This window comes from Gemmatimonadaceae bacterium, from assembly GCA_036003045.1.
In the GTDB taxonomy this organism is placed as follows: domain Bacteria; phylum Gemmatimonadota; class Gemmatimonadetes; order Gemmatimonadales; family Gemmatimonadaceae; genus JAQBQB01.
The window spans coordinates 1-57,671 of the sequence record DASYSS010000052.1 but is presented as its reverse complement, the minus strand read 5'-3'; the positions used below and the strand labels follow the sequence as shown (position 1 = coordinate 57,671).

General features: G+C 66.1%; 40 protein-coding genes (1 of these 40 running past the window's edge). 25 read left to right on the top strand and 15 right to left on the bottom strand.

Translation table 11 applies throughout. The annotated features are described in order from the left end of the window. Window positions 1–1,509 carry the 5' portion of a hypothetical protein gene (locus VGQ44_13790; protein ID HEV8447897.1) on the bottom strand. Its footprint begins 786 nt before the window's first position, so the window shows 1,509 of its 2,295 coding nt (coding positions 1–1,509); its start codon is at window positions 1,507–1,509; the stop codon falls past the left edge of the window. Between the two features lie 124 nt (window positions 1,510–1,633). Between VGQ44_13790 and VGQ44_13785 the strand changes: the two genes are divergently transcribed. From VGQ44_13785 to VGQ44_13740, 10 genes are all read left to right on the top strand, one after another. After that, window positions 1,634–2,734, top strand: a complete 1,101-nt coding sequence (locus VGQ44_13785; protein HEV8447896.1) for an efflux RND transporter periplasmic adaptor subunit — start codon at window positions 1,634–1,636, stop codon at window positions 2,732–2,734. Continuing rightward, complete coding sequence (locus tag VGQ44_13780) at window positions 2,731–3,432, top strand: ABC transporter ATP-binding protein (protein ID HEV8447895.1); 702 nt, start codon at window positions 2,731–2,733, stop codon at window positions 3,430–3,432. Before VGQ44_13785 ends, VGQ44_13780 begins: the two co-directional genes overlap by 4 nt. 35 nt (window positions 3,433–3,467) lie before the next feature. Beyond that, window positions 3,468–4,640 carry an ABC transporter permease gene (locus VGQ44_13775; protein HEV8447894.1) on the top strand — a complete coding sequence of 391 codons (1,173 nt, stop codon included), beginning with the start codon at window positions 3,468–3,470 and terminating at the stop codon, window positions 4,638–4,640. Window positions 4,641–4,679: 39 nt separating this feature from the next. After that, on the top strand, window positions 4,680–5,891 hold the full coding sequence (locus tag VGQ44_13770) for an ABC transporter permease (GenBank protein ID HEV8447893.1): 1,212 nt from the start codon (window positions 4,680–4,682) through the stop codon (window positions 5,889–5,891). Next, window positions 5,888–6,574, top strand: a complete 687-nt coding sequence (locus VGQ44_13765) for a response regulator transcription factor (GenBank protein HEV8447892.1) — start codon at window positions 5,888–5,890, stop codon at window positions 6,572–6,574. Before VGQ44_13770 ends, VGQ44_13765 begins: the two co-directional genes overlap by 4 nt. A 23-nt stretch (window positions 6,575–6,597) precedes the next feature. After that, window positions 6,598–7,626 (top strand): HAMP domain-containing sensor histidine kinase, encoded by a 1,029-nt coding sequence (locus VGQ44_13760; protein ID HEV8447891.1) that lies wholly within the window; start codon window positions 6,598–6,600, stop codon window positions 7,624–7,626. Between the two features lie 84 nt (window positions 7,627–7,710). Continuing rightward, window positions 7,711–8,592 carry a hypothetical protein gene (locus VGQ44_13755; GenBank protein HEV8447890.1) on the top strand — a complete coding sequence of 294 codons (882 nt, stop codon included), beginning with the start codon at window positions 7,711–7,713 and terminating at the stop codon, window positions 8,590–8,592. Further along, window positions 8,589–9,530 carry a hypothetical protein gene (locus tag VGQ44_13750; GenBank protein ID HEV8447889.1) on the top strand — a complete coding sequence of 314 codons (942 nt, stop codon included), beginning with the start codon at window positions 8,589–8,591 and terminating at the stop codon, window positions 9,528–9,530. Before VGQ44_13755 ends, VGQ44_13750 begins: the two co-directional genes overlap by 4 nt. A 235-nt stretch (window positions 9,531–9,765) precedes the next feature. After that, a complete protein-coding gene (locus tag VGQ44_13745; GenBank protein ID HEV8447888.1) occupies window positions 9,766–11,163 on the top strand; it encodes an amino acid permease in 1,398 nt (465 codons plus the stop codon). Continuing rightward, window positions 11,160–12,278: a hypothetical protein gene (locus VGQ44_13740; GenBank protein HEV8447887.1), complete on the top strand. Its 1,119-nt coding sequence runs from the start codon at window positions 11,160–11,162 to the stop codon at window positions 12,276–12,278. The genes VGQ44_13745 and VGQ44_13740 overlap by 4 nt, the downstream gene beginning before the upstream one ends. Here the strand turns inward: VGQ44_13740 and VGQ44_13735 are convergent. The 4 genes from VGQ44_13735 to VGQ44_13720 all read right to left on the bottom strand — a co-directional run bounded on the left by VGQ44_13735 (window position 12,270) and on the right by VGQ44_13720 (window position 16,657). Beyond that, window positions 12,270–13,820, bottom strand: coding sequence for a hypothetical protein (locus VGQ44_13735; GenBank protein ID HEV8447886.1), 1,551 nt, complete (start codon window positions 13,818–13,820; stop codon window positions 12,270–12,272). The genes VGQ44_13740 and VGQ44_13735 overlap by 9 nt on opposite strands. Next, entirely contained in the window at window positions 13,817–14,743 is a 927-nt protein-coding gene (locus VGQ44_13730; protein HEV8447885.1) for an ABC transporter ATP-binding protein, read from the bottom strand. The genes VGQ44_13735 and VGQ44_13730 overlap by 4 nt, the downstream gene beginning before the upstream one ends. Before the next feature lie 11 nt (window positions 14,744–14,754). After that, window positions 14,755–15,195 carry a GntR family transcriptional regulator gene (locus VGQ44_13725; protein ID HEV8447884.1) on the bottom strand — a complete coding sequence of 147 codons (441 nt, stop codon included), beginning with the start codon at window positions 15,193–15,195 and terminating at the stop codon, window positions 14,755–14,757. 64 nt (window positions 15,196–15,259) lie between these two features. Then, entirely contained in the window at window positions 15,260–16,657 is a 1,398-nt protein-coding gene (locus VGQ44_13720; protein HEV8447883.1) for a serine hydrolase domain-containing protein, read from the bottom strand. Window positions 16,658–16,967: 310 nt separating this feature from the next. Here VGQ44_13720 and VGQ44_13715 point away from each other — a divergent pair, with 310 nt between their 5' ends. Together VGQ44_13715 and VGQ44_13710 are read left to right on the top strand one after the other, a co-directional pair. Next, a complete protein-coding gene (locus tag VGQ44_13715) occupies window positions 16,968–18,149 on the top strand; it encodes a serine hydrolase domain-containing protein (GenBank protein HEV8447882.1) in 1,182 nt (393 codons plus the stop codon). Between the two features lie 122 nt (window positions 18,150–18,271). After that, window positions 18,272–18,523: a DUF4242 domain-containing protein gene (locus tag VGQ44_13710; protein ID HEV8447881.1), complete on the top strand. Its 252-nt coding sequence runs from the start codon at window positions 18,272–18,274 to the stop codon at window positions 18,521–18,523. A gap of 41 nt (window positions 18,524–18,564) precedes the next feature. Here VGQ44_13710 and VGQ44_13705 read toward each other — a convergent pair whose 3' ends face one another. From VGQ44_13705 to VGQ44_13695, 3 genes are read right to left on the bottom strand one after another with little or no spacing between them, the layout of a single operon-like run. After that, entirely contained in the window at window positions 18,565–21,309 is a 2,745-nt protein-coding gene (locus tag VGQ44_13705; protein HEV8447880.1) for an ABC transporter permease, read from the bottom strand. 3 nt (window positions 21,310–21,312) lie between these two features. Continuing rightward, complete coding sequence (locus VGQ44_13700; GenBank protein HEV8447879.1) at window positions 21,313–21,669, bottom strand: helix-turn-helix transcriptional regulator; 357 nt, start codon at window positions 21,667–21,669, stop codon at window positions 21,313–21,315. Continuing rightward, window positions 21,566–22,519, bottom strand: coding sequence for an AraC family transcriptional regulator (locus VGQ44_13695; GenBank protein ID HEV8447878.1), 954 nt, complete (start codon window positions 22,517–22,519; stop codon window positions 21,566–21,568). The genes VGQ44_13700 and VGQ44_13695 overlap by 104 nt, the downstream gene beginning before the upstream one ends. Window positions 22,520–22,661: 142 nt before the next feature. On the opposite strand from VGQ44_13695, the gene VGQ44_13690 reads away from it, so the two are divergent. Continuing rightward, on the top strand, window positions 22,662–23,129 hold the full coding sequence (locus VGQ44_13690) for a hypothetical protein (GenBank protein ID HEV8447877.1): 468 nt from the start codon (window positions 22,662–22,664) through the stop codon (window positions 23,127–23,129). An 8-nt stretch (window positions 23,130–23,137) separates the two neighbouring features. On the opposite strand, the gene VGQ44_13685 is transcribed toward VGQ44_13690, so the two are convergent. Further along, entirely contained in the window at window positions 23,138–23,569 is a 432-nt protein-coding gene (locus VGQ44_13685) for a CBS domain-containing protein (protein HEV8447876.1), read from the bottom strand. A gap of 210 nt (window positions 23,570–23,779) precedes the next feature. Between VGQ44_13685 and glgP the strand changes: the two genes are divergently transcribed. The 5 genes from glgP (at window position 23,780) to VGQ44_13660 (ending at window position 32,692) form a co-directional block, all read left to right on the top strand. Continuing rightward, complete coding sequence (glgP, locus tag VGQ44_13680) at window positions 23,780–25,903, top strand: alpha-glucan family phosphorylase (protein HEV8447875.1); 2,124 nt, start codon at window positions 23,780–23,782, stop codon at window positions 25,901–25,903. A gap of 251 nt (window positions 25,904–26,154) precedes the next feature. Next, complete coding sequence (locus tag VGQ44_13675) at window positions 26,155–27,636, top strand: glycogen/starch synthase (GenBank protein ID HEV8447874.1); 1,482 nt, start codon at window positions 26,155–26,157, stop codon at window positions 27,634–27,636. Further along, entirely contained in the window at window positions 27,633–29,300 is a 1,668-nt protein-coding gene (locus VGQ44_13670; GenBank protein ID HEV8447873.1) for a 1,4-alpha-glucan branching protein domain-containing protein, read from the top strand. Before VGQ44_13675 ends, VGQ44_13670 begins: the two co-directional genes overlap by 4 nt. A 6-nt stretch (window positions 29,301–29,306) precedes the next feature. Beyond that, window positions 29,307–30,770: a DUF3536 domain-containing protein gene (locus tag VGQ44_13665; GenBank protein HEV8447872.1), complete on the top strand. Its 1,464-nt coding sequence runs from the start codon at window positions 29,307–29,309 to the stop codon at window positions 30,768–30,770. Then, complete coding sequence (locus VGQ44_13660) at window positions 30,767–32,692, top strand: alpha-amylase/4-alpha-glucanotransferase domain-containing protein (GenBank protein ID HEV8447871.1); 1,926 nt, start codon at window positions 30,767–30,769, stop codon at window positions 32,690–32,692. The genes VGQ44_13665 and VGQ44_13660 overlap by 4 nt, the downstream gene beginning before the upstream one ends. A 35-nt stretch (window positions 32,693–32,727) precedes the next feature. On the opposite strand, the gene VGQ44_13655 is transcribed toward VGQ44_13660, so the two are convergent. Further along, the gene (locus tag VGQ44_13655; GenBank protein ID HEV8447870.1) at window positions 32,728–34,929 is read right to left on the bottom strand and encodes a hypothetical protein; all 2,202 of its coding nucleotides are present in this window, start codon (window positions 34,927–34,929) and stop codon (window positions 32,728–32,730) included. 275 nt (window positions 34,930–35,204) lie between these two features. On the opposite strand from VGQ44_13655, the gene VGQ44_13650 reads away from it, so the two are divergent. After that, the gene (locus VGQ44_13650) at window positions 35,205–37,169 is read left to right on the top strand and encodes a protein kinase (GenBank protein ID HEV8447869.1); all 1,965 of its coding nucleotides are present in this window, start codon (window positions 35,205–35,207) and stop codon (window positions 37,167–37,169) included. An 81-nt stretch (window positions 37,170–37,250) separates the two neighbouring features. Then, the gene (locus VGQ44_13645; protein ID HEV8447868.1) at window positions 37,251–37,937 is read left to right on the top strand and encodes a CHRD domain-containing protein; all 687 of its coding nucleotides are present in this window, start codon (window positions 37,251–37,253) and stop codon (window positions 37,935–37,937) included. Between the two features lie 88 nt (window positions 37,938–38,025). Here VGQ44_13645 and VGQ44_13640 read toward each other — a convergent pair whose 3' ends face one another. Continuing rightward, window positions 38,026–41,184 (bottom strand): M14 family zinc carboxypeptidase, encoded by a 3,159-nt coding sequence (locus VGQ44_13640; protein ID HEV8447867.1) that lies wholly within the window; start codon window positions 41,182–41,184, stop codon window positions 38,026–38,028. A 447-nt stretch (window positions 41,185–41,631) separates the two neighbouring features. Between VGQ44_13640 and VGQ44_13635 the strand changes: the two genes are divergently transcribed. From VGQ44_13635 to mscL, 3 genes are read left to right on the top strand one after another with little or no spacing between them, the layout of a single operon-like run. Then, window positions 41,632–42,681, top strand: coding sequence for a glycosyltransferase family 4 protein (locus VGQ44_13635; protein ID HEV8447866.1), 1,050 nt, complete (start codon window positions 41,632–41,634; stop codon window positions 42,679–42,681). Beyond that, window positions 42,682–44,874, top strand: a complete 2,193-nt coding sequence (locus VGQ44_13630) for an amylo-alpha-1,6-glucosidase (protein HEV8447865.1) — start codon at window positions 42,682–42,684, stop codon at window positions 44,872–44,874. Window positions 44,875–44,930: 56 nt separating this feature from the next. Further along, window positions 44,931–45,419 carry a large conductance mechanosensitive channel protein MscL gene (mscL, locus tag VGQ44_13625; GenBank protein ID HEV8447864.1) on the top strand — a complete coding sequence of 163 codons (489 nt, stop codon included), beginning with the start codon at window positions 44,931–44,933 and terminating at the stop codon, window positions 45,417–45,419. A gap of 266 nt (window positions 45,420–45,685) precedes the next feature. Here the strand turns inward: mscL and VGQ44_13620 are convergent, their stop codons facing one another. After that, a complete protein-coding gene (locus VGQ44_13620) occupies window positions 45,686–49,153 on the bottom strand; it encodes a hypothetical protein (protein ID HEV8447863.1) in 3,468 nt (1,155 codons plus the stop codon). Window positions 49,154–49,233: 80 nt separating this feature from the next. Here VGQ44_13620 and VGQ44_13615 point away from each other — a divergent pair, with 80 nt between their 5' ends. Beyond that, window positions 49,234–51,588, top strand: coding sequence for a DUF5916 domain-containing protein (locus VGQ44_13615; protein ID HEV8447862.1), 2,355 nt, complete (start codon window positions 49,234–49,236; stop codon window positions 51,586–51,588). A 119-nt stretch (window positions 51,589–51,707) separates the two neighbouring features. Here the strand turns inward: VGQ44_13615 and VGQ44_13610 are convergent, their stop codons facing one another. Then, on the bottom strand, window positions 51,708–51,998 hold the full coding sequence (locus tag VGQ44_13610) for a hypothetical protein (GenBank protein ID HEV8447861.1): 291 nt from the start codon (window positions 51,996–51,998) through the stop codon (window positions 51,708–51,710). Between the two features lie 25 nt (window positions 51,999–52,023). Here VGQ44_13610 and VGQ44_13605 point away from each other — a divergent pair, with 25 nt between their 5' ends. Continuing rightward, the gene (locus tag VGQ44_13605) at window positions 52,024–54,699 is read left to right on the top strand and encodes a glycoside hydrolase family 3 N-terminal domain-containing protein (protein HEV8447860.1); all 2,676 of its coding nucleotides are present in this window, start codon (window positions 52,024–52,026) and stop codon (window positions 54,697–54,699) included. 6 nt (window positions 54,700–54,705) lie between these two features. Here VGQ44_13605 and VGQ44_13600 read toward each other — a convergent pair whose 3' ends face one another. Together VGQ44_13600 and VGQ44_13595 are read right to left on the bottom strand one after the other, a co-directional pair. Then, on the bottom strand, window positions 54,706–55,185 hold the full coding sequence (locus tag VGQ44_13600; GenBank protein ID HEV8447859.1) for a hypothetical protein: 480 nt from the start codon (window positions 55,183–55,185) through the stop codon (window positions 54,706–54,708). 225 nt (window positions 55,186–55,410) lie between these two features. Further along, a partial coding sequence (locus VGQ44_13595) for an MtrB/PioB family outer membrane beta-barrel protein (protein ID HEV8447858.1) occupies window positions 55,411–57,671 on the bottom strand: 2,261 nt, incomplete at its 5' end.

The window sequence follows — 57,671 nt, the reverse complement described above, 5'->3', positions numbered from 1 at the left end:
GAGCGTGCCGCGGATCGACGTCGCGACGTTGCCGCGCTGCAGGTACGCCTCGGCGAGCGGTTGATGGTCGGCGAATCCAATGCGCGCGAGCCCGCCGGCCGTGTAACCCTGCCCCAACTCTCCGTCCAAGCCGATTCCCGGCGACAGCCCTTCGATCCTGTTGTAGCGGAGCATGCCGTCGTCGATGCCGTAGTGAATCTTCGGCCGCTGCGGATTCCAGTCGGCCTGTTTGTCGATCGCGAGCGCCGACTCGGCATCGCGGCGCAGCGCCTGGAAGTCGGTGTTCGGAAAGAGCTCGTCACCCGGTGAGTAGATCGACGCTGGAAGCGACGCGAGCAACTGCTCGTTCGTGCACGGCATCAGCACGCGGAAGGGAATGCCCTCGGCGACGCGCACGGCCAGCTTGTCATCGCGCGCGAGAGAGTCGGGGGAATATCTCGCCGACGAGTCGCCGGGCGGGCGACACTCGCGTGAGCCGCGCGGTGAGCTCCACCAAACCGGGCGCCGCGGTCGACCGGTGCGCGGGTCGACGTCCGGCGCCGTCTCCGTGTTGGCGCGCGGCTGTCCCGCCGGCATCGAGGTGACGGACGTATACTCGAACGTCTGCTGGATAGAGAGCGTCACACGCGCGCCGGCGGCCGATCCTTCTCCGGTCGCGATCCGAGTCGTCGGCAACCAGAATTTTCCTTCGAACAGGCCGTGATCGACGATGATCTCGCGAATCGTTCCCGTGAACGGGCCGAGGTGCCGCACCGCCCCGGTGTCCTTGGGACTCATCTCGCGCTGCATGAACGGCCATAGGTCGACGGGGACCGAGGGCCGATAGGCCGCGCGCACGAGGTTCCCCGTCGCGACGTCCACCCAGAGCGAGCCGACGATGAGGCGTGACGACGGCCGGCGCGGCTGTACGCGGATCTCGCGAAGGTGGATCACGCGAGTGTCGGGGAGCCGAATGTTGATCGAGTCACCGAGCGAGAAGCGATAGACGCTGTCCGCGCCCGCCGCGAGCGGATGCTCGATCCAGTCCTTGAACTTCGGCAAGTCGTTCGCGACTTCGGTCGTCGGCCAGAGACGGTCCCGCCCCGGATAGAACGGAAGGATCAGTGGCACTTCGCCGTCATTGTCCGGCTCGGTCTTTACCAAACCGATGAGCGGCACGACGGCGCGGGCACCGATGACTTCGCCCCATGCGCCGAGCTTGTGGTCCCACCCGAGCCGCGCCACCGATTCGTAGCGCGCCGCGAGCCGCATTGCGCCGAGGGCGCCGAGAGTCCCGAGCGATCCTCCGCGCACCGCCGCGGCAACGCCAGTCCCGGTGAGCCCGGCCGCGAGCCCGATGCTGGATGACATCCGTTGCCGTGTGATGACCTGGTACGCGGCGAGCTCGGCGTCCTGCTGTAGCCGGGCGGCGCGAGCGCGAGCGACGAGCGCGGCGACGTCGGCCGCGGGCGCACGCGGCCGCCCGCCGTCCAGCTGGAGCGTGAAGACGAGAACGAGGGACGCGATCAACAGCGCAGGTCACCGGATGGGGTGCTTCGACCTACGCGGGGCCCGGCGCAGGGGTTTCGCCGGGCCAACGCTCTTTCACGCGACGGAAACAATCCAGCAATGCTCGCGGCCTATCGTTCGCTCCGTGAACAAGGTCGCTCTTGGGAGCGCTGGTCTCGCCGTCATCGTAGTCGCCGGTCTCGCTCTGGCCCGAACCGGCGCCACGCGCTCGACGGGGCCTTCGACGAGTGGCCCCACGGTCGTTCGAGTCACGAAACGAGACATCGGCTCGCAGGTAAAAGCCACCGGTGTCATCAAGCCTCGCGTCGGCGCGGAGGTGAAGGTCGGCTCGCGAATCTCCGGCGTCGTCAAGCGACTGTACGTGCAGATCGGCGACAGCGTCACCCAGGGCCAGCTGCTCGCCGAGCTCGACGACCGCGACCTCGTCGCGTTGCGCGATCAGGCCGCCGCGAACGTCAAGCAGCTCGAGGCAGCGCTGACCTTCGCCAAGGCCGACCTCGCGCGGAAGCGCGCGCTGTTCGACGCTAAGACCCTCGCGCAGAGCGACATCGATGCGGTCGAGCGCGACGTTGGTGTGGGCGAGCAGCAGGTCGCGGCGGCCCGCGCGAGTCTCGACTACGCGGCCGCCCAGGTGGCCTACGCGCGCATCACTGCGCCAATCGCCGGCGTCGTGTCATCGGTCGCGACCGAGGAGGGCGAGACCGTCGCCGCGAGCTTCTCCGCCCCGACCTTCCTCACGCTACTCGATCCGTCGCGGCTCGAGGTCTGGGCCTACGTCGACGAGACCGACATCGGACGCATCCGTTCGGGTCAGACGGCGCGCTTCACGGTGGACACGTACGGCGACGAAGAGTTCGAGGGGCGCGTGACCGCCGTGCATCCGACCGCCGAGATACGCGACAACGTCGTGGACTACGTGACCGTCGTGCAGTTCCAGCGACCGAAGAACCGCACGCTGCGCCCCGAAATGACGACCACGGTGCGAATCGCGTTGGCGACACGCGAAAACGTCCTCGCCCTGCCGATCCGCGCGATTCGCTGGCAGGGGACGCGCGCGTTCGTCCTCGTGCGGACTCGCAAGAGCGACGGGAGCGACAGCGTCGAGCGTCGATCGGTGACGCCAGGACTCAAGGACGAGACCTACTGCGAAATCGTGAACGGCCTTCGCGAGGGCGACGAGGTCCTCGTCGGCGACGTCAACACTCAACCACAGGGTTCGCCGTGATCGAGCTCGAGCAGATCGGCAAGCGGTATCAACGTCCGGACGGCGGAACGATCGACGCGCTCATCGGCGTCTCGCTGACGATCGCGCGCGGTGAGTTCATCGCGGTGATCGGAGCATCCGGTTCCGGAAAGTCCACCCTGATGAACGTGCTTGGCTTACTCGATGAACCGACGGGCGGCCGTTATACGTTCGAGGGGCAGGAAGTCTCGCGCTCGAGCGCGGCCGACCGCGCGCGGTTTCGCAACAAACGAATCGGCTTTGTCTTTCAGGCGTTTCATCTGTTGGCGCGCACGACGGCGCTCGAGAACGTCGAGCTTCCACTCGTTTATTCGGATCGCGATTCGACCGTCGGCCTCGCCCAGCGCGCGCTCGACGCGGTGGGACTGTCCGACCGGATGTCGCACAAACCGGGAGAGCTCTCCGGCGGCCAGCAGCAGCGGGTGGCGATCGCGCGCGCGCTCGTCAACGAGCCTGACCTCATCCTCGCCGACGAGCCGACCGGCAATCTCGATCCGCAATCGGCGGGCGAAGTGTTGCGAGTCCTACAAACGCTCAGCGCGAGCGGACGCACGATCGTGCTCGTGACGCACGACCCCGCGGTCGCCGCATGGGCACAACGCGTCATTCGACTCGATGCGGGACGCGTCGTCTCGGACCAGCGCTCAGCGACACAACGCGCGCTTCAGGAGGCGCTGTGAAGAGCTCACGTCTCCTGCAGCAGAGTGTCCGATCGATGCGCCGCTACCCCCTGCGCACGTTCCTCATGATGCTCGGCAGCATCGTCGGCGTGGCGGCGCTGACCTTCGTGCTTTCAGTCGGGCGCGGCGCGCAGGAAGTCATGTTGCGAACCGTGCGGCAGATCCTCGGCGACCAAGCCATCCTGATTCAAGCCGGCGGCGGCACGATGATGGGCGGCCCGCGCGGCGGCTCGGCGCGGCTCACGCTCGACGACATGGACGCCGTCGCCCGCGAAGTTCCCGAGATCGACGCGTGGGATCCGCAGGTGCAAAAGTTCAACGCGGCGGTGAAACGTGGCGGCGCCAGCGCCACGGCGCGGGTGCTCGGCGAGTCGGAGCGATGGTCGCCGGTGTGGCAGCGCGGCGTGTCGCGCGGGCAGGACTTCGACGCGGCGGCGGTCACCGGGATGGGACGCGTCGCGCTGATCGGCGAAACCGTCGTGCACTCGCTCTTCGCGGGCGAAGATCCGATCGGAGGCGAAGTCGAGATCGGGAACGTGCCGTTCCGCGTGATCGGCGTGCTCGATCGCTTCGGCGTCGACCTCCACGGCATGGACCGCGACAACGAGATCGTCGTCCCGGTCACGACGATGATGCGGCGCGTGAAGAACGTGGACGACATCTCCGGGGCCAAGCTCATCGTGAAAAATGCCGGTCGCGAAGAGGAGGCCGCCGAGCAGGTCCGTCGAGTGCTCCGCGCTCGTCACGGGCTCGCGGGAGACCAGGCCGACGACTTCCATATGATGACCTCCACCGAGATTCACAGGATGGAGTCAAAGATCGAGCGCGTGCTGTTGCTCTACGTACCGCTCGTCGGCGCCGTCGCGCTCGTCGTCGGTGGAATCGTCGCCGCGGTGATCATGCTCGCGTCGGTCAGCGAGCGGGTCGCCGAAATCGGGTTGCGCACCGCGGTCGGCGCGGGGCCCGACGACATTCGCCGCCAGTTCATGCTCGAGACCGCGACGACCATCGTGCTCGGCGGCGCCGCCGGCATCGTGCTCGGGATCCTCGCCGTCAAGCTGGCGACTCGTCGCATGCCCATCTCGGCACCGTTCTCGTGGAGCGCGGTTCTCGTAGGCCTCGCCGCGGCCGCGATCACAGGTCTGATGGCCGGGGTAGCCCCCGCCCGCCGCGCCGCGCACCTCAATCCTGTCGATGCGCTGAGGTGACGCCGTCCTACCGATCCACCGGCCCCCCGGCCTCCCGTCATGAAGCTTCGCCGCAACATCGGCACGTCGCTCCGTGCTCTCTTCTCCCACCGGCTCCGAACGTCGCTCGCGGTTTTGAGCGTGAGCATCGGCACAGCGGCGGTACTTGTCACGAACGCAATCGGCACCGGTGCCGACCGTGACATCCAGCGCGGCGTCGAGAGCCTTGGCGTGAACCTCATCGTCGTGCGTCCGGCGCTTGTACGGCGCACGGCAGCGCGGCGCGAGTTGAGCGGCGCCGTGAAGACACTGACGCTCGCCGACTACGACGCGATCGCGGAGTTGCCGGACATCGCCAGCGTGGCGCCGGGCATCGACGGCGCGGTGAAAGTAAAGTCCGGCACGCGTACCGTGCCGACGCAATTGCTCGGCACCACACCCGAGTTCTTCGACGTGCGCCGTTTTGGTCTGCGCAGCGGACGGCTCTTCGACGAGGACGACGATCGCGCCGCGCGGCGGGTCGTCGTGCTCGGCGCCCGCGTCGCCGACCAACTCGCCGATCCAGACATCGTCGGCAAGCAGGTTCGGCTCCGCGGCATTCCCTTCGACGTCGTCGGCGTGCTCGCGCCCAAGGGCGTGCTTGCCGACGGAGACGAAGACGACCAGGTCATCGTGCCGACGCGAACCGCGCTGAGACGTCTGCTCAACGTCGCCTGGCTGAGCGCCGTGTACGTGAGCGCGTCCGATCCGAACGCCGTCGGCACGACCGAAGCCGCGATTGACGGACTGCTCGCGCGCCGACACCCACCCCGCCAATCGATGCAGGCCGCGTTCGAGATTCAGGACGCGTCGCGCTTCTTCACGCTTCAGCGCCGGACGACCGACGCGCTCTCGAACCTCACGACCGTTCTTGCCGGTGTCGCACTCGGCGTCGGGGGTACGGGGATCATGGCATTGATGCTGCTCACGGTGCGCGAGCGCACGAGCGAGATAGGGCTCCGGGTGGCGGTCGGCGCAACGCCGCGAGACATTGTCATCCAGTTTCTACTGGAGTCTTCGATTCTCGCTCTGAGTGGCTGGACCGTGGGCGCGATGCTCGGTGGCGCGGGGGCGCTCGCGATCAGGCTCGCGTTGGGTTGGCCCGTCGCCGTTCCCACGTCAGCGCTCGTGTCGTCGTTCGGCGTCGGCCTCGTGATCGGCCTCGGGTTCGGCGCCGTTCCCGCGCGCCGCGCGTCGCTCGTGCAGCCGGCACGCGCGCTGGTGGCGGCGTGACGTCATCGCGCGTCCTGCTCATCGACGATGACGATCGGCTCAACGCCCTGCTCACCGAGTACCTCGGCAAGTTCGGCTACTCGGTACGCGCGGCGACGCGGCCGAGCGCGGGGCTTCGCGCGCTCAAAGCCGATCCGCCCGATCTCGTGATCCTCGACGTGATGCTTCCGGAGATGGACGGACTCGCCGTTTGCCGGAAGATTCGCGAATCGAGCCGAGTGCCGGTCATCATGCTCACGGCGCGCGGCGACGTCAGCGATCGCATCGTCGGCCTCGAGTTGGGCGCGGACGACTACCTCCCGAAACCGTTCGAGCCGCGCGAGCTGGTCGCGCGGATGCAGGCGGTCCTGCGACGTCGCGGCGACGACGAAGCCGACGCCGTGCGCGCCGGCCTGGTCGAACTGAATTGGACGACGCGTGTCGCGCGTTTGCGCGGACAGGAGCTCGTGCTCACGACCGCGGAGTTCGAGCTGCTCGGTTTCCTCGTGCGCAACCACGGAAAGGTTCTCTCGCGCGAGCGCATCATCGAGGGGACGCACGACATCAACTGGGCGGCGTACGACCGGTCCATCGACGTCCTCGTCAGTCGTCTGCGGCAGAAGCTCGGCGACGACCCCAAACGGCCGAGCTTCATCCGCACGGTGCGCGGTGTCGGATACAGCTTCGTTGGAGCCGGCGAGTGAACACCCCGAACGTTGGGGGGGGGATGCGTCAGCGATCGTCGGTGTTCGGCAAGCTGGCGGCGATCATGCTCGCGATGGCGCTGGCCCTCATGCTCATCACGACCGGCTTCTTCATCGCCCTCGTCCAGCCGACGCTCCACAAGCAGATGAGTCCCATCACCGCGCACGCGTGGCTGCTCGTTCTTTCATTGCTCGTTATGTCGGGGGTCGTGCTCACGACCCAGGCGGTGCTGACCAAGCTTTTGCGGCCGCTCCGCGTGCTGAACGAGGGTGTCACGCGCCTCGGCGAGGGCGACCTCGCAGTGAGCGTCCCGCGCACGACGACCGACGAATTCGGCACGCTCACCGACGCGTTCAACCGGATGGCCGGCCGAGTGCGCGAGATGATCACCGCACGCGACCGACTGCTCGTCGACGTGAGTCACGAGCTGCGGTCGCCGCTCACGCGCATGAAGGTCGCGCTCGAGCTGATGCCCGACGACGTGCAGCGCGCGCGACTCTCGAGCGACGTGGCCGAGATGGAACGGATGATCAGCGGACTGCTCGAGCTGGAGCGGTTGCGCGCCGGGCGCGGCGTGACGCTCGTGCGGCAGGACGTCGTGCCGATCGTGCGCGACATCGTCACGAGCTACGAGGACCGTCCGCCGGGCGCGCGGTTCACCACCACCGGCGCGCGCGAGGTTTTCATCGAGATCGACGCCGAGCAGCTCAAAACGGTGATGCGGAACCTGCTCGACAACGCGGTGAAGTACTCGCTCCCCGACAGCAAGGCGATCGCCGTGACGGTCGAGACGCGCGAGGACGGAGCGCGCATTCGCGTCGCCGACGACGGCGTCGGAATTCCGCGCGAAGACTCGGAACGCATCTTCGAACCCTTCTTCCGCGTGGACCGATCACGGTCGAAGGAGAGCGGCGGCTACGGATTGGGGCTGAGCATCTGCAAGCGCGTGATGGAGGCGCACGGCGGCGCGGTCGCGTTCGAGCCGGGGAGCGGGCGGGGAGCGACTTTTGTGCTGGGTTTCCCGAACGGAGTTGACACCAGCGTTCCCTAAATGCTTATTCGATCGAGGTAGCACGGCGCGATGAGGCGCCGGAACGTCGAGCGACTGTCTCGCTCCGTCCCCACCGCACTTCCAATGCATCGTTTGTTTCTCGCGGCCTGCGTGACCGCCCCGCTCGTTCTGCCACGAGCCACCGGCGCGCAAGCGAGCTCCGATCTCATTCCGCGCGACGTTGTCCTCGCCATTCTGCGCAACGCGGGAAACCAGCTTCAGGGCGGCGAGCCGGCGATCCTGCTCGGCGATCGCCTGCCGGACAACCTGGTCAACAAGGTCACGCTTCCCCGCGGCGCGCACGTCATGGCGACCCTCGAGTCGTGGTCCTCGACCGACGTCATCGGCACCACGTCCGCGCCCCCCGATTCGATCCGAGCGTGGTTCACCGACGAGTTCACCCGCCGCGGATACGAGCCGCAGGATTATCCGGGGCATCGAGAGCCGTTCCGGCCGGCCCAGGGCAGCGTGTCGGGCGGATTCTGTGGAGCGGGGACGTTCTTCACCTTGTCGGCGCAGCAACGCCAGCCGGGGCGCACGGAGTTCGTCCTTCGCGCGCGCCAGCAGCCGACCTGCACTCCGCAACAAGCGTACGGGTTCAACTCGACCGGATCGACGTGGTCGTCGGGCGGTTTCAACCCGCCCGCGCTGCCGCTGCTCGTGAATCCCAAGAACTCGGAGATCGCTCAACGCTGCGATCCTCGTGTCGGAGGAAACGGGAGCTCCAGCTCGACCCAGATCGGACTCGCGACGATCGCGACTCCCGATCAACTCACCGCGCATTACGCCAAACAGCTCGACAGCGCGGGATGGAAACGCGAGTCGCTCGCGCCGGGCGTCGTCACCACGTGGATTCGACGCGATTCGGCGGGACGTGACGTGCGCGTGCAGCTCACCGCGATGTCGAATCCCGCCACCCCCGATTGCCGCTGGCTCACCATGACCAGCCAGAGCGCCCACCCGTGACGCGACATTCACGTCTCTCAATCATCGCGGTCGCCGCTCTCGCCACGGCGACCGCCGCGGCGACCGCCGCGGCGCCGCGGAACCTCCGCGCCCAAGTGCGCCGCCTGACCGACGTACCGACCGATTCCGTGCCGAAGGCGCTGGTCGAAGCGGTAATCGATCCCATCGGAGCGATGCGCATGATGAGCGGCGGCGCTCGTCCGCGGTTGTTGATCGGCACGCTGCCGTCCGGACTCGCGCAACGGCTTTGGATTCCGCCAGGGTCGACCGTACTCGGCGGAATCGAATCGAGCGGCTTCGGCATCGCGATCATCCACTCGGCGATGTCGGAAGATTCGCTCAACGCAGGCTACGCCCGCGAAGAGCCGCGAATGGGCTGGACGCTCCCGCCCGCGCGCACGTCCGCGGCACCGGCGATGGGATTCGTGCAGGCGCCGACCACGCTGGCGGTCGTCAACGGCGTGGTGGAGGGAGGCTTGTTTTGCTCCGGCGGCACCACCCTCTCGATCTCCGTCTCGCCGCTCGACCCGCTGACGCGAGAGATTCGCGCAACGGCGATGAACACGTCGGACATGCGCTGCCAGACGCCCGCCTCAGCGCCGCGCACCGTGATTCCCGGCCGGCCCAACTATCCGACCCTGGTCAACCCAGCCGGCAGCGGCCCTGGTTACGTGCCCTGCGCGAGTTGGAACTCGATGGGCGGAGGCGGAACGACGAGGCTGCAGACCAACATGAGCGCGGATGACGTGTTGCAGCACTACGGAAAGCAGCTCGCCGACTCCGGCTGGACTCCCGGCCCGGATCAGAGCGTATCGCGCAGTTGGTCACGTCGAGACAGCACCGGGACCCTGACGCAGCTCACGCTCACGACGCGGCTCGCGCCGTCGACCCCGGGCTGCGTCGAAGTACAGATGGACGTGCGGAGCCGCCGCCCGTGACGCTGGCCGCTACGAAGCGGTGAGATGACCGCCTCGCTCCGTTTCTCTCGTTCTCATGGTTGTGAGTCGCGTCGGCCGGACTCCCTGACCGAATTCCGCGGCGAATAGAGCTCGGGGCGAAGCGGCCCCAGGAGCGGGCGTCGTTCCTGGCACACTTTGATTCATGGCCGGGGCTCGACAGGACGCTCGTTAAAGACCTATGTTGGTCGTCCCCTGAACGATTTCCGGGCGTGTCATGAGCACCGCATCGGTTTCATCCGCCCCCCCCGACAGCCAGCTCCCGCAAGACCGGCTCTCGCGACAGCTCGGCGTCGTGAGCCTGACCGCGCTGCTCGTCGGCCTCGCGATCGGCAGCGGAATCTTTCGCGTTCCGAGCACGGTCGCCGCGCAAATCGGATCGGTCGGCGGCGTCGCGATCATTTGGGTCGCGGGCGCTTTGGTTGCACTCGCCGGTGCGCTCCCGATCGTCGCCGTCACCACCGCGCTACCCCGTTCCGGCGGCACGTACGTGTTTCTGCGCGAAGCGTACAGCCCGCTCGTCGGATTCCTGTACGGCTGGGTGAAGATGTTCGTCACCGGGCCGGCGGCGCTCGCCGCGCTGGCGCTGATCTTCGCCGAGTACACGAAGTCGTTCGCGACGCTGACGGACGGGCAGGTGCACCTCATCGCCGGCGGCCTCATCATCGCGCTGACGCTGGCGAACGCCGGGTCGGTTCGCTGGGGCGTCGCGCTCCAAACCGCATCGACGGCGGCGAAGGTGATCGCCCTCGCGCTGCTCGCCGTGCTCATCTTCGCGTTGGGCGATTCCGCGCACGGCGCGTTCGCGCATCCGGTGGCGTGGAGCGGCGTCACGATGTCGAGCTTCTTCACGGCGCTCATCGCCGTGCTCTTCACGTACACCGGCTGGATGGAGTTCACGTACGTCGCGGGCGAAGTGAAGGATCCCGTGCGCACGTATCCGCGGGCACTGTTCATCGGCATGGCGATCATCGTGCCGATCTACTTGATCATCAACACGGCGTATCTGTACACGTTGCCCTTGCCCGTCATGGCGAAGTCGTCGCTCGTCGCCGCGACGGCGGCGAGCGGTCCGCTGGGCTCGCGCGGCGCGGCGTTCGTTTCGGCGCTCGTGATGCTGTCGACCTTCGGCGCCCTGAACGGCTCGGTCATGGCGAGCCCGCGCGTCTGGTACGCGATGGCCAACGACGGCATCCTGATTCGCATGATCGGCGCCGTGCACCCGCGCCGTCACACGCCGTACGTTGCGCTCTTGCTCAACATGAGCCTCGGCCTCGTCGCCGTGTTCACGCACACGTTCGAGCAGCTCACGCGCACCTTCGTGCTCGGTCGCTGGCCATTCATCACGCTCGCCGTCGCGACGGTGTTCTTGGTGCCGAGGCGGCGGCCGGAGCTTGCCGCGCTCTGCCGGAGTTGGGGCTACCCCTGGGTGCCGGCGGCGTTCGTGCTGTTCTCGCTCGCGATGCTCACCAATGAGCTGTTGCGCCGGCCCGCCGACTTGCTGCCGAGCCTCGTGATTGTCGCGGTAGGAGTCGTGGTGTATTACGGCTCGCGTGCCGTCACCGCCTGGCGTACCACCGCACGGAGCCCGGCGCACGGCGCGGCGCGTCCGTGATCCATTTCGTCGTCACCGACAAAGGCAGCTGGTCGATCCGCGCGTACCTCGCCGACGATGGCGACGGGAGCGCGCTCGCCGACCGCATGCGCGTGGTGCTGTACAGATCGGTGGCGCACATGCAGCGGCTTCCGCTCGGCACGTGGGTGTTCACGGAGCTCGACCAGCTCGACGCGCCGCGCCGCGAGCTGGCGACGCTCGTCGCCGAGCGACTCGAGGCGCAGGGCTCGCGGGTTCGAATCCTCAACGATCCGCGGCAGGTTCTTCTTCGCGCCGATCTTCTGCGCACTGCGCACGAGGCGGGCGTGAACGAGCATCGCGTGTTTCCCGCGACGGAGACGCCGTCCGAGGTTCGCTATCCGGTGTTCGTGCGATTCGCGAACCAGCACATCGGCAATCTCACTCCGCTCCTCGACTCGCCCAAATCGCTCGCCGACGGGCTCGGGGCCTTGGTGGCCGACGGCCTGTCACAACGAGAGCTGCTCGTCGTCGAGTTCGCCGACACGAGGGACGAGTATGGCATCTATAGGAAGTACTCGGCGTACAATGTCGGCGGGAGCATCATCCCGAAGGCGCTCGAGCAGAGTCGAGATTGGATGGTCAAATGGGAGCACCGCGTCTTCGATCGCCAGCGCGCCGACGAGGAGCTCGCCTACTGCGAGACCAACCCGCACGAGGAATGGATCCGCGAGATGTTCCGTCTCGCGCGCATCGACTACGGCCGCATCGACTACGGTGTGCTGCGCGGCAAGCCGCAGCTATGGGAGATCAATACCAACCCGACGATCGGCCGCGGCCCGAATCCGAACAAGGTGAGGAAGCCCGAGGTCGTCGAGTACAAGCGGATGATCGCCGCCGCGCGCGCCGGATTTTACGAGCAGTTTCGCGATGCGTGGGCGGCGATCGACACACCGTCCGATGGCGCGATCGACGCGAAGACTCCAACGGCGCTCATTCGCACGATCGACCGCACCGAGAAACGGCGCAAGCGGACGGAGCGCGTGGAGTCGCTGCTCAACGTCGTCGCTCGTCAGAGTTGGCTGCGGCCGATGACGCGGGCGGTGAAGAACGCGCTGGCGCCGATTCTCGGGGGCCGAGAGCGAGCTTTACGGTAGCGTGAGTTCGGCCCGCACCGGGTAGCTGCCCGCCGAAATCCAGTCGATGCGCCATACCCGTGCCGCCTGAAACCACCCCTCAGCAAGTGGTGGGCGCGCGCGGCCTGGAAACGCTTCTCGTGTGTCGAGGCTCAAATCGGTCGTATACGCCTCGTCGCCCGGGAGCACGAGCGACGTCGACCCCGTGCTGACACCGTGAGCCTCCAACGGAAGCGCCTCGTGCCGAGCGTCGTTCACCAGGGCGTACGTGAGAACTCGGCTTCCACTCCGGTTCTGCAGGTAGAAATCACTCGCGGAGTGCGGAAGCTCTATCTCGTGGACCGTCAGCTGAGCGATTCCGGAATCCTCGCGCCACGAACCAAGCGAAATGCGGCGTCCGGGCGTTGCAAGGCGAGCGCCGACAGTCGTCGGCAGAATTCCCGCGACCCGAGGCATCGCGGCAAGAATGCGTCCGTGGATCGTGATCCTCTTGACGCCCTTGGCAACGAGCGGTTTCTGCCATTCCTGCGGTACGAGAACGATGGACGGCGCGTCGGTCGAGTCGCGATTGGGTGACAGCCACACAGCGCCGCCCAGCGACCGAGGACGCGTCGCGCCAAGCTCGGCGACCTCCTGCCCCTGAATTTGAGTCTTGTCGCCGTCGGCCAGCTCGAGATCAGCGTAGTCGAGACGGAACGTGATGCGCTCGTCGGGCCGCGCCGGCGTCGCGCGTACGGTGAGCTGTATCTGGCCCGGCCGGATCTGGTTTTGTGCCGACAGCGACAGTGTTATGGCATTCTCACGCGGCGCGCCCTCCACGACGGGTGGCGTCGGCGGAGACGAATCGGTATTCAGCGCGGCGACCACCCCGCACGCGACGAACAACGTGCCCGCGGCGATCGTGCGCCATCCCTGGTCGCGCCTCGCGTAGAGCCAGATGGGCAACGCGATACAGCCGAGGGTTCCAATCCAGGTGATCACCTGATCGAGCGAGATCCCTCGCGATGCGCTCCCGGCGTCGAACGAAACGCTGTTTCGCATGAACAGCATGGCCCATATATCCGACCCGATCCCGAACGCGATCGGAATGCCCACCAAGGCGACGACGAACGTTTTCAAGTCTTTCGTCATCGACGCGAGCGCCAGACCGAAGAGGAGCCACCGTCCGTATTCGAGGATCGACGTGGACAGGTGACGTGCGAGCGCCGTCCCGTGCACATCGAACGACGCAACGGTGATCGCCTGCGCGGCCAGCGGGACTCCGCCGACGACGATCGCGAGCACGAGAACCTTCGCGAGCAGCACCGCCGCCGGCGCGAGTGGGCGCGTCGTCCAAAATGCATCCGCGCGTATCGGCGAGTCGCTCTGCACCAGGATCGCCACGACGAGCAGCGCCGTCAGCACGACGAGGAACATCGACATTCCGAATACGCCCGCAGCGGCCCACTTGCCCGCAACGCGCACCCCGGCGGCCGCGACCACCGCGATGAACACGACGAATGGCCAACGAGATTCGCGGAGATCCTTCCGGGCAACGTGCAGCACCTGCGCGATTGCGGTCATGCTGAGATCCTCATGGTCCGCCCCTCCGCCGTCGCGCCGCTGTCGGCGACGGCGACGAATACCTCGCGGAGCGTCGCCGCGCGCACTTCGACGTGCGCGGCCGGGAAGCGCTCCGACAACTCGCTCTGCAATGCTCCGTCGTTCGCGGCCTCGGTGACGAAGCCAAAGCGGTTGCCTCCCCGCTCGAATGACATCCAGCCTGATTCCTGCCGGCCAATTGGCCAAGGCTCGCTCGCCGTCACTTCGACCCGCTTGAAGCGCGCATGCACGTCGTCCATTGACGCGCTGAGTCGCATCCTCCCTTCGGCCAGAATGCCGACGTGGTCGGCCAGCATTTCCAGCTCTCCGATGTCGTGCGACGACACCAACACGGTCCATCCCTCCGTCCCGGCCGACTCGAGCAGCCCGCGCACGAGCTCGTCCTTCACGATCGCGTCCATGCCGCTGAACGGCTCATCCATCAACAAGACCTTCGGACGCGGCGCGAGGGCGCAGAACAGCGCCGCTTTCATGCGTTCGCCTCGTGAGAAAGTTCGAATCGGCCGGTTCATGGGAAGCTGAAAGCGCTCGCGCAACCTCGCGGCGAGCGACGCGTCCCACGTCGGGTACAACGGAGCGACGTACGCCTCGAGCTGGTCCACCCGCATCCACGAGGGGAGCCGTTGCACCTCGTTCACGTACGCGACCGATGAGCGCTCGCGGTATGTGAGCGCGGAGGATTCCACCCCCAGCACACCGGCCCGTCCGCGCGTCGGACGCCGAAGGCCGGCGAGGATCTGCATCAGCGTGGTCTTTCCCGCGCCGTTCGGTCCGAGCAGGGCGAACAACGAGCCTTCGGGAATCGAGAGATCGACACCGTGCAATGCCTCGGTGCCCCTGCCGTAGCGATAGGTGAGTCCGACGGCGTTCACGGCTGCTTGCATCGTTTTCTCCATTAGTCGCCTCCACTCCGGCCGCCCCGCCCCCCGGTTTGGCGGCGATCCGACTCGTGATCATCGCCGAAGAGCGCGTCCCAGCGCGCGTCGACGGCATCGAGGACATCCTTGCGCGACGCGCCGAGCCGCTTGGCTTCGACGATCAGCTCCTCGACCTCACTCGAGAAAAGCGCTCGGCGATCCGCGGCGTTTCCGCGCGGGACTGCCGCGACGACGGTGCCGATGCCGGGACGCACCTCGAGCAGGCCTGCGCGAACGAGCTCGGCGACGATCTTCTGCGCCGTGTTCGGGTTGATCTTGAGCGCCTGGCTCAGCTCCCGCACCGACGGGAACGCGGCGCCCATGGCGAGATCGCCGGAGACGATCGCCCGCGTCGCGGCGTACACGACCTGGCGGTACGGCGACTCGCCGGGCTTGAGGGTGATGGAGAACGGGAGCACGATGGTGTACTATGCGACCTAGTACACCTAATTGTCAATGCCCCCGCCTAGGTTCATGCGACCGTCATGGTCGGCGCGGGCCCTCCATGCTTCCCCCGCCCTGCTGGAGACGCATGCGCGCGACCTTTCCGTTTTCACTGATGAATGTGACGCGCAGCGACGGATCGAACGCGGCCCCGAACACCCAGTTGCCGGCGTAGATGAGCGGGAACTTCCCCTGCCCCTCCCCTTCGGCCTGCGTCATCACTTGCCCGTTCTCGACCATGATGTGCACGACGAATTTCCCGCCGGCGCTCGGCGCGAGATCGTAGGTCCCCGACACCTTGTCGCGAACCGAATCCGGCAGCGCGACGGCGACAACCGGTATGGGCGTCGCGACCAGCGGCAGGCCGAACACGGCGCGGGAGATGTTGAGGCCGAGCGCATCCGGCCCGGCGTCGGCGTTGCTGAACACGACGACGTTCACGCTGTCATCGGGGAAGAAGGAGCTCGCCGTCGTGAATCCGTTGATGCCGCCGCTGTGTCCGATCAGGCGGTGCCCGTTGAGCTTTCCGGCGGCGAGCCCGAAGCCATAGGTCAGCGGCCGGCCGTTGTTGAGCGTGTCGGGCGTGGTCATGAGCGCGAACGAGCGCGCGTTGACGACACGGCCGCCTTGAAGCGCGCGCTGCCACTTCACGAGATCGCGCACCGTCGAGCAGAGCGCTCCCGCGCCGTGCGGGTGCGTCATGTCGAGATACTCGGCGGGCTTCGCCGTCCCCGACTCGGCCGAATAGCCGTCGGCGAATGTCGGGTCGCTCGGACGCGACGGACAATAGCTGGTCTGCGTGAGGCCAAGCGGCTTGAAGAGATCGTGCTCCAAGTAATTCGCGTACGTCTCGCCCGTGACCTTCTCGATGATCATGCCGAGGAGAACATACCCGGTGTTGCTGTAGCTCCACTTGTCGCCCGGCTTGAAATCGAGCGAATCGTGATCGACCAAGGCGACGATTTGTCGCGGCGAGAGCGACTGGCTCCACGTCTTTCGCCACGACGGTTCGGCCGTGTAGTTGTGGATTCCGGACGTGTGGTTGAGGAGCCGACGAATGGTGATGGTCTGTCCGTGCGTCGGCACGTCGGGCAGATACTTCGTGATCGGGTCGTCGATCGAGAGCTTTCCCTGCTGGGCGAGCCGCATGATCTCCGAGGACGTGAACTGCTTGGTGATCGACCCGATGCGATAGACCGTCGACGCGGTTGCCCGACGATGGTGCTCGACGCTGGCATCGCCGTAGCCCTTCATGACGAGCGTGTCGGAGCCGCGAAGCACGGCGACGGAGATCGCCGGCGTGTGAGTGCGGGCGAGGTAGTCGGCGGCGAGCGAGTCGACGCGCTTCGCGATTTCATCCTTCGACGGCTGCTGCGCTTCGGCCAATGCACCAGCGAGCGTGACTGCGATCACTGAGTAGACGAATCGTCGAAGCACCGGCGTCTCTCCGTTGTGGGATGTCGAGAAGTTGCCGAGTTGTGTCCGGTTTGTCGATCGGCTCGCGTATCCGCTCCAGACGGCGCGCCGACAGCGGCGGAGTTCCGCCGCACCGATCCGCGCGCCCGGAGTCTCGAGAGCTTGACGCCCGCGCACGTGCCGAGCGGGTTGACGCCGCCGGGCGCGCCGGTGCTCGGAGTGCCGCCGATCGAGCCGCTCGCGTCGAGGTAAAAGGCTGATTCCTGGGTGGTGAGAGTGGAACCCGCCGCCCCGTTTGCTCTGCCGGGGCGAATCGACCACAATGTTGGCTATGCGCACACTCGTCACTGCTCCACTCCTCGCCGCACTCATCGCCCCGCCGGCGGCGGCCCAAGCTCCTGCCGGCTGGAATGATTTCAAGAAAGTCTTTCAGTCCTACGTCGACAGCGACAAGGTCGTCGGCGCGAGCGTGGTCGTATTGAAGGCCGGCAGGGAGACCGGGCGTTACGACACCGGGTTCGCGGACCGAGCCGCCGGGGTGCGCGTCGACTCGCAGACGATCTACCATTGGGGCTCGATCACCAAGAGCCTCACCGGCATCTCGATCATGCAGCTCCGCGACCGTGGCAAGCTCTCGCTCGACGACAAGATCGTGCGTTGGGTGCCCGAGCTGCGCGCGGTGCACGACCCGTACGGCATGATGGACAGCATCACCATCCGCATGCTGCTGTCACACACCGCCGGATTCCAAGGTCCGACGTGGCCCTATGGCAACGACCAGCCGTGGGAGCCGTTCGAGCCGACGACGTGGAACCAGCTCGTCGCGATGATGCCGTATCAGACGCTGCAGTTCAAACCCGGCTCCCGGTACGGCTACTCGAATCCCGGTTTCATCTATCTGGCGCGCGTGATCGAGCAGATCACCGGCGACCCGTGGGACGCGTACGTTCAAAAGAACATCTTCGCGCCGCTCGAAATGAACCGGAGCTATTTCCGCGGCACGCCCTACTTCCTCGCCGCGCACCGGTCGCACAACTACTACGTCGGCCGCGACTCGGCGACGCGTGTCGTCGGCACGAGCGATAACGGGGCCGACTTCGATCCCGGGATCACGTCGCCGAACGGCGCCTGGAACGCGCCAGTGAGTGAGCTCGTGAAGTACGTCGCGTTTCTCACCAACGCCCTCGTTCCCGGCGTGACGCGCGAGCGTTACGACGTCGTGCTGTCGCGCGCGAGCCTCGAGGAGATGTGGAAGCCCGGACTGCCGATGTCGCAGGGGTACGAGTCAAACCCCAGCGAGTGGATGGGACTCTCCTTCTTCGTCCTCGACCGTGGCGGCCAGCGCATCCTCGGTCATACCGGGAGCCAGGCGGGCTTTCGATCGTTCTACTACTTCGACCCGAAGACGCAGGTGGGCATCGTCGCCGTGTTCAACACCACGAACCGCGCGGCGCCGGCGATGACACTCCAGCGTCAGATGAACGAGGCGGCTCTCTCGCTCCTCAAGCCCTGAGGCTGGACGCTCGGGCAAGCGAAGCGGCCGCTCAGTCATGCCCACGTGCGTCGGCCTTACCTAGGATTCGCCATCGGCGCGGAGCACGGTGCTCCGTGCGGCCCAATTCAGCGAGGACTCCCATGGCGTTGTTCATCGACATTCACAATCACGTTCCCGGGCTGACCGCCGACGCGGTCGCCGGTGCCCACAAGGTCGATCTCGACACGCAGGCGAAGCACGGCGTGAAATACCTCCAGTACTGGTACAACGAAAAGACGGGACAGGTGTTCTGTCTGGTCGAGGCGCCTGACAAGGAATCGGCGATCGCCGTACATCGCGATGGTCACGGGCTGGTCGCCGACGAGATCTTCGAGGTCGTCGAGGGGCACTAGCACGCGACCCGCGCGCGGCGAGCGTGCGCGATCGGTCTTCACTAGTCGGATCTCAGCGCCTCGATCGGATTCACCCGCTTCGCCCGAACCGCCGGGATCGCGCTCGCCAGCACGGACACGGCGAGCAACGTCGTCGCGCCGCCGACGAGAACGCCGGCGTCGCGCGGCGACGTGTCGAAGAGCAGCGGCGCAATGAATCGGCCGGCCCAGAGCGCAATCACCAAGCCGATGGCGACGCCGGCCGCCGCCATGCCCACGCTGTTCCGCAGAACGAGAAGGACGATCGATCTGCCCTGCGCGCCAAGCGCGAGCCGTACGCCGATCTCGCGCGTGCGCTGCGCGACGAGGTAGCTCATGACGCTGTACAGCCCGACCGCGGCGACGATGAGCGCGAGCACCCCCATCATCGCGAACACCGCGGCGCCGAGCTTCCATGGGCGCATTTGCGGATCGATCGCGCTCTGCATCGTGGTGGCGTTCACGAACGAGATCGACGGGTCGATCGAGAGGAAGAGCGCGCGCACGGTGCGAGTCACATCGGACTCGCGGCCCGGCGTTGGCCGCACGAGCAACGCGGTGCCACCCATGCCGCGCTCTTGCCCGAACGGCACGTAGTAGTTGAGTGCGGGGAACTCCTTGAGACCCCACTCGTGCGCGTCGGCCACGACGCCGACGATCCGCGAGCACGTCGTCAGGCTGTCTTTGCTGTTGCTCCAGTAGAGGCATTCGCCGACGACGCGGTCTCGATGCCAGAACGTTCGCGCCATCGCTCGGCTCACGATCGCCACCGGTTCGCTTCCGTCGCGGTCATTCGCCGTGAACGTGCGCCCCTCGAGCAGGCGTGTGCCGACGGTCTCGAAGTATCTCGGCGCGACCGCGCTGATGTTCGGTCCGGGCGCCTTGAACTCTGGAATGGAATCCCATCCTGGAATGCGCAGGGATTGTCCGAACGAGCTCTGAAAGGGAAGGCCGACGGACAGGCTTGCGTCTTCCACATCAGTGAGTTTGCGCGCGCGCCGCATCGCCTCGGTGTAGACCGATCGCCGGCGCTCGACTTCACCGGCGGCCTTCGGGTCGCCGATGCGAGCTGCGGTGGGATAGCGCACCTGGACGACCAGCACTCGGTCCGGCTGAAAGCCGAGGTCGATCGAACGAACATTCATCAACGAGCGAACGAACAGGCCCGCGCCGGTGAGAAGAACCAGCGATAGCGCCGCCTGCGAGATCGTGAGCGCGCTCCGCAGCCGCGACGACTGGCCTCCGCCTTCGCGTGCGCCGGCCTTGAGCGACGCCGTGAGATCCGGCCGGCTCGCGCGGAGCGCCGGGGCGAGCCCGGTCACGAGGCCAACGACGACGGCGATCGCCGCGGAAACGGCGAGCACGCGCGGATCCATCGGCGCCGACGGCCATTCTACGCCTGGAATGAGCACTCTCCGAATGAGTACGGCGGTCCACCACCCGATGGCCAGGCCGCCGACGGCTCCCAACCCGGCGAGGAGCATGCTCTCGGTGAGCAACAGGCGCGCGAGACGTCCGCTCCCCGCGCCGAGCGCGATGCGGACCGCGATCTCGCGCCGCCGCCGCAGGGCGCGCGCGAGGAGAAGATTGGCGACGTTCGAGCAGGCGATGAGAAGAACGATGGCCGTCACACCGATGAGCCAGCGTGAAATCGTCAACTCGGTGGTTTCGTGGCCGTTGCTGTCGAACGAAAGCGGCGCGACCCAGAGGTTGTAGTCTTTGCCCGACGCATCGGGTCCGGCGTACGCGGCGCGATGCGCGGCAGTCGCGTCAGCGGACGCCTGCTCCTTGCTAACCCCCGACTTGAGGCGAGCGACGATTCGCAGCCACTGCGCGTTCCACGACGTTCTCCAGCGGTCGGTGACGCCGCGGGATCGAAGCGCCATCGGGATCCAGGCGTCGACCGGCGCGAGCTGTGGGCCGGTGAACCCGTGCGGCGCAACACCCACGACGGTATAGTCCTCGTCGCCAAGCTTGACCCTGGTGCCGACGACGCCGCTGTCACGACCGAACGCGCGCGTCCAGAGCGCGTCGCCGAGCACCACGACGTGCTGGGGAGCGTCCGGTGAATCCTCCGCCGCGCCGAAGAACCGGCCGAGCTGCGGGCGCACGCCCAGCAACGGAAAAAGGTCGTACGTCGCCGCGCCGAATGGAATGGATGTGGCGTCGGTGCCGGCGCCAAACGTCGTCGAGTTGACCGAATACGCCGCCACGTTCGCGAAAGAATGGGTGTCGCGCTTGAAGGTCTCGTACGACACCCATCCCATGGAGGAGCTGGTCTCGTCGCCGTTGGGCCCGGCGTGACGCGTGCGATAGAAGCGCATCACGCGTGACGGGTCGACGATGTACGCGGGCCCGCGAATCAGCAGGCGATCCACCGCGCCGAACGTCGCGGCGTTCGCGCCGATACCGAGAGCCAGCGTGACGACGATGAAAAGCGCCATGACTTTGTCTCGCCGGAGGCCTCGCACGGCGAAGCGAAGGTCGTCGCGCAAGTCGTCGATTAGATCGCGAAGTCTCATTCGGTCCTCCCGCCGCTCGGCGGATCGTTCGAGGTCGTGAAGCGCTTGCTCGACACTGCCGCCGAGCCGGTCGATGGCCTCGGCGCGGGCGGCGTCGCCGCTCATGCCGAGCGAGATGAGCTGCTCTGTGCGCGCCTCGAGAACGGATTCGAGCTCCGCCCGCGCGTCGGCGCGTCCGAGTCGGCGCAGGTGCAGCGCCATTCGGAAGAGTCGCCGTACGCCCTCGCGGATCGGAGCGCCGATCATGGCTCAGCGGCCCGCGGTCTTGGTGGCGAGCACCGTCGCGATCGCGTCTACATGGTCCGACAGCGCGCGTCCTTCCTTGTCGAGGAAGGCGCGGCCGGCTGCCGTGAGGCGGTAGTAACGCGCCCGGCGATCGTTCTTGGTGGTCCCCCACTGCGCGGTGACCAGCCCGCGGTCTTCCATGCGATGGACCGATTGGACGAAGGCGGCGTCCGCCACGGCGAGGCGGCCCGCCGACCTCGCCTCCAGCCACGAACCGTTAGCGCTCCTGATGCACCTTGCGCCAGGCGGCCGGGCTCGAGCCCGTGGCGCGCTTGAACGCTCGGCTGAACGCGGCTTCGGACTCGTAGCCGACCCGCTCACCGATGGACGCCACCTTGCCCGACCCGCGCGCGAGTTGATCGCTGGCGAGCTGCAGACGCCACTGTGTGAGATATTGCATCGGCGGCAGCCCGACGATCTCCGTGAATCGCTCTACGAGCACGGTGCGCGACGTCCCGACCTCGCGGGCAAGATCGGGAAGGCTCCACGCGCGCTCGGGCGTTTCGTGAAGCGTTCGCAGCGCCGGTCCCACGACCGCGTCGCCGAGTCCCGCGAGCCACCCGGTGTGTTTCTCGGAAAGCGACGCGACGTGACGGCGAAGCACCTCGACGAACATGAGCTCCGCCATTCGTGTCAGCATCGACTCGCTTCCCGGTTTCGGCTCACGTGACTCGGCGAGAGCGTACTTGGGAAATTCGGCGAGCCAATCGCCGGCGCCGCCCCGCGCGATGATCTGTCGCGGCAACGCCGAGAGAAGCGGATTGAATGGGCGGAGGTCGCAGCCGAGGAATCCGCAGACGAACGTTGCCTTCTCGGCCACCACGCCTCCGCCGATGGTCACCGTATTGGGATGGCGTGCCGGCGTCGCCGAAACGGTTAGGGCAGTCGCGCCGCGGCTCTCGCGGCTCGAGAGCAGGTTCGCGTCTCCTTGGGGAAACACGATCGCGTCGCCGGCCTGCATGAGTGTTTGCTGATCCCCGGCGACGCCACCCCAGCACGCGCCGGACGTGAGGATGTGGTACGAGATGAGATGCTCGGCGGCGGGATGTATACGCGGGACGAGCTTCTTCGCCTCGACCGTGAGGACGGACCACGGGTGCGTGGCCTCCACCATATAGAAGTAGGCGCCCGTGAGGCGCACGGCACGAAGGACGTCTGAAAGGGGATCCATTCAGTTGGCTTCGGATCGGCGGGATTGTTTTGATACGACCCGGGGGGTTTTGGTGACGGGCCTTCAATGGTAGCTCGCCATCTTGTGCCCGTCACCGTCAGGCGGCTCTTTGCTCTATACGATCTTCAGTCGCGGCCGGGCGTTGGGCACCACAGACCTCGGCTTCATCTACCGTCCCCGCGGCTTCCGGTGCGGCTGGCTCCATCCGACGCCGATCGGGGAGCGCTTACTCCCCATCGCCGCGGGGGTCGCGCCGGCGATGCGCGCCGAGTATATGCTTGGTCCTGATCCCACACTACACGCGGACGTACTCGCCGCGACGGATCAAGAGGAGGCGCTCGCCCTCGAGCTGCGGCGTGAGGACGGCGTCTTGATCGAGACCACCGACGTCGGGATCATCGACACCGAATATCTGCTCTCCATCCCCGTCGACGTAGACACGGACGAAGAAGACTGGGAGCTCACACCGGAGCAGGAAGCCGAGATCGCGGAGATCAGGGCGGAGTTCGAGGCCAAAGATCTCGTCGCCGCCGCGCACAAAGAGGAAGCGACGGAGTTTCCGCGCTATCAAGTGCAGGTCCATCTGGTGGACCCGTCCGACATTCCGTAACGGCTTGCTCAGTCGTCGCGGTGGCCGATCGCTCCCGGATGGAACGCGCCGCGTAGACGGCCGTAGAGCCGCTTCGTGACGTCGCTCATCGCGACGATGCCAACGACGCGTTGCCGGTCGTCGACGACGGGCAGTCGTCGAACCCGCTCTCGATTCATCACGTCCACGACGTCGTCGACGTCGTCATCGACGTGCACGACGGCCAGGGGCGGCTGAGTCATCAGGTCCGCGATACAGCGGTCGCCTTGTCGATCCGCCGCCACGCCTCTCACGACGATGTCGCGGGCGGTCACGATGCCGACGAGGTGGCGCGTCCGCAGATCGTCGATCACGGGGAGGACGCCCACATGCCGTTCGCGCATCATCGTGGCCGCTCGGGCTACGCTCTCGTTCCGCGTCACGACGGACGGGTTTGGGCACATCACATCACGCGCTTGCATCTCAGTCCTCTCGCGCAACACCATCACGGTCGTTTGCCGGTCAAGAGTAAAGCATTGGACGCGGTCTGGCGATTGCCATCAGGGAAACGCCCGTTCGCCGAAGGATCTTCCGCAGCAATCTGTAAGCCGAATGTGTAGCTAAACTTCGTCGTCTGAAGTTGTCAGCCTCATGCAATCCAGAACCGTTCACGGCAACGTATGAACTCGAGCTTGCCACCGCTCCCGCCACGAATCGCCGGCCTCGCCGACGTCGTGAGCAATTTGGCGTGGAGCTGGAATCGCGACGCGCGGGCCCTCTTTCGGGAAATGGATGAACGGCTCTGGCGGCGGTGTCGCTACGATCCGATCCGGCTGCTGCGCGAGATTGGTCCCGCTCGCCTCGAACGCTGCGCCGCCGACTCGTCATTCGTCGACCGGTACGACCGTGTCATGGCGTGGTTCGCGTCCGAGCAATCGGCGACGGACACGTGGTTCGCCAAGAGCTATCCCATGTTCGGCGGCCGCACGACCGCGTACTTCTGCGCCGAGTTTGGTCTGCATCACTCCGTACCGATCTATTCGGGCGGCTTGGGCGTCCTCGCCGGCGATCACTGCAAGGCAGCATCCGACCTCGGTGTGCCGCTCGTCGGCGTCGGGATTCTCTATCGCGCCGGCTACTTCAATCAGCGTCTGCGGAGCGACGGTTGGCAAGAAGAGACCAACGATCATTTCGACTTGGCGACGACACCTCTCGAGAAAGTCTCTGGACCCGATGGCAATACCAATCTCGCCACTGTTCGGCTCGCCGGGCGCGACGTCCACGTCAGTGCGTGGCGGCTTCGCGTCGGGCGGATTGAGGTGTATCTGCTCGACTCGAATCTCGACGAGAACCATCCGGACGACCGACAGCTGTTGAGCCAGTTGTATTCCGGCGGCGCCGACCTGCGCGTTCGTCAGGAGTGGCTGCTCGGCGTGGCCGGAGTTCGCGTATTGCGCGCGTTGGGTATCAACCCGGCGGCGTGGCACGCCAACGAAGGACACGCCGCGTTCATGATGATCGAGCGTCTGCGCGAGGAGATGCAGAACTTGGGCGAAGGGTCGTTCGACGCCGCGGTCGCTCGAATCCGCGCGACGACGTGTTTCACGACGCACACGCCGGTGGCGGCCGGTCACGACGCGTTCGGCCGCGATCTGCTCGCCCAGTGCGTCGAGCCGGGGTCGGGACCGTTGGATCTCGACCGGGTGATGGCGCTCGGCTTCAACCCGGAGCGCGGTCAGGACGTGTTCGACGTGACGGCGTCGGCCATTCGATTGAGCGAGCGCGTGAACGCCGTTTCACGGGCCCACGAAATGGTCACTCGGCGGATCTGGGCGCCGCTGTGGCCGACGACGCCGGAAGCGGACGTTCCCATCGGGCATGTGACGAACGGGGTTCACATCTCGACGTGGATGGCCAATCCGATGATCGGTTTACTCGACAAGCATCTCGGCTCGGATTGGGGAGCGCGTACGGACCGCCCCGAAACGTGGGAACAGGTGCTCTCCGTCGACGACGCCGAGTTGTGGCACGTCCACCGGCGATTGAAGGCGGCTCTGCTTCCGTTGGCCCGCGAGGAATCACGGCGCGCGTTCGCGTCACGCCAACGCGACACTGATCAGATCATCGGATCAGGCATCCTTCTCGATCCCGACGTCTTGACGATCGGGTTCGCGCGGCGCTTCGCGACGTACAAGCGTGCGAATCTCGTCTTTCACGACGTCGAGCGGCTGATTCGAATTCTCACCGACGGCTCGCGCCCGGTCCAGCTCGTGTTCGCCGGCAAGGCGCATCCCGCCGACGTGCCCGGCAAGCAGCTGCTCGAGGAGGTCTATCGCACGACGTGCGATCCGCGATTCCAGGGAAGGATTGCGTTTTTCGAGAATTATGATATGCATATCGCACACGTGTTGGTGCAGGGCGTGGATTTGTGGCTGAACACGCCGCGCGTTCCGCTCGAAGCGGCCGGAACCAGCGGAATGAAGGCCGCGCTCAACGGCGTGCCGCAACTCAGCACGCTCGACGGATGGTGGGCCGAAGGGTACAACGGCAAGAACGGCTGGGTCATCGACACGCTGCCCAACGAACCCGACAATGACGACGCGGTGGCTCACGCCGCCGAGCACGTTTACGATTTGCTCGAACGCGAGATCGTGCCGATGTACTACGACGCGACAGGCAACAACGCCCCATCGCGGTGGATGGCGGTGATGAAGAATGCGATTTGCGCCGCCGGTGTGTATTTCACCGCCTCGCGAATGGTTACCGAATACGTGCGTGACTATTACGTCCCCGCGATGAGTTCGCCCGCGGACTAGCGTTCGTTGGTTGAGACCGGCACACCGCGGAGCCGAGCCAATTGCAGGGAGGTTTCTTTACTCCCTGTACGAATTCTCCCGACGCCGGATCGGCACAACACCACGAAGTTTGGGTAGTACGTCGTCGCATAGAGCCCGTGTTGGCGTTCTAGATGAAGTTTGAGAAAATGGTGACTGATTCCAAACACAGCGTGAGGAGCTCGGCACAGCTGGCTCCCGTGCATGCGCAGCGCCCTTGGCGGAAACCGATCGTGTCCGTGCCTCCGGCATGGCCGATCGCCGTCCATGAGGTATCGACCGTCGTCCATCTCACGGCCGAGTATTGGCCATATGCGAGAACGGGCGGGCTCGGCGAGGCGGTGGCGGGCTTGGCAATGGCGCAGTCGCGCGCCGGCCAGCGCGTCATCGTCTACGTGCCGCTCTACCGCTCGATCCGGGAACGCCACGTCGAGCTGGTACCGGTCGGCGCCGCGTTTACCGTCGAGATCGGATCGCAGCAGGAGCGAGTCGAGGTCCTGCGCGATCCGTCGACGCGCTTCGGGCCGGAAGTCCGTTTCGTCGACGCACCCTCCTACTTCGATCGGCCCGGATTGTACGGCGACGAGCAGGGCGACTACGCCGACAACGACCAACGATTCGCGCTCTTCTGTCTTGCCGCGTTGACGGACGCCGCGACCCTGGATTCGCGGGTGAGTGTGATCCACGCACACGACTGGCACGCCGCGCTGGCTCCCGTATTTCTGCGAGCCGATCCGCGCTTCTCGGAATTGGCGAGCTCGGCGTCCGCGGTCGTCTCCGTGCATAATGCGGCCTTCCAGGGCCAGTTCGAACGCTCGGCGCTCGAGGAGATGCACTCCCTACGCGAGCTGCGAGAGACCGGCGGGCTCGAGGCGTTCGGGAGACTGAATCTCCTCAAAGGTGCGCTGACGCTTGCCGACTTCGTCGTCACTGTCAGCCCCACACACGCGTTCGATTTGACGTCCGAGCTCGGCGGATTCGGCCTGCACGACGCCTTTCGCGCGCTCGGCGACCGGCTCGTCGGCATCACGAATGGGATCGACCAGCGGCTCTGGAATCCGGTCAACGATCCGTTCATCGCGGCGGCGTACTCGGCCGCCGACCTGAGCGGAAAGGCGATTTGCAAATCCGCGCTGCAGATTGAATACGGCCTGCACGAGGACGACAGGATTCCTCTCTTCGCGATGTCGGCCCGGCTCACCGAGCAGAAAGGCTTCGACATCGTTCTCGCCAGCGACTTCGTCCGTTCGTCCAACGCCCAGTTCGTTTTCCTCGGCACCGGCGAGCGGCGCTATCAGGACGCGCTGCGGCAGCTGGCGCGCGAGCGTCCCACGCATGTCGCGGCGCAGTTCGACTTCACCGACGAGCGCGAGCACAAGCTGCTCGCCGGGGCCGACTTCCTACTGATGCCGTCGCTGTTCGAGCCCTGCGGTCTCACGCAGATGCGCGCGCAGCGGTACGGCGTGTTGGTCGTCGCGCGGCGGGTAGGCGGCCTGAGCGATACCGTCGACCCGGACGTCGGCTTCATCTTCGACGAATACGATCCAGCGCAATTGAGCGACGCGTTGACGCAAGCCGAGCATGCGTTCCAGGACGAAGAGATGATGACGGCCATGCGGCAACGCGCCATGGCTCGTGACTTCGGGTGGCCGGCCGTCGTTCCGGCCTACGACGCGGTGTACAATCGCGCCGCGGGCCACAGCGAGGTCTGGTGATCTCCGCTCGAAGAAGTGGCAGCCTCGACTTCGTGCTCGTGCTTCACATGCACGTGCCGCACGTCATGAGGCACGGCCGCTGGCCGCACGGCAGCGACTGGCTCATGGAAGCGATCGTCGACTCGTACCTCCCGCTGATCGACGTCGTCGAGCGGCTGGCGCGAGAGGGCGTCGATACGCCGCTCACCGTGAACGTCACGCCGATCGTCGCGACGCAGCTGGCGGATCCGCGGCTCCCCGCGGAGGTGCGACGATTTCTGGCGCAGCGCCTGGAGGCGTGCGACGCCGACGAGCAGGATCTCGACGCGCGAGGCGACTCCGAGCTGGCAAACGTGGTGCGCCACTGGCGCTCGTGGTTTTCCGCGCGCGCGGCACAGTTCGAAGCGATCGGCGAGAACATCATCGGCGCGCTTGCGCGCCTGCAACGAGCCGGACGCATCGAGCTCATGAGCTCCGGTGCGACGCACGGATTTCTCCCGTTGCTCGCGCGCGACGAGAGCATCCGTCTTCAACTACTCGTCGGACGGAGCGAGCACGAGCGCTTCTTCGGCCGAGCGCCGGCCGGATGCTGGATGCCGGAGTGCGCCTACCGGCCGTCAGGATTCTGGTCGCCGCTTCCCGATGTTGCGCCGCGCACACGCGCGGGGATCGAGACGTACCTCGAAGAAGCCGGGTATCGTTTCACCGTCATAGACTCGCACTTGGCGAGCGCGGGCCAGCCCCTCGACGCGTACGGCGGTCGCCGGTCGTCACGCGAATTTCGCCCGAGCATCGATCGGTCCCCGTACGGCAACTACTCGATCGGCGCCGGCAAGAATGCGGTTCGCGCGCTCGTCCGCGATCCCGTCACGACTCGGCAGGTCTGGAGTCGCGACGGCGGATACCCCGGCGCCGCGCCGTATCTCGAGTTTCACAAGATGCGCTTTCCCGGCGGCCTGCAGCTCTGGTCGGTGAGCGGTGCCGGCGTGTCGCTGGGCGACAAGCAGACATACAGCGCCGCCGCCGCGGCCGAAGCGGCTCGCTTTCACGCCGGCCATTTCGCCCACGTCCTCGACACGGTCGCGCGTGAGAGCTGTTCCGTCGACGGCGTGCTCGTGGCGCCATTCGACGCCGAATTGTTCGGGCATTGGTGGTTCGAGGGACCGGAGTTCCTCGGCGCGATGTATCGCGCGCTCCGCGATCGGCCGTCGATTCGTCCTGTGACCGCGTCCGATCACATCGATTCGACGAGCGCCACGCCGCTCGAGCTTCCGGCCGGCTCGTGGGGGCGCGACGGCGACTTCGGCTTCTGGCTCAACGACGCGACGGCCGGAATGTGGCGGCGCATGTGGGCATTGGAAGACCGTTTCTGGAACGTCGCGCCGGAGGCCCTCGCGCGCGAAGACACGCGCGTCGTATTGGCACAGGCCGCCCGATCTCTTCTCCTCGCGCAGTCGTCGGACTGGGAATTCATGATCTCGGCCGGCGAGGTTGCCGACTACGGCGAGACTCGCTTCTCGATGCATGCGAGCGACGCCGAGTCGCTGGTCGAAGCACTGGAGCACGGAGAGGGGTTCGAGGCCGTCGGACGTCTCCTCGACGTGCTGTCCGAGCGTGATGCCATATTTCCCAACGTGCTCGACTCGGTCGCGCAGGTGCTCGAATCGCACGCGGTGGCTGTGTAGCGCTCGATGGCCGACGCCATCGTCCATTGTCACTTCTATCAGCCGCCGCGCGAGGATCCCTGGCTCGACGTGGTTGAGGCGGAGCCGTCGGCCGCTCCCTTTCATGATTGGAACGCACGAATCACGCATCAGTGTTACGAGCCGTTCGGCGCGGCGCGGCTGCTCGACGCGGCCGGCCACGTCGTTCGCCGGATCAATCTGTACGAGTGGGTGAGCTTCGACGTCGGCACGACGCTGGCTCGTTGGCTGGAGCTGAACGCGACCGACACGTACGAAGCAATTCTCGCCGCGGATCGCGCGTCCGCGGCGCGCCTCGGGCACGGCAACGCCATCGCGGCGCCGTATCACCACGTGATTCTTCCGTTGGCGTCGCCACGCGACCGCGCGACCGAGATTCGCTGGGGCATCGACGATTTTCGCCGACGCTTCCAACGCGAACCGGAAGGATTCTGGCTGCCGGAAACGGCCGTGGACGAACAGACGCTCGTCGCGCTCGCCGAAGCGGGGATCAAGTTCACCATTCTGGCGCCGCACCAAGTGGAGCACGTTCCCCCCGGCGGCGCGCCGCTCAAGTTCTCGGCGGGCGGCGGGCGGACGATCGCGCTCTTCATATATGATGGCGGCCTCTCGCACGACGTCGCGTTCGGGCGCGTGCTCGACGACGGAACAGAGCTCGCCCGCCGACTCGGCCCGGACCGCGCGAGCGTCGCCAACAAGGGAGCCGGCGCATCGCTGCGAGCCATCGCGCTCGACGGCGAGACCTTCGGCCATCACAAGCAGTTCGCCGAGATGGCCCTCGCGCGCGCCGTGTCCGAGTTGACGACGCGGGGCGACGTTTGCATCGAGAACTTCGGATCCGCCCTCGCGCGCAACGCGGCGACGGCGGCGGGCGAAGCCATACTCGTCGAGGAATCGTCGTGGAGCTGCTCGCACGGCGTCGAGCGCTGGCGATCCAATTGTTCGTGCGGCATGGACGCCAAGCCATCGCACGAGTGGCGCCGTCCGCTGCGGTCGGCGTTGAACTGGCTGGCGCGCCAGCTCGACGACCGCTACGCCGAACAGGCCGCGCTGCTCGGGGGGGTGGGGGGCGATCCGTGGAAGATTCGCGACGGCTATGGCGCCGTCGCCGCGCTCTCGCTCGACGAGCGCCGCGCGTACGTGGAGTCGATAGCCGACAAGGCCAACATCGACGGGGCGGTGTCTCTCTTCGACGGTGTTCGTGCGCGCCTGGGAATGTTCGGCTCGTGCGCCTGGTTCTTCGACCGCGCCACCGGCCACGAGACGGAGTTGATGCTCCGCCTCGCCGCCTTCGCCATCGGCGCGATCGCCGGTGACGATTCCGCGCTCGAGCGCGAATTCATCGAGCGGCTCGCGTTCGCGAAAGACGGCATGCCCGGCGGCGGCGACGCCGCAACTGTCTATCGCACGCGTGTCATGCCGCTTCGTGAAGGCGGAGCGCACGCTCGATGAGCGAGAAACGCCCGGTGCGTTTCGTGTTCGGCCTGCACCTCCACCAGCCCGTGGGAAATTTCGACCACGTCTTCGAGGCCCACGCCGCCGACGTTTATCGTCCGCTCGTCAAACAGCTCGCGCGGCACGAGCTCCGACCGGTGCTGCTCCACATCTCCGGCCCGCTCATCGAGTGGCTCGAGCAGCACGACCACGCGCTGCTCGACGACATCGCCCGCCTCGTCGCCGACCAAGCGATCGAGCCGCTGCTCGGCGGCATGTACGAACCGATCCTCGCGTCGCTCCCGCGACGCGACCGCGTCGAGCAGATCGCGTGGCACCGTGAGTCTCTCACACGACTGTTCGGTGTCGATCCGACGGGCCTCTGGCTGACCGAGCGCGTCTGGGAGCCCGACTTGCCGGCCGATCTCGCCGAAGCGGGCGTCGAGTACGTGCTCGTCGACGACCGGCATTTTCTGATCAGCGGCTACGATCGCGACGAATTGCACGTGCCCTTCCGCACGGAAGCCGACGGCCGCGCGGTGTCGGTGCTCGCCATCGACGAGCGGCTGCGCTACTCCATTCCCTTCCAGGACCCGAGCGCCACCGCCGATCTGCTTCGATCGCTCCGCGACTCCGGCGCGCCACTCGCCGTGTATGCGGACGACGGCGAGAAGTTCGGCGGCTGGCCGGGCACGAAGGACCTCGTGTACGGGCGCGGATGGTTCGATCGGTTCTGCGACATGATCGGCAGGCTGCGGGACGAAGGCGTCGTGGAGATGGCGAGCGGCCGACACGCGGTGCGCGACGTGCCGTCGCGTGGGCCCGTGTACCTGCCGACGGCGTCGTACAAGGAGATGGAAGGCTGGTCGTTGCCAGCCGAGGCCTCGCGGAGGCTCACGGCGCTCGAGCGCGACCTTGGCGGTCAGCGCATGGCGGGGCCCGACGGAGCGCTGGTTCGCGGCGCGCACTGGCGCAACTTTCTCGCGAAGTACACGGAAGCGAATCGGCTGCACAAGAAAATGGTCGCGTTGAGTGCCTTGAGCAGACAGCGCGGCGATCCGCTGGAGGCGCGACGCGCCGTGGGGCGAGCGCAGTGCAACGACGCGTACTGGCACGGCGTGTTCGGTGGTTTGTATCTGCCGCATCTTCGCGGTGCGTTGTGGCGCCAGCTCGCGATCGCGGAAGGAATGCTGCGCAGCGGCGAGCGATTGGACGCCGAAATGTTCGACCTCGACCAGGACGGCGCTGACGAGGTTTGGGTCCACAGCTCGTCTTTCTCGGCGATCGTCGCGCCGGCGCGAGGCGGCGCGATCGTCGAATACTCTCACTTTCCTCTCGGCATCAACTACGCGGACGTGCTCACGCGGCGTCGCGAGGCGTATCATCTGCCGCCGCTGAACGAGCACCAATCAGAGCACTCAGCTGGATCGGTAGCGAGCATTCACGATCTGGAGTCGGGGTTCGGACTCTCAGCGCCTCCGCCGGTGGATCTCGACGATCGGGCGATCGGCGTCGCTCGCGTTCTGGCTGCTGGGCTTACACAGGAGAGCTACTCGGCCGCGCGATTCGCCCCGGTTGCGTCGTGGGCGCGCGCGCGGTGCGACACGGACATCGTCTCGAGTGGTGAGTGTCTCGAGGTTCGGTGTCGAGCTCCCGGGTTCTCGGTCACGTGGTCGTTCACGCCGAATGGCAGAATTCAGGCGGCGTGGGCTTGGGATGGGTCATCGTTCGGCGACGGCGATCGCTTCGCGCCGGAAATGACGTTTGCGTCGACCGTGCCCGTGAATGCGCCGAGCGCTTTGGCGATCTGGCGAGATTCAGTCGAGACGTACGCCAAATCGGAGCGCGGGTTGGAGCGGGTGCGTCAGGGCGAGAGCGTTACGCCGCTCTTCGATGCGAGAACGGGCGGAGCGACGCTGGCCTTGTTCGCACGCGAGTGATGGCGCGCCAGACCCAACGCTTCAACTGATTCGCCTCACCGACGGCGCGTCCACAACGTGATTGGCCGGAGCCGATCGAAGCTCGATGACGTGCTGCCCACGCCGGCGAAGAGCATTCGCTGACCATCTACCGGGGTCGCGCCCAGCAGCGGCAGAAAGCTTCCGGAGGCTGCGTACACCTGCCAATCCACCGCCGTGCCGGTCTTGAGTGCCCATGCGGGGTCGTAGCCCGCACCCGCAAAATCCGGAATGTCGATCGCCCAGGTGGCCGGGGTCGCGCCCAGGTAGGCGGCGGTCTTGAACACCGCGACCACGTTCGCACCCTGACCAAATTGCGCTAACGCAGCAGCGTTGTATTCGGCCTGCGACGCGAGTTGAGCGTGGAGCCGCAGGTAAGGACTCGTAGCCACTGACGAAACCGTCGGCTGGTTGAGCTTCGGGCCAAAGGTCACGTTGTCGCCAACCACGGAATGGTGCATCAGAATGGCGGTCCGAATGGAGGATCCACCGGTTGGCGTGGCGTCGACCTCCACGACATGCAGGTCGCTCGGCTGGAGGAGTGTATCGGGTACGCCCGCGTAGCCGACCCCCCCGTTCGGGCCGCCGAGGCCACTCATGTATGGGGACGAGATGCCGTTCGAAGTGAGGAACGACGCGCCGAGTGAAATCTGATCCGGAAGGCCGTTCGTCGTGCTGATCGGCGTGAAGGCGGGGACCGCGGCCTCGACGCTGTTGAAGTCCAGCGGCGGGATGGTGGTCGCGTAATTGACGTCCCGCCGGAGGATGAGCCGCGGAAATCCGAGCGAGCCGTTTGCGTTGACGACGGTGATGACCGCGAGCAGATCGCGACGCCCCGGTGGAACGCTGTCCAGCGTCCATGAATTCATTTGCGGCTGGTGAATTTGCACGGATGCGCCGCCAATCGTGACCGTCGCGAAGGCGGTCGTAAGAATCCCCGTGGCCGAACTCGTGAGCCGCTTGGTGCCGGCCGCCGGGATGAGACCGCCGCAAAAACTGCCGAGCGCGAGCGACACGATCTCATCGTGGCTTCCGTAGAACGCCGTGGTGCTGAACCCCGTTCCGTCAGGCGTCACCCATGCAAACGCGCCTGTCGCACCCACGGTGAACGTGAACGTGTTGTTCGACGGCGTGATCTTCGTCCACGCGCCAGTTCCGTTTTGGGCCGCAAACCAGATCGGGAGTGCACCTGGATCACAGTTCGCGAAGCTGAAGGCGACGTCGCCGCTGCCGCCCGGCGCCGACGTGACGTGCAAATTGAGCGTAGCCGTTTGGGTGCCTGTAACTCCGGTGCCCGTGGCCGAAATGCCGATCGGAAAGTTCCCGACGGGAACGGCGCTCGTCGCGGCGATGCTGAGCGTCGCGGTGTTCCCCGTGATGTTTGGGTTCGTAGAGATTGTGATGCCGCTCGGCGCGCCGGTCAGCGCAAAAGTCACCGCGCCCGCGTATCCATTGACTCGGTTGATGTTCGCGGTAGCCGTCGTGTTACCACCCTGAGCGACGCTGGCCGTGCTCTGATCGAGCCCGATGGAGAAGGCCTGCGCCGTGCTGTTGAAGGTTGCGGTGACGTTGGCCGCCGTCGTGAGCGTGAACACGCAGGTCGTGACCGAGCCGGCGCAAACCCCGCCGGCCCAACCGGCGAACGCGTTGCCGTTCGCTGGAGTAGCAGTCAACGTCACGCTCGTTCCGGCCTGGAACGTCGTGTTGCACGCGCTGCCGCAGTTGATGCCGGCCGGGTTGGAGGTGACCGTTCCGGTGCCCGTCCCGTTCCGCGACACGATCACCTGCGGGCGAAACACCTGCAGCGAGATCGGGATCTCCGACCTGGTGCTGTCGGCACCGCTGGCCAAGACGCGGATCAAGAACAGGGACGCCGGCGCGTCCATCGCCGCGGTCAGCGTGAGCGTGCTCGTGAGCACGGCCCCGGTCAGCGTCGCCGGGTTGAACGCGGCGGTCACCCCGGTGGGCAACCCGTCGACGCTCAGCGTCAACGGCGCGCTGTATCCCGTGCGCGTCACGCTCAGCGCGACGCTCTGGGTAGCCCCTTGCAGCAGGCTTACCGAGGTGGTTGGGCTGGTCAACGTGATGGTGCCGCCGTCCGATCCGCCATCAGTTGCGCCCGCGGCTCCGCAGCCGTACGCGGCGAGAGCGAGGGGGAGGGGGAGGAGCACGGTGAGGAGTGCACGGCGCCGGCTGGGAGCGGGAGTGCGCGCGATCATCGTGGAATTGTAGGCCAAAGATTCTACAGGAGGGAACGTCGAACGGGGATCTCTAAATTGCTCGCCGTCGGCGAGACGTCAAGGAGTGCGACGAGCCGCGGAGTTCCACCGTCGCCCAAGCCGGCGTGGCCACGCTGATTTTCGTCGGCCCTCGTTCGAGGTCCCCGCACACCGCCACGGTTCTCGTTCCAGGTCTCCGCACGCCGCCGCCGCACCCGTTCCCTTGCCACAATCGCCCACCGTCGCCATGATGCCCCACCCCACACCACTCTCGCGTGCGCGCTCATCTCGAGTCTGTTCTCGCCGACCGCTATTCTCTGGAGCGCGAGCTTGGCCGCGGCGGAATGGCGACGGTGTGGCTCGCCAGAGACGTGCGCCACGATCGCGAGGTGGCGCTCAAGGTCATCGACCCTGAGCTTGCCGGCGCGATCGGCGTCGAACGCTTCGTGCGTGAGATTCGTCTCACCACCCGAGTCCAGCATCCGAACATCATTCCCGTGCTGGACTCAGGCGTGTGCCCCGGCCCCGACGGCGAAGCGCTGCCCTGGTTCACGATGACGTACGTCGACGGCGAATCACTGCGGCAGCGCATCGACCGCGAACGTCAGCTTCCGATCGAAGACGCGACGCGGATCGCCGAGTCGGTCGCCGCGGCACTGCAGGCCGCGCACGCCGGTGGAATCGTGCACCGGGACATCAAGCCCGAGAACATCCTGCTCGCCGGCGATCACACATACGTCGCCGACTTTGGCATCGCCAAGGCGGTGCTCGACACGGGAAGCGAGCGTCTGACGAGCACTGGCATCGTCATCGGGACGCCCGCCTACATGAGCCCCGAGCAGGCGAGCAACGACGTCGTGGGCCAGCGAAGCGACCAATACGCGCTGGCGACGGTGATGTACGAGATGCTCGCCGGCGAACCGCCGTTCACGGGCGCGAACGCGCAGGCGATCATCGGGCGCCGGCTCGCCGAAACGGCTCGGCCGATTCGGTCGGTACGGGCTACCGTTCCGCTGCCACTCGAGGCGGCGGTGCTGCGCGCGCTCGAGCGCGTTCCGGCGGACCGATTCGCCAGCGTCTCGGATTTCGCGGCTGCGCTGCGCAGCTCCACTGCTTCACACGCGACAACACCACGACGTGCGACGCTCGGCTGGCGCGGGGTGATCGCGGCGCTGCTCATCGTCGCGGTGGCCGCCGCGAGTCTGTTGGTCGCGCGAGGACTGCGCACGACGCACACGCCGAGCCCTGAGGCGCAAGCGGCCTATCGACGCGGGATGCAGAGCTACGCGAAACGCACGCCGATCGGCGCGAGCGACGCCGTAGCATCGTTCAACGCCGCCATCGGCCTGGATTCGACGTATGGCGAGGCGTGGGCCGCGCTCGCGAAGGCCTACATTCAGGCGTATAGCCGCGGCTTCGTCCTTCCAGGCGTAACACGCGACGGGATTCCGCGCTTAGCGCTCTCCGCGCTCGATCATTCAATCGACGCGGATCCGCGGAACGCGGACCTGTGGGTCGCGAAGGGCATCGTCCTCCGGGAAATCGACCCCACCAATCCGGCGCCGATGCTCCGTTCGTTTCAGCAAGCCGTAAAAATGGACTCGACGTTGGCGCAAGCGTGGCAGCGGCTCGGCGGCGCTCTCATGGAAATGGGGCGGTCCGATGACGCGCTCGCGGCGTTCAGGAGATCCGTCGCCGTCGACCCCGGCTACACGGAGGGCGTGTCATTCATGGCGCTCGCGCACTACTGGCGGCGACAATACGACAGCGCCTCGCACTGGGCCGACAGCGCGGTCAACGTCGACGGCAGCTACCTGCTCGCGCGACAGGCAGAAGGCTACATCGCGGTCGAACGAGGCGAATTCGCGCACGGTGCGGCGGCCTTCGAGGCCGCGAAGCTCGTCACCACCGACATCGAGCGCGCGCACGCGTTCGCGGAACAAGCACTGGTCTCGGCGCGCGCCGGCCGGCGCCCCGAGGCGCGCCGGTTGTTGATTCAGGCAGAGTCGATCGCGACGACGTTCTCACCGACCGTGGCGCACACGGCGATCTACCTGTCACAACCGTACGCCGCGCTTGGAGACAGGGATCGCGCCATCAAGTGGCTCAAGCGCTACGCGCGGCCGGCGGACGCCCACTTCCAAATGCACATGCGGTGCGATCCGCCGTTCGATCCGCTCGCGAACGATCCGAGGTTCCGGGCGCTGTTGGTTTCTCCGAGGCCGACGCACGGCTGTTGAGAGACGGTTGCGGAGGGGGTTTGGAGACCGCACCGCACCCCGTAACGGCTCGGTCTGTCGAGCATACGAAACGTGGGTGGCATGGAACCAGCAGCGACTTGCGCCCGCTTTCTCATGGTGTGCGGGCGCGGCAGTGTCTCGCGCAGAGCTCCCAGGCCAACGCTGCAAGGAGAGACGATGATGACGCATATCAGCAGAGCAATTTCCACGGCCATCGTGTGTGCGGCTGCCGCCGCGTGCGCATCCGAGAAGCCAACCTCCCCATCGGAGGCACGGATCCCGCTCTTCGCGAGGTCGAGCGCCGAGAATAACCTCGGGACACATCTCGACGGGGATGATGAGAACCCGCCGCATGCGACCCAGGCTCAGGGCCAAGCCACGTTTCGAATCAGCGATGATGGAAAATCGGTTGACTACACGCTGATTTCGGCGAACATCGACAACGCGTTCATGGCGCACATTCATATCGGCCCGGTCGATGTGAACGGCCCGATCGTCGTGTGGCTTTTCCCCAGCACCGCGCCCGTTCCGGGTCCACTCGGAGCCGGACGCTTCGACGGCGTATTGGCCCGCGGAACGTTCACGGCGGCGAACCTCGTCGGTCCGCTCGCTGGTCATTCGCTCGCCGAGCTCATCTCGGCGATGCGTGACGGCGGGGCGTACGTCAACGTTCACACGAACGATGGCGTGGACGGGACCAATACCGGCCCTGGTGATTTTCCGGGCGGCGAGATCCGCGGGCAGCTCAACGTGCCTGGCGGGCGGTGAGGATCTTCGGTCGTTGTGCAGACTGTAAAAGCGCCGCCGCAGTCGACACAAGCGGACTGCGGCGGCGCCCTTACAACTGCGGCAGACGCTAGCGGGGATCCACCTTCCTCCCCGCATTCAAGTTGTCAAAGTTCATTATCGTATTGAACACCAGCGGATACGTCCCCACCGTCTCCCCACGATAAATCGGGTTGATCGAGAAGAGCACGACGTGTCCCTTCTCCAACGGCGAATCGACGACGGCCGGCCGCTGCGCGATGTCCCCGCCACCACTCAACAATCCCGAGACCAGCAGATCGTTCTGCGCTGAGTACCGCAACGCCACGCGCGGACGCTGATCCGGCGGAATGATGTTGAGCGGGTTCCGGAGCTGCTCCTCCGTCGGCACGGCGTACGCCCACGGCTGCACCGTCGGACGCACCGGGGCCTTGAACCGCTCTTCCAATGCGGGGCGGCCCTGGACCTCATCGATATCGTCCGGCGTGCCGCGGCCCGTCTCGCGGTTCGCGCCACCACCACCACGTCCGCCGGCGCCACCACCGCCGCCTCCCCCGCCACCACGGCCGCCGGCGACGCGCGAGGCGCTCACACTGAAGCTCTCGCCGCCATCCGTGTACGCCGAGATGCCGTCGGCGACGCCGTAGACGATCGGGCTCGCGTCGTCCACGACGCGCGTGCGGAGGTACGTGCCCGTCACCGTGCCGCGCGCCGGCGTATTCATCCCGACACCGTTGGTCAGACCTTCATCAATGGCGAACTGGCTCGACGCCACCGCACCGATGTACACACCGCCGTTCTTCACGAACTTCTGAAGATTCTCGAGGCCGTCGTAGCCCATGCCCGGCCGGATGTCGTCCGTCTCCGCCATCTTGCCGAGGTTGGGCGTCAGCTCCGAGACCTTCCACGGAACCGGGTTGCGCCACATCGGCATCCCCTCGATCACCGCTCGGCCCGCGCCACCGCCGGGGCCGAAGATGATCACGTCGTACTTGGAGTTCAGGTCCGAAGTCTTCTTGAGATCCTGAATGCTGATGTAGTCGAAGGGCACGCCGTTGAAGTCGAACGCCTGGCGCCACCAACCCTCGGTCTGCGTGTTCTGCCACGTATGCATGATCGCCACACGCGCCGCGCGCACGGGGTGCGTCTTCACCGTCGGCGCGCTCGCGACCGCGGTCACTTTGAGGCCGACTTCCTTCGCCGCGGCGTCGAGGTCGGACTGCGACACGCCCTTGATCACCCACGAGCCGCGCTTGTACGACGTGCCGCCCGCGTCGAAACCTTCCTCGGCGGCCTGAATGTCGGCGCTCTTGAGCTTGTAGCGCAGCGTGACGAGACCGTTGTCGCCGTTGGCGTTGATGAGGAACGTGCTGCCCGTCCCCGTCACGCCGCCCGGCGCCTTCACCTCGCCCTTCACCGGCTCCATCGGGGCGCCGAGTACTTTCGCGTCGGTCACGCGCACGGCGGAAACGGCGAAGCCTTCGGGGAAGGTCCAGCCGGTGTCGTCGTACGGCGACTTCTGCGGATCGTTCGGCGACCAGAACTGATAGTCGAGCAGCGCGTCGGCGATGCGCGAGTACGGCTGGTCCATGCGCACGATGTAGCTGCCCGCGGGGAACTCGCGCGTCTCGGTCGCCGGCGCGCCCTGCTGCTGCGCGTCGGTTGCTTGAGCGCCGGCGTCGGTCGCATTTCCTCCTGCTCCTCCCGCCGCGCCGTTCGCCGCACCCCGTCCCGTGCCTCCTCCTCGACCACCGCGCCCACCCCGACCTTGTGCCACGACCTTGACAGGCATGATCACGCTGAACGCCGCCGTGGCACGCGAGATCTCGACGCGCTGCTTTTGGAGAACTCTCAACAGCTCGGCTTGCGCGCCCGGACGCGGATCGTTCGCCGTGAGGACATACGCCGCGGGACCTTCGGTCTTCGCCTTCAGGATCGAGCGCTTCGATTTCTCGTAGAAGTTCTCGAGGATCTGGTGCCGGTTGTTGGCGATGTAGCTGAGCGAGACGAGGAGACCCGTCTGCTCGTAATTGTTGTTGTTGCGCAGCGACCAGTTCACGCGCGGGAGCGGCGGATTCTGTCGGTACCACGTGCGCGACGTCTCGTTCGTGCCGAGGATACGCTCCTGCGTGTCGGCGTTGCCGCCGTTGCCGAACGTTTCGTACAGACGCGAAATGCCGTTGTGCGTCGCGGCGATGAACATCAAGTAGCCCGGCGACCACGTGTCAAACGTGCCATGCGCGAAGACACCCGGCATGCCGAAGCGCGTCATCTCTTGCACGTTGTTCCAGCCGATGAGCTGCCACTCGTTCGTCACGAGCGGATCGAGCCACGAGTTGTAGGGGCCGTCGCCGACGGTGTTGTCGTACATGTACGCGACCGACTCGTGCAGGTCGTGCAGCACTTGCGCCTTCGAGTCCACGTACTCGTTGAGAATGTTCTGCGTGAGCTTGAGCGTCATCCCCATCGCGTCACGGTTGTTGTCGTGACGGACGTAGTGTCCCCAGTAGATCGCGTCGGGCGCGACCTGTCCCGGGTGCGCCTTCTTCCAGTTGTAGACGTCGACCACGCGATCGCGTCCGTCGACCTCGACGATCGGCGTGATGAGCGTGATGACGTGCTCACGGATATTCCTTATATAGGGCGCGTCGTCGACCGCCAGCCGATACGCCAGCTCCATGAGCGCCGTCGGCGCGCCGGCTTCGGTCGAGTGAATCGTGCCCGTGATGTAGTAGACGGGCGCCGCGCTGCTCGCGATCTGCGCGGCTTGCTTGTCGTCCATGTTGATCGTGCGCGGATCGGCGAGCTTGGCGAGCGCGGAACGATTCTGCTCGTACTTCGCCATGAGCGCGTCCGAGCCGATGGCGACGGCAATGTGTTCGCGCCCTTCTTCGGTCGTGCCGATCGACCACACCTTCACACGATTCGGCATCGCCTTGGCGAGCATGCGCATGTACTCGTACACCTCCTTCGAGTACGGCAGCTTGCCCGGCGCGCCGGCGATGTCGCCAAGCACTGCCTTGGGCGTCGGCACGCCGGCTTTGGCCGGCATGTAGTCGACGAGCGGCGACAGGAAGAAGGACTCGGTCGTGTACTCCTTGATCTTCTTCGTGTACTCCTCGTCGAGCGGCTGATTCGTGGCGCGGCCCGGCGGCGCGTTCGCCAAGTCTTGCTGCGCGGGAAGAATGGCCGCCGGCAGTGCGGTAATGAGGCCGGCGAGCGCGAGAACGTGTGCGGGGAAACGCCGCATTGGGACAACCTCTTCGGGGCTTCTTGGGGGGCCTTAAGCGGGGGAAACTGCCGAGCGTCAAAGGTGGTCAGCGGGCGGTTTCGACGCCAGGTTCGCCGATTCCTCACCTAGCCGTCGGGCGACCGGGCGGGTTGCGTCGCAGAGGCAAGGGCCGGGGGGAAACTGAACGGCCAAAGCGGGGCGAACTGAAAAGCAGGACGGGAACTGCAAGCGTTTTTTTTTAGGACCTCGGTCGGTTACCGGTGGCTGATCGAGGTGTTTCAAAGAGGGGTTTAGCCCGTGTACAACACCGGCGACGCCGCTCCGAAGCCCGCGAAATAGGCGGTCGCGGCCAAAAGAAACCGGACTGAGCGAGCCCTCGTCTCGACAACTCACCAAATTCCTTTGTGGCGGCACGGATGTTTTCCCGTCCGCACCGGTTTCACTTTTGCATAACCTTTGGACCTGATGCGTATAGCGTTGATTGCTCCTCCGTTCATCGAGGTGCCCCCGATCCGCTATGGCGGGACGGAGTTGTTCATCGCCAATCTCGCGAACGAGCTCAAGGCGATGGGGCACCAGGTCGTCGTCTATGCGAACGGCGACTCGAAAGTCCGTTGCCGCGTGAAGTCGATCTATCCCCACTCGCAGTGGCCGATCGACGATCCCGAGCAGGCGTGCCACAAGAACGTCGATCACACGGCGTGGGCGATGGCGGATGCGGCCGATTGGGCCGACGTGATCCATCTGAACGACATCGTGGGCGTTCCGTTCACGCGGTTCGTCAGAACGGCGACCGTCCTCACGATTCATCATCCCGACGTGCCGGCGCTCTCCGAGCAATACACTCGGTACCCGGACATCCACTACATCGCGATCGCGCGCTGGCTGGCCGAGCGGCAACCCATGCGGTGGGTCCACGTGGTTCACCACGGGATCGACCCCGAGCGCTACGTCTACTCGGCGGAGAAGGACGACTACGTCGCGTTCCTCGGACGAATGGCGCCGGCAAAGGGGCCGCACCTGGCGATCGCCGCGGCGAAGAAAGCGGGTGTCCGGCTCAAGCTCGCGGGCGAGATTCAACCGGTGTTCCGTCAATACTGGGACGAGCAAGTCAGCCCGCTCGTCGACGGCGATCAGATTCAGTTCATCGGAGAGGTGGATCTGCTCAAGAAGAACGCGCTCTTATCGCGCGCGAAGGCCGTGCTTTTCCCCATCCAGTGGGAAGAGCCGTTCGGACTCGTGATGATCGAAGCGATGGCATGCGGCACGCCCGTGATCGCGCTCCCCGGCGGCTCCGTCGAAGAAGTCGTGCGCGACGCAGTGAGCGGGTGGATCTGTCACGATACGGACGAGATGGCCTCGCGAATCAACGGCCCGATGATTCCACCGGCGACCGTGCACGAGTACATGCTCGAGAACTTCACGCTGACGCGCATGGCCGAGAAATACGTGTCCGTCTACGAAAGTGTACTCGATGGGTCCGCCGAGACCCTCGCCTCGGCACGGGAAGCGTAGATGGCGGATACCGCGGCCAAACTTGGCAGCGAGGTCATCGAGGTCGGAAATCAGTTCTACATACTCGCCACGGCGTCGCGTGCCGCCGAGCGGACGGCGGTGCTGCAGCACGACGACACGTTCGCGATCTTCGACTACGCGGGCGACATCGGCGCGTTCGGCCCGGCCGAGCAAGGACTGTATAACGAAGGCACGCGCTTCCTTTCGCGCTTCAGTCTGAGGCTCAATGGCAAGCGGCCGCTCATCCTCAGCGCGCGCGTCAAGGAAGACAACGAGCTGTTCATCGCCGACCTGACGAATCCCGACATTCCGATCGGGCAGACGGGCGCCGTGATCCGCCGCGACCTCGTGCATCTCTTCCGCTCGCGGTTCCTGTGGAAGGACACGTGGTACGAGCGCATTCGCCTCTGGAACTACAGCCAGGCGGCGCTGCTCGCGTCGCTGTCGTTCGAGTTCGACGGCGACTTCGCCGACATCTTCGAGGTGCGCGGTCTCCCTCGCCCGAAACGAGGCGAGAGGCTCGAGACGGTCCACTCGGGAAGCGAGACGCGGATCGGCTATCGGGGCCTCGACAACGAGACTCGCTGGACCGTGATCGACTGGGGTGAGGCGCCGCACGCCACGACGCCAACGACGGCGCAGTTCGCGTACGACCTCGAGCCGGAGTCGCCGGTGTCGCTGGCGATCGCCATCCGCTGCGACCGCGAGCATCGCCGCGTGCCGAAGCGGACCTTCGAGGAAGCACAGTCCGTGTGGAGCAGCGCGCTCGAGGCGGAGCGCACGGAATACGCGTCGATCGAGACGTCGAGCGAGCGATTCAATCAATGGGTGCGTCGCTCGGCCGCCGACCTTCGCATGCTCGTCGCCGATACCAAGCACGGACCGTATCCGTACGCGGGCGTGCCCTGGTTCAGCACACCGTTCGGCCGCGACGGCGTGATCACCGGACTTCAGACGCTGTGGATCAACCCCGACCTCTCGCGCGGCGTGCTCGAGTTCCTCGCGGCGACGCAAGCCGACAAGACGGACGAAGCAGCGGAGTCGCAACCGGGGAAGATCATCCACGAGATCCGCAACAGCGAGATGGCCCGGCTCGGCGAGGTGCCGTTCGGGCGCTACTACGGCAGCGTCGACTCGACGCCGCTGTTCGTGATGCTCGCCGGCGCGTATTGGGATCGCACGGGCGACCGCGAGTTCCTCACGCGCATGTGGCCGCACGTGGAGCGCGCGCTCGACTGGATCGACAACTACGGCGACTGCGACGGCGACGGCTTCCTCGAGTACTCGCGCCACTCGGCGAACGGACTCGTTCAGCAAGGCTGGAAGGATTCATCCGATTCGATCTTCCACGCCGACGGCACGCTCGCGCCGGCGCCGATCGCGCTCGTCGAGGTGCAGGCGTACGTCTATGACGCGCGCCTCCGCGCCGCGTGCATGGCCGAAGCACTCGGCCACCCCGACCGCGCGTCGAAGCTGAAGAAGCAAGCCGAGGATCTGCGCTGCAAGTTCGAGGAACAGTTCTGGTGCGACGACATCGGCACCTACGCGATCGCGCTCGACGGACGCAAGGAGCCGTGCCGCGTGCGCAGCTCGAATCCGGGGCACGCGCTCTTCTGCGGAATCGCCGACAAGGAACGAGGGCGGAAGGTCGCCGAGCTGCTCGTGGGCGGCGAGTCGTTCTCGGGCTGGGGGATCCGCACGATCGCCGTGACCGAGGCGCGCTTCAACCCGATGGCGTATCACAACGGAACTGTGTGGCCGCACGACACCGGGTTGTCGGCCGCCGGGTTTTCACGCTACGGCTTCGACGATTTGGTGACCGCGCCGTTTTCCGGTCTGTTCGAGGCAGCGGTGGCCGTCGACAATCATCGGATGCCGGAGCTCTTCTGCGGCTTCCAGCGCCGCACCGGTGAAGGACCGACGTTGTACCCAGTCGCGTGCTCGCCGCAGGCATGGGCGTCGGGCGTCGTCTTCCACCTGATCCAGGCGTGTCTCCGCCTGTCACTGAACGCGCAAGAACGTCGACTCTCCATCGACCGCGCGTCGCTTCCTCCCTTTTTGACCTATTTGCGGCTGATGAATCTCTCGCTGCCCTTTGGGTCGGTCGATCTGCTGTTCGAGCAGCACCTATTGGACGTGAGCGTCACGGTGCTCCGAAAGCACGGGGACTTCGAGGTCCGCGTCATCAAATAAGACGTTTTGTCTCCCTCGACATCGGTTCGGGGAGGGGGCAGATTCGGGCGATCGGTGTGCCGGTCGACGAACTCCCTTCCATCGGAGAAGCGACGATGCTCAAGGACTTCAAGGCGTTCATCTTGCGCGGGAACGTGCTGGACCTGGCCGTCGCCGTGGTGATCGGCGCGGCGTTCGGGACGATCGTGAAGTCGCTAACGGACGACGTGATCATGCCGCCGATCGGGCTCGCCTTGGGCCACATCGACTTCTCGAACCTCTTCGTCACGTTGAAGGACGGCAATCCACCGGGGCCGTACAACACCGTCGCCCTGGCGCACCAGGCCGGCGCCGTGACGCTCAACTACGGCGCGTTCATCAACTCCATCGTCACCTTTCTCATCGTCGCGTTCTGCGTCTTCATGATCGTGCGCATGGCGAGCAAGATGTACGCGAAGCCGGTGCCGCCGCCGGACAACATGAAGACCTGCCCGCGCTGCACACTGTCGATCCCGAAGGCCGCAACGCGCTGCCCCAACTGCACGTCGGACGTGGCGGCTGCTTGATCTCGGTTTGGCCTGTTGAGTTGCGTCGTGGCGTTCGGGGAGCCGCGCGAAACTGAACTGCAAAACGGGTTGAACTGAAAAGCGACGGAAACGCGAAGACTGCCCCTGGCGCGGCAGATCCTCGACCTGTTCGTCGATAAGAGGGTCGTGCGACGTGGCTTGGAAAACGAAGTCGTCGGCGACAGGCAGCAGTAAACTGACGCTGACGCTGTCGCTGACGACGAGAGTGCTGGACCGCTCAATGATCCCGTTTAATGCGCGGCGCCTTAGGGCACGACCGGACGGATGGTGTCCGTGATCGCCGGGATCTTCCCCGACATGGCTGTATTGAAGCTCGCGAGGTCGGTGTCGACGAGTGCCTTGTAGGCCGCCTTCGCAGCGGTGAGGTCTTTCTCGATGTCGCCGAGCCAGGCGATGGCGGCGTCGGTGGGGCGGTAGTCGGCGCCGCCGGCGACGTCGCCGGCGCCGTTGCCGACGACGCCGTTCAGCCAGATGAGATTCATGTAAATCTTGTACGGCTCGACGTAATACTTGTCGTCGCCGTTCAGGTCCGAGCGGGAAAGCAGGAGCAGCTCGACCTTCATCATCTTCGCGTCGAGGTCGGCGAGCGCCCGGTCGACGTCGGGCTTCTCCGAGTTCGCTTTGCGCTGGTCGAGGATCTGCTTACGCATCACCTCGAGACGATTGATGAGATCGACGCTCGCGTTCATGTCGTCGCGGACGCGGCGCTGCGCGGCGGTGGACGCCAGAAGGTCGGCGAACGACGTCTTGATCTCCGGATCCTGAAGAATCACGAGCGGCTTGCTCGTGATCGTCGCCCCGTTGACCGTGAGTCGCGCCGTGTACGTGCCCGGATCGGCGAGCGGGCCCGACGTCTGCGCGCCTTGAATACCCCAGTGTGTGATCGGGCGCGTCGTGCGGTTGTTGAACCGCGGCTCCTGGAAGATGTGCGGGTTGTCCGGCGCGGGCGTGCGGAGCGCGACGACGCGCGGGGGGTCGTAGCGCAGATCCCACTGCACGCGGTTGAACCCGGCCCGCGTCGGTGAATTGAGCGTGCGCACCACGGCGCCCGCCGAATCGAGAATCTCGACCTTCACCGGGCGCTGCGTCGCCTTCGCCAACTTGAACGTGATCTCCGCTCGGCCGCTGCGCGCCTGCCGGTACCCCGGGTGCGGCGCGTAGAGCGAAACGCTGTCGTCGCCGGCGGCGATCGTCTGCGGCTCGCTCTCCCACGGTGCGATGTCGCGCAGAATGAACACGCCGCGGCCGTACGTCGAGACGACGACGTCGTGCCACATTTTCGGAACGACGATCCACGACACGGCCGTGTGCGGAAGCCCTTCGTTGAAGTTCCTCCAGTGCGCGCCGTCGTCCGTCGAGTAGTAGAAGGCGTGGCCCGTGCCCGCGAACAGCATGCCCCGCTTGTTCGGGTTTTCGGTGACCGCCATGACGTAGTCGAGCGGATGCGCCGACGGCAGATCGCCGGTCACGTTCGTCCACGTCGCGCCGAAGTCCGTCGTCTTGTAGATGAACGGCTTTCGGTTGTCCATCATATGGAAGTCCACCGCGACGTACGCCGTGGCTGGATCGAAGTGCGACGGCTCGATCTTCCGGATCGTGCCCCACGACGGCATTCCAGCTTTCGTGAGACCGGCGGTCACGTCGACCCACGAGCTCTCGCCGCCGTTCTGCGAGTCCTTCGTGTACCAGACCTTGCCGTCGTTCGTGCCGGCCCAGAGGAGGCCGCGCTGAATGTCCGACGGCGCGATCGCGAAGACGACTTCGCCGTAGAACTGGCCGAGGTTGTCCTCGACGATGCCGCCCGACGAGACGACGAACTTCGGGTCGCGCGTCGAGAGGTCGGGGCTGATGACGTTCCAGCTCTGGCCGGCGTTAGAGGTCTTGAATACGACTTGGCAACCGTAGTAGACCGTGCCATGATCGAACGGATCGATCGCGAGCGGCGGCGTCCAGTGACAGCGGTACTTGAGCTTGTCGGGCGGCGAGTCGAGCGTGTGGATCCACGGACTCACCGAGCGCGCGCGCTTGTCGTGATGGTCGTAGCGCGTGACCTCGTTGCCGTAGCAGCTCGCCCAGACGATGTTCGCGTCGGTGGGATCGGGAAGCGTGAACCCCGACTCACAGCCGCCGAGTCCGTGATCCCACGTCGAGAATCCTCCGAAACCGCCGCCGCCGCGACCGCCGCCGCCGCCGGTCGAGTCAGCACCGGTTGAATCGGCCCCCGCGCCACGACCGCCGCGTCCACGCGCGCCACCCGGCGCGCTCGGAACACCCGCGCCGCGGCCAGCCTCGGCGATGATTTGACCTGCTCGTCCCGCGCGTCCACGGCCATTGGTCGTGTCGGCATTTGCGCCGCGTCCGCCGCCGCGGCCACCGCGTCCAGCGCCGGCCGCGATGCCACGCGTCGCGGTCGCACCTTCAGGCGCCGTGCTCGGGCCGCGCATCGTGCCGTTGTCCTGTCGGTTGCCGTAGATCCAGTAGGGAATTTGGTTGTCCACCGCGACGTGATACATCTGCGCGATCGGCAGCGAGACGCTCTGGAACGTCTTGCCGTGGTCGTTCGTGAGACGCGCGCCGGCGTCGTTGGTGAGGCCGAAGTGGTTCGCGTTCTTGGGATCGAACCAGATGTCGTGATTGTCACCGCCCCACGGCACTTCGACGAACGTCTTGCCGCCGTCCTTCGACTGGAAGAAGCTGCTGTTCGCGAGCAGGATCTCGTCCGGATTCGACGGCGAGACCAAGAGCTTGATGTAGTAGCCGGCTCTGCCAATGAGCTGACGCTGATAGTTGACGACCTTCCACTTCGCGCCGCCGTCGTCGGAGCGCCAAACCGAACCCTGATCCGCCGTCTGAATCAGCGCGTAGACGCGCTTTCCATTCGACGGCGCGACGGCGACGTCGATCTTGCCGATCGGCGGATGCGGGAGTCCTGGATCGACGACCTGCTTCCACGTGTCGCCGCCGTCGCGCGACACGTACACGCCGTCTTTCGAGTCCTGCGTTCCGCTGTACATCGCCCACGTGTGCATGATGACGTGCCACATGCCGGCGAACAGCACGTTCGGATTCTTCACGTCGAGCGTGAGACCCGAGCAGCCGTAGTTGCCGCCGAGCGTCAGCACGAGCTTCCAGGTCTTGCCGCCGTCGGTCGTGCGGTAGACGCCGTGCTCCGTTTGCTCGCCCGTCGCGCGGCCGAGCGCGCACACGAAGACGATGTTCGGATTCGTCGGATGTACGATGATGCGCCCAATGCGGCCGGTCTCGTCGAGGCCCATGTGCTGCCACGTCGTGCCGGAGTCGACCGACTTGTATACGCCGTCGCCCATCAGATCGGCGTCGCGAATCGCCCAACCTTCACCGGTGCCCGCCCAAACGATCGACGGCTTGGACGGTGCGACGGCGAGCGCGCCGATCGCCTGCACGCCCACGGAGTCAAAGATGGGGCGGAAGGTCGCGCCGCTGTCGATCGACTTCCACACGCCGCCCGACGCCGCGCCGACATACCAGACCTTCGCGTCGCCCGGCACGCCCGTGATCGCCGAGACACGCCCGCCCTCGGCGGGTCCCATCATTTGAAAGCGGAATGGATCCGGCGGTGGCGGCGCGGGTCGCCCCGGCGGCGCCTGCCCCCGCCCCGCCGGGCGCCCGGGCTGAGCAAGGACCGAGCTCGAAAAAACAACGAGCGTGATGACCGCGGCCCGCAGGATACTCATCGCGCATGACTCCATGGAAAGTGGATCCAATATCGGCGATGCGCCGAGCGGGCGGGAGGGTTCTCGCCTAGGTTTGGCTGATGCTTTTTCCCCTCCTGGCGGCGATGCAGCTCGCCGGCGCCGTTCCCGCCCCAGCCCCGCCCGGCGTTCACAATGGCCGCGCGGGCGACATCTCTGTCCCGCCGCCGAAGATGGACGAGCGCGAAGCCGCGGTGACGATCGACGGCCGGCTCGACGAACCAATCTGGCGGCGTGCCGCTCTATTGACGGGATTCTCGGAATACTCCCCCGTCGATTCGCGCCCCGCGCCTGATTCGACCGAAGTCCTCGTGTGGTATTCGGCGGACGCGATCTATTTCGGCATTCGCGCGTTCGAGCCGCACGGCAACGTGATCGCGACGCTCGCCGACCGCGACCGCGTCTCGACCGACGACAACGTCGAGATCCATCTCGACACGTTCGACGAGCGCAATCGCGCGTTCGTGTTCATCGTCAACCCGCTCGGCGTTCAGGCCGACGGGACGAAGAACGAATCGGGCGGATTCATCCCGGGCTCGAACGTCGCGCCGGGGCAGAACGATCTGAGCGCGGACTTCCTGTGGCAGTCGCGCGGGCGCGTCACGGAGGGCGGATACGAAGTCGAGATTCGAATTCCGTTCAACAGCCTGCGCTATCCGCTCGGTTCGCCGCAGCGGTGGGGACTGCAGATCGACCGACACGTTCAGCACAACGGCTACGAGGAAACGTGGACGCCGGCGAAGCGCGCGTCGGCGTCCTTCATCGGACAGGCCGGATATCTGACGGATCTCTCGGGAATGCGGCACGGGCAGGTCGTCGAGGTGAATCCCGAGGCGACGAACACCGTGAACGGCACGCCCTGCTGCTCGCCGTCGATGGACACCTGGCGCTACGCGCCGGCGCCGAGACTCGGCGGCAACATTCGGTGGACGCTGGGCAGCAACTTCGTTTTGAACGGAACCGCGCGCCCCGACTTCTCGCAGGTCGAGGCGGACGCCACGCAGATCGCGGCCGATCAACGGTTCGCGCTGTTCTATCCGGAAAAGCGTCCGTTCTTCGTCGAGGGCGCCGATCGGTTCAACGTGCCCAACACGCTCGTCTACACACGCACGATCGTGCGGCCCGACGCGGCGGTGAAGTTGACGGGAAAGCTCGATCGCGCGGATGTCGCGGTGTTGTCGGCAGTCGATGAGTCAGGGGGTGGTGCTCCAGGCGAACACCCGCTCGTCGACGTCGTGCGCCTGCGTCAGGACATCGGCGACCAGTCATTCGCCGGATTGCTCTACAGCGACCGCGTTTCGCGCGGCATGGAGAACAGAGCGTTCGGCGGCGACACGCACATCGTCTTCGACAAGATCTACTTCGCGCAGTTTCAGGCCGTCGAGAGCGTCACGCGCGAGAACGGCGTCGCGACGTCGGGGCCGATGTGGGAAGCGGTGCTCGACGCGACAGGGCGCAGCTGGGGCTTTCACTACAACGTCCTCGGCATCAGCCCCGAGTTCAGGGCGGACAACGGGTTCGTGCCGCGCACCGGATTCGTGCAGCCGAACGCCGCGAACCGGATCACGCTGTACGGCAAGCCGGGCGCGCTGATCGAACGGTTCAACGTGTTCCTGATGGAGAACGCGCTCTGGAGCTACGACGATTTCTTCCGTGGCAGGCGTCTTCTCGAAGATCACTTCACTCCGATGATGAGCTGGACGCTGCGCGGCGGCTGGAACGTCAACCTGACGCCGAAGCTCTCGAGCTACGCCTTCGATCCGACACGGTACGCCGGCTTGTACGTGCCCGCGACGACGTCCGGCGGCGCACCGACGCCATTCGCTCCGTCGGATCGCATCGAGACGGTGGTGAACGGTTTGAGCATCGCCACCCCGCAGTACCGCACGTGGGCCGCGTCGGTGGGCACGACGCTCGGCAACGACGTCGATTTTTTGGAGACGTCGCGCGTCAGACGGACGGATGTCAACGGAGAGCTCGACCTCCGCCCCAACGGCCGCATCCGCGCCGCACTGACGTACACGGGCAGCGCGTTCACGCGCCGCAGCGACGGCGTGCGCAGCGCGTACACGCGCATCCCTCGCATGAAGGTCGAGTACCAGGTCGCGCGTCCGCTCTTCGTGCGCGTCGTGTCACAGTACACGGCGACGAAACGCGGCGCGTTGGTGGATCCGAGAACCGGTGAAATACTTCTCCTGAGCGGCTCGACCGGTTTCACACCCTCGACGGCGTCGGCGACCAACACTCTTCGCACCGACTGGCTCGTCTCATACCGCCCGAGCCCAGGCACAGTCTTCTTCGTCGGATACGGCGGGGATCTCTCGGAGACCGACCCCCTCGCGTTCCGGACACTCCGTCGAACCGACGACGCCTTCTTCGTGAAGGCGAGCTACGTGTTCAGACTCCCGGCGTTCTGATTCTTGTCGTCTTCGTTTTCAGTTTCATCCGTTCGTGTCAGTTTCAAAATTGTTGATGCACGCTTGGCGATTGAGACTCGAGCGCCAGGTCGGGCCATGACACACGCGACCGTTGGTGCTCAACGATGAGTGATCGGAGCCGCTTCGGCTTCGCGTTCAGCCTGCGATCGGGCAAGGCCCCCGAAAGTGAGCACCCACCGGAAAGCGACGCGCATTCCTCGCGCTGCGGGCTCGAGTGAGTGAACGTTCATCGCGCGCGCGACGCTGTCCGCGCCGACGACGATGAGCAGGATCAGTCCCACGACGCCGAGCGCGACGATCCAGAGTGGAAAGACGATGACGAAGATGATGAGGATGAAGGGGAGGAGAAGAATCGGGACGATCGGGAGCAGTCCCACGCCGAGTGTCACAAGCGACTCCTTATGGATGTGGCCAATGGGCGCGTTGGGCACCCATATATCTCGTAAGTTAGTCGGTCCAATCGCGTTTGCGCTGCTCGCGACGGCGAGCGCGGCCTTTGCGCAATCGACTGAAGGAGCGTCCTATCGCGACCCGTCGAGGCCGGTCGCCGAACGGGTGCGCGATCTGCTCGGGCGGATGACGCTCGAGGAAAAGTTCTGGCAGCTGTTCATGATTCCCGGCGACCTCGACGATCCCGCCAACGACTACTCGCGCGGCGTGTTCGGTCTCCAGATCTCGCCGGCGCGCGACACGACCGACCCCGCCCGCGCCCACGCCAAGCGCATCAACGACATCCAGCGCTACTTCGTCGAGCGGACTCGGCTCGGCATTCCGATCATCCCGTTCGAGGAAGCGGTGCACGGACTCGTGCGCCCCGGCGCCACGGCCTTTCCGGCTGCGATCGGAATGGCGGCGACGTGGGACACCTCGCTCATGTCGCGCGTCGCGGCGGCGATCGCCGACGAAACGCGGAGCAGAGGAATCCGGCAGGTGCTGTCGCCGGTCGTGAACATCGGAAACGATCCGCGATGGGGGCGCGTCGAGGAGACGTACGGCGAGGATCCCCTGCTCTCTTCGCGGATGGCCGTGTCGTTCGTGAGCGCGTTCGAGAAGGCCGGTGTCGTCGCGACGCCCAAGCACTTCGTGGCGAACTTCGGCGACGGCGGACGCGACAGCTACCCGATCGACTTGGACGCGCGGCTGCTCGACGAGATGTATTACCCGCCTTTTCGCGCCGCGATTCTCGAGGGACACGCGCGGTCGGTGATGAGCGCGTACAACTCGGTGAACGGATCGCCGGCGACGCAGAATCGCGGGCTGCTGACGGACAAGCTGCGCCGCGATTGGGGCTTTCAAGGGTTCGTCATCTCGGATGCCGCGGCGACGGGCGGCGCGACGGTGTTGCACCACACCGAGGCGAGCACCGCCACCGCGACGAGCGACGCGCTGAACGCTGGGCTCGACGTGATCTTCCAGAGCTCGTGGCCCCAGCACCGGCCGTACCTCGACGCGTTCAAGCGCGGGCTCATCCCCGACTCGGTGATCGACACCGCGGTGGCGCGCGTGCTGCGCGCGAAGTTCGAGCTCGGCCTGTTCGAGCATCCGTACGTCGACGCGGACAGCGCGAAGCTCGTGAACGGCAGCGCGGCCCATCGCGCCCTCGCCCTCGACGCGGCGCATGCATCGATCGTGCTGTTGAAGAACGACGGCGGCTCGCTTCCGCTCGCGAAGTCGATTCGATCGATCGCCGTGATCGGCACGGACGCGGTCGAGGCGCGGCTCGGCGGGTACAGCGGTCCGGGGAACGCCAAGATCTCGATCCTCGACGGGATCACGGCGGCACTCCGAGAGCGCATTCCCGACGGTGTCGTGCGCTACGCACCGGGGCCCGGGCGATTTGCGCGTGAGTACGTCGTCGTGCCGCCCGAGGCATTGTCGTCCACCGACAGCGGTCGCGCCGCACGCGGACTGTACGGCGAGTACTTCGACAACAATCATCTCGACGGACGCCCGCGACTCGCTCGGACCGACGCGCGGGTCGATTTCGGGTGGACGCTCAATTCGCCCGGGCGCGGCATTCCGTTCGATTGGTATTCGGTGCGCTGGACTGGGCGCATCACCGTTCCCACGGGCGGCGTACGACGCATCGGTGTGGAGGCGAACGACGGCTACCGTCTCTATCTCGACGGCAAGCTGCTGATCGACGACTGGGAGAAGCGTTCGTACGGATCGCGATTGGCGAGCGTGAAGCTCGCGCCGGGGAGCTCGCACGACATCCGGCTCGAGTATTTCGAGAGCACCGGCAACGCGCGGGTGAAGCTCGTGTGGGATGCCGGGGTCGTGGACGACTGGCGCGGGAAGATCGATTCAGCCGTTTTGGTCGCCCGCCGGTCGCAAGTGGCGGTGGTGGTCGCGGGAATCGAAGAGGGAGAATTCCGCGATCGCGCGCTGCTTTCGCTGCCCGGTCATCAAGAACAGCTCATCGAGCGAGTCGCCTCGACCGGCCGGCCGACGATCGTCGTCCTCGTCGGTGGTGGCGCGATCACGATGAGCCGCTGGCTCGACCGCGTACCGGCGGTGGTCGACGCGTGGTATTCCGGCGAGTTCGGCGGCCGCGCCGTCGCCGACGTGCTGTTCGGCAACTACAACCCGGCCGGCCGTCTGCCGACGACGTGGCCGATGTTCGAGGGGCAACTGCCTCTCTACTACAACCACAAGCCGACCGGCCGCGGCGACGACTATCTCGATCTCACCGGACAACCGCTCTTTCCCTTCGGCTACGGATTGAGCTACACGACGTTCGAGTACTCCAACCTCTCGATCGAATCGCCCGAGATCGCGGCCAACGGTTCGACGATCGTCCGGTGCCGCGTCAAGAACACAGGCACACGCGCCGGCGACGAGGTCGTGCAGCTCTACGTCCGCGACCTGCTCGCCTCGGTCGCTCGTCCGGTCATGCAGCTCGGCGGTTTCCGACGCTTGCACCTCGCTCCGGGTGCAGGGCAGGACATCGCGTTCACCGTGGGCCGCGAGCAGCTACAGATGCTCGACCGCGATCTCCACTGGCTGGTCGAGCCGGGCACATTCCGCGTTCTGATCGGTGCGTCGTCGCGCGACATCCGACTCAGAGGCGACCTGGTCGTGCGCTGACGGCGACTACTGCTTGATGAACACGAGGTGCATGTTCTCCGCCACCTCCGGACTCACGAGGGTGAGCGTGCTGGTCGTGTTCGACACCACGTTCCAGGTTTTCGTCAACATGGCGAACGGCGATGACGCGCCGAGGCTCAGCACCATCGATTCAGTGGAGGTGCTTCCGTAGTACGTGACGGCGGCGGCGTGGCTCCAGGTGCCGGTGATGGTGTTCCCCCCCTTGGTCGCGGTGACGGAGCCCGCCTCGGCGTCGCCCGTGCGGGAGAAGGTGAACGTATAGCCTGAGAACTGATTGGCCTTGTCTTCGGTGTTCTGGGTCAGCGTGCCAACGGCCCACGTGCCGGCCGTGATGGCGGAGGCGACGCTGCTGGGCTGCGTGACGGGGCCGGTGGGAGTGGTCGCATCGTTGCTGCCGCCGCAAGCGACGACGAAGAAAACCGCCGACAGCACGATGAAGGGCGCGGTTCGTGACGATTTGCGCATGACTGAATCCCTCTCGTCGAGCGATGAAGAAAGGCCGATTGTTGCTCGCGCTCGATGACTGGGACGGGGCAACAACCGCGCACGATGCCAGTATGTTTCCGCGGACCGTGACGTCAATCGGGTAATCCGCGACCGACGCGGCGAGTTCCAGCGCGCACGTGAAGCTGTGATTGCTTCAGCGTCGGCAGTCCGGGAAAGGCTGACGCGCCGATGGCGGCGTCTCGATCAGAAGGTCGATCTCGGCTTCACGAACGGCATCAGCGACGGGTGATAGCTGATGAGCAGAGTCACCAGGCTCGCCGTGTACGGGTGATAGTTGTTGCCGAGAAAGTGGTACTGGCCGTTCGCGGAGCCGGCGACTTGGCCGATCGTGCCCGGGAGGTCCCCCGGTCCCCACGGCACCGCCAGCGGCACGCCGTTGCTCAAGCCAGTCGTCGTGAACTCCGGCGCGAGGGTGCGGAAGTCGTCTTGTTTGTAGCGCTCGGCCTGAACGCGGAACGTCACGGCCCAATCCTGCGAGTATCGGAACCGGAGGCCGAGCGAGAGTGGCTGCAACTGTTGGCTTACCTCGGGCCAGTCCTGCGCTATCGCGGCCAGATTTTGCGCGGCCGTCCCCCCGGTCGGCTGAACCGGGTTCCTGTTGAACATCTGCCAGTGCGAGTCGATCAGCGAAAAGCTGCCGAGCAGCTCGAGCTTGTCGGGAACGAGCGTCGCGGTGGCGTTCGCGTACACGGTGATGTTCTTGTCCTTGTTCGTGTTCATCCACCGGTAGCTCGCGTTGTCGTAGGTCGCCGAGCCGACCGCGCCGGTGCGATACCGGTAGTTGGCGCTGTCCTTTACGTCCTCGCGTAGCCAGCCGGCGCTCGCGCTGAACCAGCTCCACGGGCTGAAATCGATGTCCAACCCCTTGGCCAGGCTGTTGTCGCGCTGCACGCCGTAGAGTGAGTTCGGGAATTTGTCGGTTCCCGCCTCGATCATGAGCCCGATCGTGACGGCATCGATCGGATTCACGGTGCCGGACACGGAGACTCGTGTTCGATTGCGATCGGCCTCGTCGAAGCGGCGGAAGCCGGTGATTTCGGTGATCGACTCCGTGTACGGCGTGTTGCCCCGTCGCGATCCGTAGAGATAGCTCGCCCGAAGGCTGAACCAATCGAAGGACGTGAAGTCGATGCTCGCGCGCGGCATGCGCTCCGTGGTCTTCGCGATGTTCCGCACGGCAGTGTCGCGCTCCCACGTTTCCAGGCCGAATCCGGCGGACAGGGCCAACCCCGGCACGACGAGATACGTCGAGCTCAGATTGGTGTTCGCCTTCGTGAACGGGTGCGGCTCGAACCGCTCCGAATCGGCGAGGGTGACGGTGCGGTCGCTCACGATCATGGCCGGAATGGAGAACGCCGGCGTCTGATTGCCGAGGTCGAACGAGCGGTATCGCGCCACGAGCGTCAGCCCGCTGATCGGGTGCGTCGTCGCCGACATCGTGTAGGTCGACGTGCGCATGCGTCCGTCGAGGCTCGGCCGGCTGTAGCTGCCGACCAAATTGTAATTCGGGTCGCGGGCGAGCGAGTCGTTCGACGTCTGCGGGAAGAAGCGGTCGTTCTGCCGCGCCCACGAAGTGGTGACGGCGCCCATGACGTATGTCCGGAGGGGCAGCAACATCGACCCATTGGCGCTGGCCGTCTGCGCGAAGTTGCTCGGTTCGAGCGACACGCGCGCCGTTGCCGTGCCGTTGGCGAACGAATTCACGCTGATCTGCGGGTTGTCGACCATCGTCGAGCGAATCGCGTTGTCGAATCGCGAGTAGGCGTAGGACGCGTTGACCTGATAGCTCTTGATGAAGGACAGCGGACCGTCGGGCGAACGGTCGCCGGACGTGAAGGCCTGCGAGATGCGGGCGTCGTTGATCTGCTGGTCGATCGGTGAGACGTACTCGCGCTGCGGACCGCTCGATCCGGAGAACGAGATCGACCGCGGCAGGCCGCCGTTCTTCGAGATGTGCGTGAAGTCCGCCTTGAAATCGAGGTACTTGTTTGGCGTCAGCGCGAGCGAGGCCTTGATTGGATCCACCTGATTGCGGATCGGTCCGATGTACGGCGCGTTGCGCCAGGCGTTGGAGTCCGGCCGGACCGCCGGCAATGTGTTGAAGCCGGGCGTGCCGAGCTCATTCCCGGGGGACCGGGCCGTGGTCGAATACGTGTGCGGGATCCGATCCCACCGCAACTGGAAGTCGTAGTCGCCGGGCTTCTTCGCCAGCAACCACGCACTCTGATCGCGGTCGAACAGCTTGCGTGCGCTGAGCGAGTAGACGGCGAAGCTGTCCGCCGGCGAGTATTTCACAAACAGCTGCTCGAGAAGCACCGACGACCTGTCGTTTCCCTTGAGATCGCGATATTCCTGAAACTTGCCGAGCGACAGCGAATCCGGACGCGTCGTATAGGACCGCGGTCCAAGCTCGGCGGCGGCCGAGAACGTGCCGCTGCCGGGGG

Bases quoted from the DNA above. Each gene is read 5' to 3' on its own strand.
- VGQ44_13775 (HEV8447894.1), top strand. From the start codon at position 3,468: ATGCGCCGCTACCCCCTGCGCACGTTCCTCATGATGCTCGGCAGCATC.
- VGQ44_13770 (HEV8447893.1), top strand. From the start codon at position 4,680: ATGAAGCTTCGCCGCAACATCGGCACGTCGCTCCGTGCTCTCTTCTCC.
- VGQ44_13760 (HEV8447891.1), top strand. From the start codon at position 6,598: ATGCGTCAGCGATCGTCGGTGTTCGGCAAGCTGGCGGCGATCATGCTC.
- VGQ44_13755 (HEV8447890.1), top strand. From the start codon at position 7,711: ATGCATCGTTTGTTTCTCGCGGCCTGCGTGACCGCCCCGCTCGTTCTG.
- VGQ44_13745 (HEV8447888.1), top strand. From the start codon at position 9,766: ATGAGCACCGCATCGGTTTCATCCGCCCCCCCCGACAGCCAGCTCCCG.
- VGQ44_13735 (HEV8447886.1), bottom strand. From the start codon at position 13,820: ATGACCGCAATCGCGCAGGTGCTGCACGTTGCCCGGAAGGATCTCCGC.
- VGQ44_13730 (HEV8447885.1), bottom strand. From the start codon at position 14,743: ATGCAAGCAGCCGTGAACGCCGTCGGACTCACCTATCGCTACGGCAGG.
- VGQ44_13715 (HEV8447882.1), top strand. From the start codon at position 16,968: ATGCGCACACTCGTCACTGCTCCACTCCTCGCCGCACTCATCGCCCCG.
- VGQ44_13710 (HEV8447881.1), top strand. From the start codon at position 18,272: ATGGCGTTGTTCATCGACATTCACAATCACGTTCCCGGGCTGACCGCC.
- VGQ44_13705 (HEV8447880.1), bottom strand. From the start codon at position 21,309: ATGATCGGCGCTCCGATCCGCGAGGGCGTACGGCGACTCTTCCGAATG.
- VGQ44_13695 (HEV8447878.1), bottom strand. From the start codon at position 22,519: ATGGATCCCCTTTCAGACGTCCTTCGTGCCGTGCGCCTCACGGGCGCC.
- VGQ44_13685 (HEV8447876.1), bottom strand. From the start codon at position 23,569: ATGCAAGCGCGTGATGTGATGTGCCCAAACCCGTCCGTCGTGACGCGG.
- VGQ44_13665 (HEV8447872.1), top strand. From the start codon at position 29,307: ATGGCCGACGCCATCGTCCATTGTCACTTCTATCAGCCGCCGCGCGAG.
- VGQ44_13660 (HEV8447871.1), top strand. From the start codon at position 30,767: ATGAGCGAGAAACGCCCGGTGCGTTTCGTGTTCGGCCTGCACCTCCAC.
- VGQ44_13655 (HEV8447870.1), bottom strand. From the start codon at position 34,929: ATGATCGCGCGCACTCCCGCTCCCAGCCGGCGCCGTGCACTCCTCACC.
- VGQ44_13645 (HEV8447868.1), top strand. From the start codon at position 37,251: ATGGAACCAGCAGCGACTTGCGCCCGCTTTCTCATGGTGTGCGGGCGC.
- VGQ44_13640 (HEV8447867.1), bottom strand. From the start codon at position 41,184: ATGCGGCGTTTCCCCGCACACGTTCTCGCGCTCGCCGGCCTCATTACC.
- VGQ44_13635 (HEV8447866.1), top strand. From the start codon at position 41,632: ATGCGTATAGCGTTGATTGCTCCTCCGTTCATCGAGGTGCCCCCGATC.
- VGQ44_13630 (HEV8447865.1), top strand. From the start codon at position 42,682: ATGGCGGATACCGCGGCCAAACTTGGCAGCGAGGTCATCGAGGTCGGA.
- VGQ44_13620 (HEV8447863.1), bottom strand. From the start codon at position 49,153: ATGAGTATCCTGCGGGCCGCGGTCATCACGCTCGTTGTTTTTTCGAGC.
- VGQ44_13615 (HEV8447862.1), top strand. From the start codon at position 49,234: ATGCTTTTTCCCCTCCTGGCGGCGATGCAGCTCGCCGGCGCCGTTCCC.
- VGQ44_13605 (HEV8447860.1), top strand. From the start codon at position 52,024: ATGGGCGCGTTGGGCACCCATATATCTCGTAAGTTAGTCGGTCCAATC.
- VGQ44_13600 (HEV8447859.1), bottom strand. From the start codon at position 55,185: ATGCGCAAATCGTCACGAACCGCGCCCTTCATCGTGCTGTCGGCGGTT.